Below are 55,627 nucleotides of genomic sequence, written 5' to 3'. Positions count from 1 at the left end.
ATCGTGCACATGATCCGCACGGCACGCATTCCCTTCATCCAGAGCCGCGCGGCATGGCCGGTGATTCTGATGACGCTGGCCGTGATGGCTATCGGCATTTTCCTGCCCATGGGGCCGCTGGCGTCGCACTTCAAGCTGGAGGCACTGCCTGGCTCGTACTTTGTGTATCTGGTGCTGATCGTGCTGGGCTATATGGGTCTCACGCAGGTCATGAAGAAATGGTATATCCGTCGCTTTGGCTGGCAATGAGGGCCATGTGCCGCTTCTGGCTGCAACGACGGTGAAGACAAGAGGGGATCACGACAATGGAAGCTTTGAAGTTCATGCAGCTCGATTCGCTGCTCAATACCTTGCTCAGCCTGGTCACAGCCTTTGTGCTGGGCACCTTGATCGGTCTGGAGCGCCAGTACCGCCAGCGCACGGCGGGGCTGCGTACCAATGTGCTGGTGGCCGTGGGCGCTGCGATTTTTGTCGACAGTGCCAATACCATTGCCGGAGCCGACGGCGCCGTGCGGGTGATGGCCTATGTGGTGTCAGGGATCGGCTTTCTGGGCGCCGGCGTCATCATGCGTGAAGAAGGCAATGTGCGCGGGCTGAACACCGCCGCCACCTTGTGGGGGTCGGCTGCAGTGGGCGCTGCCGCAGGTGCCGATCTGATCGTGCAGGCCGTGATGGGCACGGTCATGGTGCTGGCGGCCAACACCTTGCTGCGCCCGCTGGTCAATGCCATCAACCGCAAGCCGCTGGATGTGGTGTCCACCGAGGTGACGAATGCCGTCTTTGTGGTGGCCGAGCGGCTGCACCAGCGGCTGGCCTTGGCCATGCTGCAGGATGTGCTGGAGCGCGGCGGCTATCCACCCGGCGACATCGACATCAAACCCTTTGGCGATGAAGAAGTGGTGATTGAGGCAACGCTGGCGGCGCAATCCGTTCATGGGGACGAGATGGATGCGCTGGTGCAGCAACTGGCTGTCAAACCGGGTGTGCGTCAGGCCTTCTGGAGTCCGAGTACCAGAGACTGACGCAGGGGCGATGGCGGCCTGCCAAAAAGAGGTGATGCAGGTTTGCCGATCAGGCCTCAAACGCAAAGCCCACGCCGTACACGGAGCGAATGCACTCAGCCTCGTCGCCCAACACCGCCCGCAGCTTCTTGCGCAGGTTCTTGATGTGGCTGTCGATGGCGCGGTCGCTCACTTCCAGCGCATCGGCATAGGCCAGATCCAGCAATTGGCTGCGTGGGTAGATCTTGCCGGGGTGGCGGTGCAGGATGGACAGCAGCGTGTACTCGCGCCGCGTCAGGCCCAGATCCTGGCCGCGCCAACTGGCCTGGCAGGTGGCGTCATCCAGTCGCCATTCTGAAGCGGCTGCGCTGCTTGCCGTGGCTTCCCCAACCTGATTGCGGCGCAGCACCACCTTGACCCGGGCGACCAGTTCGCGCGGCGAAAACGGCTTGCAGATGTAGTCGTCGGCCCCCATTTCCAGCCCAATGAGCCGGTCCACCTCTTCCACCTTGGCGGTGAGGCAGATGACCGGGCATAGCTGGCGCGCGCGGCATTCGCGCAGGATTGTGAGGCCGTCGGTGCCCGGCAGCATCAAATCGAGGATGGCAAGCGCCGGAGGGCGTGCAATGGCGGCTGCCAGGGCTTGCGAGCCATCGGCAAAGTGCTCGACCTCATATCCCGCATGGTGCAAGTAATCGGTCACGACCGAGGCGATGTCAGCCTCGTCTTCAGCATACAGAATGCGGGGTTTGGCGGTGTTCATGGGGTTGGGTCTATCAATGGCAGGATCACGGTCATGCGCAGGCCGCCCAGTGCGGATGCACTTGCACGCAACTGGCCACCATGGGCCTGCACAATGCTTTTGCAGATGGCCAGGCCCAGGCCTGAGCCACCACTGGCGCGGCTGCGCGAGGCTTCCACGCGGTAAAACCGCTCAAAGATGCGAGGCTGGTCTGCAGGGGCAACGCCAGGGGCACTGTCGTCGATATGCAGCTCGACCCAGCGCTGCCGCGGGCTGCCTGCGGCTGCCGCGTCGTGCACGCTGGCGCTGATGGCCACTGTGCCGGGTGCATCGGTGTAGCGCAGATTGTTCTCAAAAATATTGCCCAGCACCTGATGCAGTTGCGCTGCATTGCCGTGTACCCAGGCAGCCGGCAGGCTGTGCGCCAGGGTGGCCGCTGGCGGCAAGGCGATCTGGGCTTGCACAAAGCGCATCTGCACGGCATCCACCGCTTCGGCGACCAGAGCCCGCAGATCCAGCGCCATCGCAGATGCCGCACGCGGCGCGGTCAGCTGCAAGGCGGGAGCGTCTTGCGGGGCCTGTACCGCGAGTGTCGTGGGGATGGTCGCGCGCATGTCGGCCACCAGCTGGGTCAGGCGCATGATCTGTCGGTGCAGGCGCTCGGCGGTGTTCGCGTCAAACTGGCGGATACCATCCTGTATGGCCTCGATCTCGGCGCGCACGGCAGCCAAGGGGGTGCGCAACTCGTGCGCCACCTGGGTCAGCCATTCGTTCTGCTGGGCCTGGGCTTCATGCAACTGGGCGGCCATGTGGTTGAAGCGGCGGGCCAACTGGCCCAGTTCATCACTGCCTTCGGCGGCAATGCGGTAGTCAAGCTGGCCTTGCGCAAAGGCATGGGCGCCTTTGGAGAGGGCTTCGATGGGCCGGATCCAGCGGCGGCTCAGCCACCAGGACAGAGCGCCCGCCACCACCAGCCCCAATCCGGCCGCAATGGCCAGAAATACCAGGTGCTCCTTCAAAAATGCGCTGTCGATCTGGTTCTTCAGGTCGGCGGGGGGGCCCAGGGTCAATGTGCCGATCAACTGGTGCTTGCCATCAAACAGCGGGTTGGTGGCGCTGGCAGCCTGCGGAGCAACACCGGCAATCAACTGGCCTTTGGCATCGAGCAGGCCCAGGCGCTCGTGCAAGGGGTGGCGTTCAATGGGCCTCAGATCGGGTGTGCGCAGAGGTCCGATGGTGGCTCCCCTGGGCTTGCTCTCGTCGGACGGAGGGGCCACCGGTATGGCGGCCTGGGCGCCGAACCGGGTAAGGGCATTCCAGCGCTCGGCGCTCAGGCCCGACCAGCTTTGCTCCTTGGCATATTCACGCCTGAGCTGGCTTTCCAGGTATTCCAGCCGCCCCAGCTCGATCTGTGCAACGTAAGGCGCCAGGCCACGTTGCAGACTCCAGTACGAAAAGCCTGCAAAGCCCAGCAGCAGACCGAGCAGCAGCAGGACCATGGCAAGCAGGACGCGGGTTTGGAGACGGTTCAAATGCAAGTAGGAAAAGTGGCGGGTTAAAGTAAAACGGGCAGACGCAATGCCTGCCCGGCTATTCTCTTACACAGTGCGTGGTGTGTGCAGGAGTGTCGCAGGGGAGGCCCTTGGAACCTGTTGATGCGATCCAGCGCGGTTACGTGCAGATCGTAAACACATTCTCAGGGGCCGATAGAGGCAGTGCGCATGGCAACCAGCTGGTTGCCGGCTTTGCGGCAGATGGCTTTGGCTGTTTTGCCATTACCCACCGGCAAATCCACTTTGTCGCCTTCCTTCTTGCCCTTGCAAGCCTCAATGGCTTCCTGGGGCGTGGCAGCTTTGGCGGCGGTGGTTGCTGCATGGGCATTGTTGGACAGCGTGCCCAGCAGCAGGGCTCCTGTCATGGCGGCACCCGACAGCAGCAGGCAACTCATCTCGATGGCTTTCATGCACATTCCCTTTCATCAAAAAGATGGCTCTGCGGGAAAACAAAACAATCTGCAAGAGCAGAAGAACTGGAGTGTGTTTTGCACCTGGCTGCAGAGCCAATGGATGTACTTTAGAAGCCAAATGAGGAGGAAATTGGAGAGTGTCTGAGGAGCTTGTGACAAAGCGCAATCGTGCGGCAGGCCCTGCACTGGTGCGCCTTGCAAGCCGGTGGTGCGATGCGCTGCCCGGTACGGCTGCGCAAAGTTATGCAAAGCGGGGGGGGGGAAGTGCTGTGCCTCAGGCTGGGTGCAGATGCGACGCGGGTGTCTGACCATCACCATCATCGGCGCTCTGCTTGCGCGCGGCAATGCGCTGAGCCACGCGATCTGGGGCTGTGAGGCGCCCCTGCTCAAAGGCCACGATATGCCAGCCCGCACATACCTGCAGCAGCTCGCCCGGCTGAAGCAGGAAGTCGGCCCGCGAAGGCTTGCCAAAGGCTTCGTTGCCGACAGCAAAGGTTTCGTACAGCAGCAGGCCGCCAGGAGCCACACTGTTCAAAATGTGCGGCCACAGCGGTCGCCACAGATAGTTGGTCACCACCACCGCGTCAAACCGCTGATGGGACAGTGGCCATGGGCCATTTTCGATATCGGCAACGATCCATTCACCTTGGGTTTCACGGCGCAGGCCATCGATGGCTGCTGCGTCGCGGTCCATGCCCGTCACCTGCAGCCCAAGCGATTGCAGGAGGCGCGCATGGCGGCCAGTGCCGCAGGCCACATCAAGCACCGTGCCGCCGCGAGGAATCAGTGGGGCAAAGCGGGTAATCCAGGCGGAGGGAGGGCTGCCAGAGTGCATTTGCTATTAAAAATGGAGCTTGTTGCGCATGATGGGCGGGCTCACAATGCTGTTTTTCAAGCCACTAGAAGCAGGCCCACACATGGTCTGCCATCCGCACCATGAATTCGGGCTGCGTGTACAGCATGAATACGGCAGCCAGCACCACAGCGGCAAGCGTCCAGCCACCTGCCCGCAGCCACAAACGGCGGCGCGGTGCTGGTGGGGTTGCAGGGGTGGTCATGGTGCAGAGTGTACGCGCTGCGGTATTTATGCGATGGCCGTGCTGCGTTGTACCGGGCTTTCCTTGACAGGCAGGTTCACGAGGCCCGCGAATATGCCCAGCGCAATGGCCACGTACCACACCGCGTCATAGCTGCCCGTGTGGTCGTACAGATAACCGCCGAGCCAGATGCCCAGGAAGCTGCCGATCTGGTGGCTGAAGAACACGAATCCCGACAGCATGGACAGGTGCTGTACGCCAAACACCTGGGCGATCACGCCATTGGTGAGCGGTACGGTCGACAGCCACAAAAAGCCCATCACCGCTGCAAACACGTATACCGACCAGGGCGACAGCGGCACCAGCAAGAAGATGACGATGGCCACTGCACGGATGAAATAGATGCCAGAGAGCAGGTAGCGTTTTGCCATGCGCTGGCCCAGCGAACCTGCGAGGTAGGTGCCAAAGATGTTGAAGAGACCGATCAACGCCAGTGAGTAGCTGGCCACATGCGGTGGCAGGCCGAAATCCTTCAGGTAGCTGGGCATGTGCACGCCGATGAACATGACCTGGAAGCCGCAGACGAAATAGCCCGCAGTCAGCAGCAGAAAGCTGGGGTTTTTAAAAGCCTCAGCCACCGCCTGTGCAATGGTTTGCTGGTGGCCGTTGGCCGAAGCCTTCTTGATGGCATGAAAATTGGGCTCGCGCAGCGCAAGCGCGAGCGGAACGATGACCAGCACCAGCAGCGCGCACACCACCAGCGCGTTGTGCCAGCCCAGGCTGGCAATCAACTGGCCTTCAACTGGCACCATGAAGAACTGGCCGAACGAGCCTGCGGCGGCGGCCACGCCCATGGCCCAGGAGCGCTTCTCTGGCGGTATCTGCCGCCCGATCACCCCGTAGATCACCGCGTAGGTCGTTCCGGTCTGCGCCATGCCAATCAACAGACCTGCCGTCAGCGCAAACAGCACGGTGTTGGGTGCCCAGGCCATGCCTGCCAGGCCCAGCGCATACAGCAAGGCCCCTGCCACCAGTACCTTGGTGGCGCCAAAACGGTCGGCCAGCATGCCGGTGAAGATGCCGATCAAGCCCCAACTGAGGTTCTGCACGGCCAGCGCAAAGGCGAAGGACTCGCGCGTCCAGCCCATCTCCTGCGTGATGGGTTGCAGCCACAGGCCAAAACCGTGGCGAATACCCATCGACAAGGTGACCACGGCACCGCCGCACAGCAGGACGCGGGCGATGGACAAATGTTGTGCGTTGTTGTGTTGCATATGCATATGCCTATCTCGTAATGACGGAATTGTTAACTGCAACGCAGCAAACCAGCTGTCACCCGTATATTGACCGGCCATGTTTCAGGCCCATTTGGGAGCCCGGGAAGGTTTTCGCACGCCCTGGAGCCAATCGTTAACAACTTCTACCTGTTTATTCATACAGCTATCTACAATGGCAGCCGCTAGAATGGAAAGTTATGGCAAGCAAAAACACGTCTACCAGTGAATACGCAGAAGGCTCGATACGCGTCCTCAAAGGACTGGAGCCGGTCAAGCAGCGCCCGGGCATGTATACCCGCACCGACAACCCGCTGCACATCATTCAGGAGGTGATCGACAACGCCGCCGACGAGGCCCTGGCCGGATTCGGCAAGAAAATCCGCGTCTACCTGCACACGGACGCTTCCATTAGTGTGGAAGACGATGGTCGCGGCATTCCGTTTGGCCTGCATCCGGAAGAGCACGCCCCCGTGGTCGAGCTGGTGTTTACCCGCCTGCACGCAGGCGGCAAGTTCGACAAGGGGCAGGGCGGCGCCTACAGCTTCTCGGGCGGTCTGCACGGCGTGGGCGTTTCGGTCACCAATGCACTGGCCACGCGCCTGGAAGTGACGGTGCACCGCGATGGCTCTGTGGCCACCATGGCGTTTGCCGGGGGGGATGTGGTCGAGCCGCTGAAGGTGCGGGCGCTCACCAGCGGTGACCGCAAGCAGGGCACCACTGTTCGCGTCTGGCCGGATGCCAAGTATTTTGAATCCAGTAACCTCCCCATGGGTGAGCTGGTGCATCTGCTGCGCAGCAAGGCCGTGCTGATGCCCGGCGTGAGCGTGCAGCTCACCAACGACAAGACCCGCGACACGCAGACCTGGCAGTACAAGGGTGGCCTCAAGGACTACCTGCTGCAGACCCTGCCGGTCGACCCGGTCATTCCGGTATTTGAAGGCGAAGGTTTTGCCGGCAAGCATGACGACAATTTTGCCGAGGGTGAGGGCGCCTCGTGGTGCGTGGCATTCACCGAAGAAGGCCAGCCGGTGCGTGAGAGTTACGTCAACCTGATCCCCACCAGCGCAGGCGGCACGCACGAAAGCGGCCTGCGTGACGGTCTGTTCCAGGCGGTCAAGAGCTTCATCGAGCTGCATTCGCTGCTGCCCAAGGGCGTCAAGCTGATGCCCGAAGACGTGTTTGCCCGCGCCAACTATGTGCTGTCGGCCAAAGTGCTGGATCCGCAGTTCCAGGGCCAGATCAAGGAGCGTCTCAACTCGCGCGATGCCGTACGCTTGGTATCGGGCATGGTGCGGCCAGCCCTTGAGCTGTGGCTGCACGAAAACGTGGAATACGGCAAGAAACTGGCTGAAATCGCCATCAAGGCCGCACAGACCCGCCAGCGTGCGGGCCAGAAGGTCGAAAAGCGCAAGGGCAGCGGCGTGGCCGTGCTACCCGGAAAGCTGACCGATTGCGAAAGCCGTGACATCGCCTACAACGAGGTGTTCCTGGTTGAGGGCGATTCGGCGGGCGGCAGCGCCAAGATGGGCCGTGACAAGGAAACGCAGGCAGTGCTGCCGCTGCGCGGCAAGGTGCTCAACACCTGGGAGGTGGACCGCGACCTGCTGTTCAAGAACACCGAAGTGCATGACATCGCCGTTGCCATTGGTGTGGACCCGCACGGCCCCAATGACGAGGTCGACCTGAGCGGTCTGCGCTACGGCAAGATCTGCATTCTCTCGGATGCAGACGTGGACGGCTCGCACATCCAGGTGCTGCTGCTGACGCTGTTCTTCAGGCACTTCCCCAAGCTCATCGACGCAGGCCATGTCTGTGTGGCACGGCCGCCGCTCTTCCGTGTGGATATTCCCGCGCGCGGCAAAAAACCGGCGGCCAAGCTGTATGCGCTCGATGAGGCTGAGCTCAAGGGTATCTTCGACAAGGCCGCCAAGGACGGTGTGGCGCGCGAGAAGTGCAAGGTCAGCCGCTTCAAGGGCCTGGGCGAGATGAATGCCGAGCAATTGTGGGATACCACCCTCAACCCCGACACCCGCCGCCTGCAGCCGGTGATGCTGACGCACTCCGACCTGCAGCAGACGCAGCAGGTGATGGGCCAGCTGATGGGCAAGGGCGAAGCCGCCGCGCGGCGCGATCTGATGGAGATCCACGGCAACGATGTGGAGATCGACGTCTGATTCCATACCTCAACCATCCGATGACTTTGTCGGCCTCGCTCGTCGTGCTACGGCACTGCCTTCGCTTTGCCTTCGCGTACTCGAATGGGGGAGAAACGGAATAAGGCAGCCACTACCGCCTTAGCACCACACGGCGCCGCATAAATAGATAAAACCATTGCTGGCGCCCGTCTATCAAGCGCAGAAAGCTATCAAATATGAGTGAACAAACCGGTTTGGATCTGTTGTCCAACACATCGCCGGATGACGGCGGCAGTCTTGATCTGGGTAACTACGCCCAGCGTGCCTACCTGGAATACGCGCTCTCGGTCGTCAAGGGCCGTGCGTTGCCCGATGTGTGCGACGGCCAGAAACCCGTGCAGCGCCGCATTCTCTACACCATGGCGCGCATGGGCTTGGGGTTTTCGGGGGCCAATGCTGCGCACGGCGCCGCTCCCGCGAAGAGCGCGCGCGTGGTGGGCGACACCATGGGCAAATACCACCCGCACGGCGACTCGGCCATCTACGACGCCATGGTGCGCATGGCGCAGGATTTTTCCCAGCGCTACCCGCTGGTCGATGGGCAGGGCAACTTCGGCAGCCGTGACGGCGACGGCGCTGCCGCCATGCGTTACACCGAAGCGCGTCTGGCCAAGATCACCACCTTGCTGCTCGACGAGATCGACATGGGTACCGTCGATTTCGTGCCCAATTACGACGGCAAAGAGGAAGAGCCCGCCCAGCTGCCCGCACGCCTGCCCTTTGCGCTGTTGAATGGCGCCAGCGGCATTGCCGTGGGCCTGGCGACCGAAATCCCCAGCCACAACCTGCGTGAAGTGGCCGATGCCTGCGTGGCGCTGATCAAGAAGCCCGCAATGACGGACGCCGATCTGCATGCCATCGTTCCTGGGCCCGATTACCCGGGCGGCGGCCAGATCATCAGCAGCGACAAGGACATTGCCGATGCCTACCGCACCGGTCGTGGCTCGATCAAGGTGCGCGCGCGCTGGACGATCGAAGAGCTGGCGCGCGGCCAGTGGCAACTGGTGGTGAACGAGCTGCCGCCCGGCGTCTCGTCGCAGAAGGTGCTTGAAGAGATCGAGGACCTGACCAACCCCAAGATCAAGACTGGCAAGAAAGCGCTGACGCAGGACCAGACCCAGCTCAAGGCCACGGTGCTGTCGGTACTTGATGGCGTGCGCGACGAGTCGAGCAAGGATGCGGCCGTGCGTCTGGTGTTCGAGCCCAAGACCGGCAAGACGCCGCAGTCCGAGCTGATCACCTGCCTGCTGGCGCACACCAGCCTGGAGACCTCGTCGTCGATCAACCTGACGATGATCGGCATTGATGGCAAGCCTACGCAGAAATCGCTGCGCCAGATGCTGGAAGAGTGGATCGAGTTCCGCCAGACCACCATCACCCGCCGCTCGCAGCACCGCCTCACCAAGGTGCTGGACCGCATCCACATCCTCGAAGGCCGCCAGCTCATTCTGCTGAACATCGACGAGGTGATTGCCATCATCCGCGCCAGCGACGAGCCCAAGGCTGCGCTGATGGCGCGCTTTGACCTGACGGAGCGCCAGGCAGATGACATTCTGGAAATCCGCCTGCGCCAACTGGCGCGCCTGGAGGCGATCAAGATCGAGCAGGAGCTCAAGGAATTGCGCGAAGAGCAGGGCAAGCTCGAAGACATTCTGGCCAATCCCGCTTCGCTCAAGCGCCTGATGGTCAAGGAAATCGAAAGCGACGCCAAGCAGTTTGCCGATGCGCGCCGCACCTTGATCCAGGAAGAGAAAAAAGCGGTTGCCGAAGTCAAGGTGGTGGATGAGCCCGTCACCGTTGTGGTGTCCGAAAAAGGCTGGGTGCGTGCACGAACCGGCCATGGCCACGAGACCGGCAGCTTCAGCTTCAAGTCGGGCGACAGCCTGTACGGCACCTTTGAATGCCGCACGGTCGACCAGCTGCTGGTGTTTGGTAGCAATGGCCGCGTCTACTCGATCGCCGTGGCGGCGCTGCCGGGCGGGCGGGGCGATGGCCAGCCGGTGACCACGATGATGGAACTGGAAGCGGGCACCCAGATCCTCTACTACTTTGCCGGGCCGCTGCCCGCCAGTCTGCTGCTGGCCTCCAGCGGCGGTTATGGCTTTACCGCGCAGGTCGAGAACATGGTTTCGCGCCAGAAGGGCGGCAAGGCCTTCGTCACGCTGGCTGATGGCGATACGCTGTGCCGCCCATCGCTCGTGTCGGGCACCAGCGGCAGCGTGGAACTGCCCGATGCTACCCATGTGGTCTGTGCCTCGGTGGGTGGTCGCATCCTCACATTCGACATTGCCGAGCTGAACCAGATGGCCAACGGTGGCAAAGGCCTCAAGCTGATCGATCTGGAGGGCAATGACCGCCTGGCGGGCGCTGCCGCCTACACGCGCAGCATTCGCATCGAAGGCATTGGGCGGGGCGGCAAGGCGCGCGAGGAAACGCTGGAAATCCGCAGCCTCAACAACGCCAAATCCAGTCGCGCGAAGAAGGGCAAGGCAGCCGACCTGGGCTTCAAGCCGAACGCGGTGTTCCGCGTGGAGTGACCGACGGGGTCGATACGGGCCCTGCCATATTCAAAAAAGAGAGCTGGCTACGCGTTCCTATCAATGATTCCGCTATGAAAATGGTTGGAGATCAAGGATGGGAAGGTGCAGCCGACTCTCTTTTTGTGATCGAAGAACCTTAGCGCATGCGGTCGTCCGACTTGGCAGAAGGCAGGTGCTGCAGGCCCTGACTGAACCAACCTATGCGTTCGGTAGAGCGCACATCCAGCTGCGGTACATAGGGCTTGATGTCGAGCACTGGCGTGCCGTCCAGCATGTCATTGCCGCGAAAGCGAAGCACGTGGCCATGCACCTGCACCAGTTGCACGATGGACAGGCCGATGCGGTTGGGCCGCGCCGGCGCGCGCGTGGCGAAAACGCCGTGGCTCTCGGTATCCATGAAGGGCACGACTTCGAGCTTTTCCGTCGCCTGGTGCAGATGCGTGAGCAGGATCAGGTAGGCGAAGCCTTCGATGTCACGCAGGCCGGCGGCAAAGGCTTCGAATACTTCCAGTTCACCTTCCGCATCGGCTGCGGCCACGGTCTGGATCGGCATGCCCTGTGTGCTGTGGAAGGGACTGCGGATCGTGCCGATGGGGCGCATGGTGATGATGTCGTTCATGGGTGGCTTTTATTGGCGGCAAAGGGATCGGAGAACTGGGGATTGCTGATGAATGTGTAGTCGGTCAGCGTTTTCAGAAAGGCCACGAGGTCGGACTTGTCCTGAGCCTGCAGGCGGATCTGTGAGATGAGCGGATCCTTGTAGGGGTTGAGCCGGCCGTCGCCTGCATACAGGCCATTGCCCACATTGCGGCCGCCGTCGGCATAGAAGTCGAGCACGGCTTCGAGCGTGCCGATGCTGCCGTCATGCATGTAGGGTGCGGTCAGCTCGATATTGCGCAGGCTGGCTGCACGAAAGCGTCCCATGTCGGTGATCTTTCGGGTGAGTTCGTACACTCCGCGGTTCGGCTCCGGGTAGGCGCCTGTACCTCCGATGTTGAACAGCCCCGTGTTGTGAAACACCGCTGGCGCGTCGGTTGTCGTGGCTGTGCGGAACTGGTCATTGAAGTTCGGGCTGCCGTGGCAGCGCGAGCACAGCGCCTGATCGCCGAAGAAAAGGCGCATTCCCCGCGTCTCCGTATCCGTCAGTGTCACCTGCCCGGCAAGATGGCGGTCATAGCGGCTGTCTGCCGAGATGAGCGTGCGCTCGAAGGCTGCGATGGCCTTGGCAACATGGTCCCAGCTCAGCGGCTCTGGCAGGCCCGCAAACGCTGCTGCAAAGCGTGGCGGGTAGTCGGGATCGCGGCGCAGTCGGGCCAGTACCTCGTCGCGGTTGCCGTCATTCACGCCTAGCTCTACCGGATGGACATTGAACAGCGGCGCGAGCAGTTGCTGCTCCAGTGTGGTCGCTGCCGGATCGGCCCAGTTCAGCGTGCTGTGGTAGGCCACATTGGCCAGGGGCTGGGCGTTGCGCGGGTGTATCTCGCCGGTGGAACCACGTGCCAGTGCCCGGTTGTCGGTAAAGGCGCTGGCCTGTGCATGACAACTGGCGCAGGACTGCGTGCCGTTGCCCGACAACCGGGTGTCATAGAACAGGCGCCGACCCAGCTCCACTTTGGCCGTGTTCATTGGATTGTTTTCAGGCACGACAGGCGGACTCCAGCCGGCTGGAAGACTCCATTGCCAGGGCTCGGTAGCAGGCAACTCGATGGTGCTGCCTGCCGTGGAACCGCCGCCGCAGCCTGCGAAGGTTGTCGCCACTGCCAGGCAGGCGAACATCCAGATCTGCAGGCGTGTTGTACGCAGGGAACGGCCGCATGGTGGGGCGGCGCTATCATGGGGTTGCATCGCTATTCCAAAATATAATAACGATGGTATTTTATTGAATGAATTCAAATCAATGAGGAGCACATGAAAATCATTTCCGCTTTGCGCAACACCTTTGGGCTGCGCCGCTGGTTGCTAGCCGGTATGGCTTCGGGGTTCGTGGCGCTGTCGGCCTGTGGTGGCGGGGGTAGTGACGTGGATCGGGGACCGACCACACTGCCGGTGGCAGCCAAGCTCAATGGCCTGTACTGGGACAAGGTCGAATCCAGGCTGTACCTGACTGACGACACGGCCAACAATATCCGTGTGTGGGACGGCAACCAGTCCTTTCCGGCCTATGCGGCCTTGCCTGCAGCGCCAGCCAGCGGCGCCACGCTGGGACAGTTGACGCGCAGATCTGATGGCGCGTTCTACACCACGCGTTTTGGTTTCGGTACCGATGGCGCAGTCGTCGCCGTTCCCAAGAGCGGCACCGCATTCAACCTGGAGGGGACGGACCCAAAGCGCCGCCGCATCGGCATCACCACGGCACCTGATGGCGCCTTGCTGGATGGATGGTTCATCAAGGGCGGCGCAGGCGCAGTGAGCCAGCTGAGCATGAACGGCCAACAGGCGAGCGAGCGTGAACTGGTCACCGGCCTTGGCAAACCGGTAGGCCTGGCAGTGGCGGGTGACACGCTCTACATCGGCGATCAGAACAACGGGCAACTGCTGTCGTACTCGCTGAGCAAGGTGCGCGCGCAGCCCGCCGGTCTGGCTGACGGCAAGCTCGTGGCCACTTTCACGACGCTCGATGGTATCGACCTGATGACAGCGGCGTCAGACGGTACGCTGTTCTTCGGCGGCTCAGGCGGCAAGCTGTTTCAGGTCAACCCCAAGGGGGAAACCAGTGTGCTGGCGAGCGGCTGGTCCAAGATCATCGGCGTGGCCTACGACGAGTCCAACCGCCGGCTGTTCGCGGCAGTGGCGGCGCCCGATGCGAGCGGCACGGCGAGCGTTCGGATCGTGCCGGTGAAGTGAGCAGGATATGCCTTGGCCGCTTGCCTTGTCTGGTGCAGGCAGCACGGCTGGGGCCAGAAAGGTAGGCCGGTAGCCTGAAGGCAATCCCGGCTGCCATCACCTTGCAGGCAGCAAAACTCGCAGGTGCTCCACGAACGCCTTCACACCTTGCGGCAACTGGCGGCCCGTCAGCGTCTGCAGCTCAATGGAGCGTGCATTCATGCCGCGCTCGCGGATGGCTGCCGTATGCAGCTGGCCCCGGCGCACATATTCGCGCACGGTCACCTCGCCACCCAGCGTGAGCCCGCCGCCGTGCAGCACAAAGCGCACCAGGGCATCGAACTGGCTGCTCTCCAGCACCGGTTCAAACTCCAGCCCGCGCTGCCCGCAGGCAATGTCAAACAGCTGGCGCGCGGTGTTGCCTTCGTCCAGCAGCGCAATCGGGTAGGGATGCATCTGCGCGAGCGTCACGCTGGAAAAGCGGGCCAGCGGGTGATCGGGCGGCATGATCGCAATCACTGGCGAGCTCTGGCGGTGTTGCACATCGATGTCGCGCACTGCGGCGCGGCTGTAGGTGAGGCCGATGTCAGCATCCCCATTGCGCACGGCATGCGTTACCGCAGCAGGTGATGCGGCCGTGAGCTGAAACCGCATGCCAGGGTGTTTGTTGCGGAACGAGGCCATGGCATGGGGCAGAAACTCGAAGGAAAACCCGGCGGACGCCATGACGCGGACGTGACCGCGGCGCAGCCCATGCAATGCCTGTATGTCCGACACCACCTGGTCTGCTTCCAGCGCGTGGCGTCTGGCATGGTGGGCGAGCAGCTCTCCTGCTGCACTGGCCACCATGCCCCGCGGGCGGCGCTCGAACAAGGGGGTCTGCAGCACTTCTTCGAGCGATGCGATCTGGCGGCTGACGGCCGATGCCGAGACATTGAGCCGAAGCGCGGCCTCGCTCACCGAGCCGCTGCGCACCACTTCCAGAAAATAGCGGATGGCGGTGTCCTGTAGATGCTGAGAGGTTTGCATGGCCTGCTTTGCAAAAAACGCAACGATAACCGCAGAAAATTGTGATTGTCGGAAAGTGGATGTTTACCTATGCTGAATTTTCAGACATCCAGGAGACGGACCCCCAATGAGCCAGCACCGTGTTTCTGCCAGCTCCGGCATTGTGGAACTCAACGCCACCCAGCTTTCAGCAGCCATCCATCGCAAAGAGGTTTCCTGCACCGAGGTGCTGCAGGCTTTCTGGGCCCAGATGGATCGGCTCAACCCGCAGGTCAATGCCTTGGTGGCGCCCATGCCCCGCGAGCCGCTGCTGGCGCAGGCACACCAGCTTGACCAGGAGCTGGCGCGCGGCCAAAGCCGCGGGCCGCTGCACGGTTTTCCGCAGGCGCCCAAGGACATCTCACCCGTTGCGGGCATGGTCACCACCAAGGGCTCGCCGATCTTCGCGGGCCAGGTGACGCAGGCCGATGCGGTGATTTTCGAGCGCATGCGCGCTGGCGGCGCACTGTTTGTAGCGCGCAGCAATTCGCCCGAATTCGGGCTGGGCGGCCACACCTATAACCCGGTCTACGGCACTACGCGCAACGCCTTCGATCCTGCGCGCTCGGCGGGTGGCAGCAGTGGTGGCGCAGCGGTTGCCGTGGCGCTGCACATGCTGCCGGTGGCCGACGGCTCGGACATGATGGGTTCGCTGCGCACGCCAGCCGCATTCAACAACGTCTACGGCCTGCGCACCTCGGTGGGCTGTGTGCCGCACGGGCCGGGCGATGAGGTGTTCTTTCAGCAGTTCAGCGTGGCGGGGCCGATGGCGCGCAATATTCCCGATCTGGCACTGCTGCTGTCGGTGCAGGCGGGGTTTGATGCACGGCTGCCGCTCACGCGGCGCAGCGAGGGCGCACAGGACTGGGGCGGGGCGCTGCCGCGCGATTTTCGCGGAGCGCGCATTGGCTGGCTGGGCGATCTGGGCGGACACCTGCCCACTGAACCTGGAGTACTTGATGTGTGCCGCGCTGCTCTGCATGCGTTCGTGGATATCGGCTGCGCGGTGGATGAAGTGCTGCCGCCTTTCGATATGGAGCAGCTGTGGCGCGCCTGGATCGATCTGCGCAGCTTCAGCGTGGCGGGCGCCAATGCGGCCCTGTACGACGACCCTGCCAAACGCGCACTGCTCAAACCTGAAGCGGTGTGGGAGATGGAGCGTGGACGTGCGCTCACCGCCATGGACATCTATGCGGCTGCGCGCGTGCGAAGCGCGTGGTACGAAGTGCTGCGCCGGTTGTTCGAGACCTACGATTTCCTCATCCTGCCTGCCGCACAGGTCTTTCCCTTTGAGGCGGCGCTGGACTGGCCCAAGTCTGTGGGTGGCCGCACCATGGATACCTACCACCGCTGGATGCAGGCAGTGGTTCCCGCCACCATGGCTGGCTTGCCAGCGCTGGCAGCGCCTGCGGGCTTCGGCGCGCAAGGGCTGCCTGCGGGCTTGCAGATCATCGGGCCTGCGCAGTCCGACCTGGCTGTGCTGCAGATCGGCCATGCCTACGATCAGGCCAGCGGCCATGCGCGCGTGGCGAGCCCGCTGCTGGCTTGATGTCGTGTTTCCAGAAAGCGTATCTTCCTAAGGAGATTTTCACCATGGCCTTGTCCCGCTCCCGCTTCATCATCTGCATGGCAGCCAGTGCTGCTGCACTGGCGCTGCCACCTGCCTTCGCGCAGCAGCATTATCCTGATCGGCCGATCAAGCTGGTGGTGCCCTATGCGCCCGGCGGCGCGACCGATATTCTGGGCCGACTGCTGGCCACTTCACTGGGTGAGAAGCTGGGCCAGCCCGTGATCGTGGACAACCGCCCCGGCGCCAGTACGGCGGTGGGTGCGGGGCTGGTGGCCAAGGCGCAGCCTGACGGCTACACACTGCTGCTGGGGGCAGGCTCAACGCTGACGATGAACCCCGTGGTGCGCAAGACGCTGCCCTACGATCCGCAGCGCGGCTTCACCATGTTGGGCGTGGTGGCCGACATGGGCCTGGTACTGGTGGCCAATAACGAGGTCAAGGCCAATACCCTGCAGGAGCTGGTTGTCGAATCGAAGGCCGCGCCGGACAAGTTCTCGTATGGCACTTTCGGCACCGCGTCATCGGTGCATTTTGGGGGCGAGCTGCTCAAATCTGCCACGGGCTTGAGCATGCTGCATGTGCCCTTCAACGGCAGTTCGCCCAGCCTGACCGCGTTGATGGGCGGGCAGGTGCAACTGGCCGTCGATACGGTGGTGGCGACCACGCCGCTGATCAAATCGGGCAAGATCAAACCGATTGCCGCGCTGGGCTCCAGGCGCCTGGCCTTGCTGCCGCAGGTGCCCACTGTAGCCGAGAGTGGCTACCCCGGTTTTGACATGAGTACCTGGTTCACCTTCATGGCACCAGCCGGTCTGCCTGCGCCGGTGCAAAAGAGACTGGAGCAATCGCTGGCCGAGGTGATGGCCGTGCCCGAGATGCAGCGCAAGCTGGTGGACATTGGCCTGACACCTGCCTGGGGGCCGGGTGCGGCACTGCGCGAGCGTGTGGAGCGCGAGCTGCCGCTGATGCGCGAGGTGGCGCAGCGGGCGAATATTCAGGCAGAGTGAGTGTCTGTGCTCGGGTTCGGAATTTCTTCTAAAAGATAGCTGCTGGCGTATATACAGAAAGCGCTGGCAGCCATTCGTTTTAGTTTTTCAGCGGATCAGGCGACCTGTGCATGGAAGGCCTTGTTGGCGATCTTCCAGCCCTGCGCGGTCTTGAGCAGCACGAAATAGTCGGTGAAGGTGATACTGCCGTGCACCAGGGTGACCTTGGCGCTGGCCGCCGTGCCCACGATATCGAGCGTATCGATGGTGCGGCGGCGTGTGGCCTCATCGGCAGCCGGGGTGTTATTGAAGCGCTGGCAGTAGGTATCGAGATCCCACGAGGTGAGCGGGCCCTCGCGCACGCTCTCCAACCGCGCGGTGGGCATGAAGGCGGCACGCATGTGTTCGGCGCTGTCTTCGGCGTGGCCACGCATGTACAGCTCCAGCGGCACGCGCACGGCGGCCTCTTCGGGGTGGCTGGTCAGTCGGGTGGCGGTGTTGCTCATGGTGTTGTCTCCTGGGAAATCGGTTGGGAATCGGTAGGAAATCTGCTGCGAGACCGTGAACACGGTTCCAAAAGACGCTCGCACAGAACAGTGCGGCGCCGTTGGCAGGTACGCGATGCGATGGTAGTGCGCGCAGGCGCTACGATTAGCGCCATTGCGGTCATCAGTGCTTAACGTAGGTTTTTCCACCACAGCGCATTGCTGCGCGGCTGACCAACGGTCAGCACCTCGCCGATTTCCGGGGTTGCCAATGCAATGCCGCGCTGCTCGGACAGCGCCTCCAGGCGGTCCAGAGGATCGCGCCAGCTGTGCATGGCCAGGGCAAAGGTGCTGTTGTGCACGCTGTAGAGTACCTGGCCGCGCACATCGGCGAAGGCCTGCACGGTTTCTTCCGGCGTCATGTGTACCGAGGGCCAGTAGGCGTCGTAAGCGCCGTTTTCCATCAGAGCCACATCCATGGGGCCGAGTTGTTCGCCAATGGTCTTGAAACCGGGGAAATAGCCCGAATCGCCGGTATAGAAAATGCGCTGGCCTCCAGCCTGCAGCACCCACGACGCCCAGAGTGTGCTGTTGCGGTCGTTGAGCGTGCGGCCTGAAAAATGCTGCGAAGGCGTGGCCGTGAGGGTGACGCCCGCATGGGCATCGGCCTGCCACCAGTCGAGTTCGGTGATGCGTTCCGCCTCTACCCCCATGGCGCGCAGGCGAGCACCGACCGCGAGCGGCACGAAATAGCGCTCCACCTTGCCGAGCAGAAATTTGATCGTGGGCTCGTCCAGATGGTCATAGTGGTCGTGCGAGAGCACGAGGCCTGCAATTGGTGGCAATTCCTGCAGCGGCAGCGGCGTGGGGTGAAAGCGCTTGGGGCCGATGAAGCTGAAAGGCGACACGCGCTCGCCAAACACCGGATCGATCAGCCAATAGCGGCCCTGCAGCTTGAGCAGGTGTGAAGAGTGGCCCAGCCGGATGATGTGGTTGGCATCGTCCGCCAGCGCCTGCAGCTGCGCCTGGCTTACCGGCTGCACGGGAATCGGATCCTGCGGTACGGTGCCGGTCTTGTCGCCGAACAGAAAGCGCGACCAGATCTGCAACCCGCCGGCATGGGGCTTGATGTCGGGGTTGGGGCCGTTGCGAAAGCGCTGGTCCTGCGCGGAGTACTGTTGCGAGGCTTGGTAGCGGCGCTGGCTTTCTTCGTCAGGGGTGGATGCGCATGCGGCAATCGAGCAGGCCGTGGCGACCAGCCAGCCGCTGCGCAGGCGTTTGAATCCGCTGCGGGGGCTTGCCGTGGCGGGGGAAGGCGAGGGGGAGGGTGTGCTCATGGAACAGGTTTCGAGTTCTGCGAGCCATGATAGCGGCCTGAAAAAAAGCCGCAGGCGTGCGGCCATTGATACCCATCCCTCATACAAACAGGCTATGCGAGGGCCTTGCGCCCCACGGCCTGTATCAATTGGTTCAGCCGCGCATATTGCTGCTGGAATACCTCATCTGCCTGGGATTGTGCGTTGATCGGCTGGCGCACATTGCGGCCTTCGGATTCGAGCTTGCTGCGGATGGCAGGCGTTGCCAGCGCGGCAGAGACTGCATTGCGCAGTATGGTGACACGCTCTGGCGGCGTGCCTTTGCGTACAAAGTAGCCGCCGCCGATCGTATGTTCGAAATCGGGCGTGTACCGGCTTGCCGAGATGAGTGGCAGGTGCCTGATGGGCTCGGGCAGCGCCTTGGAGAAGCTGGTGAGGATGCGCAGGCGGCCCTGCTGCTGCATGCCGTCGAAGCTGGTCTGGTAGGGCAGGATCGCGAAATCCACCTGTCCGCCAGCCACATCCTGCAGAGCCGGTGCCGCGCCCTTGTAGGGTACGTGCAGAAAGGGCAGCTTCAACTGCGCAGCCAGGGCATCGCCCATCAGGTTGTACATGGAGTCGATGCCCACCGTTGCGTAGGTGAGCGGTTTGTCCTGGCGCTTTTTGGCAAAGTCGATGAACTCGTCGTAGGTGCGGGCGGGCAAGTCGTTTTTCACCAGCAGCACGATGACGGCTTCGGTGGTGGGGCAGGCGAAACTGAAATCCTGCGGCTTGTAACGTGCAGCCGGGTTCAGCATGGGTGCCAGAAAGACTTCGTTGGCCGAACCGTGAAAGAAGGTGTATCCATCACTGGGCGCGGACAGCACCTTGCCCGCACCCAGCAGGCCGGTGCCACCGCCAATGTTCTCGACGATGACTTGCTGCTGCAGTGTCTTGCCCATGGATTCCGCAAAGATCCGCGCAGCCACGTCGCTGGCGCCGCCTGCTGGATACGGCACGATCAGGCTGAGCGGTTTGCTGGGGAACGCGTCGCTCGCCCGCGCAAGCGGCGTGATGGCCGAAAGACTGGCAAGGCCCGCTGTGGCGCCCAGGCCCCGGATGAAATGGCGGCGATGGATGTGCTGCATGAAAGCTCCAGAAAGATGTGCAGATGCGCTGGGCCAACGGGGGCTAGCGCAGATAGCTTTGGACGAGGTGCGACCAGAAGGCTGCGCCAATGGCCAGGGCCTTGTCGTTGAAGTCGTACAGCGGGTTGTGCACCATGCAGCCGCCATCTTCGCCAACGCCATTGCCCAGGCGAATATAGGCGCCGGGGCGCTTCTGGAGCATGTAGGCGAAATCCTCGCTGCCCATGGTGGGCGTGCGCTGGCTCACGTTGTCGGCACCCAGCAGGCGAATGGCGGCCTCGCGGGCGTACTCCGTCTGCGCGGGATGGTTCAACAGTACGGGGTATTTGTGCAGGTAGTCGATCTCGCAGTTCAACTGGTAGCTCTGGGCCTGGCCTTCGACGAACTGGCGGATGCGTTTTTCGACCAGCGTGCGCACCGCAGGATCGAGTGTGCGCACACCGATTTTCAGCAACGCGGATTCGGGAACAATGTTGTAGACCTCGCCCGCCTGGATGGAGCCGACGGTGATCACTGCCGCGTGCGAGGCATCGATCTCGCGGGTGATGATGGATTGCAGGCCCAGCACGATGCTGGCCGCGCACTGCATCGGGTCGATGCCATGGTGCGGCATGGCGCCGTGGGCGCTGCGCCCATGCAGCCGGATGGTGACGCGGTCGAATGAGGCCATGGCGGGGCCGGGGCTGATCGCCATCTTGCCAACCGGAAGGCCAGGGGCGTTGTGCAGCGCGTAGATTTCGTCGCAGGGGAAGAGGTCGAACAGGCCTTCATCCACCATGCGCAGCGCGCCGCCTTCGTTCTCTTCCGCAGGTTGGAAGATCAGGTTCAGCGTGCCATTGAAATCCACCGACTGGGCCAGGTGCCTTGCAGCGCACAGCAAGATGGCGGTGTGACCATCGTGCCCGCAGGCATGCATCTTGCCAGGCAAGGTGCTGGCGTAATCGAGGCCCGTGCGCTCCTGGATCGGGAGCGCATCCATGTCGGCGCGAATGCCGATGGCCCTGCTGCCGTTGCCCTTGGTCAACTGGCCCACGACACCGGTGGAGCCCAGGCCGCGATGCACCTTGTAGCCCAGGTCTTTGAGGGTGCTGGCGACCAGGTCGCTGGTTCGCTGCTCTTCAAATGCGAGTTCTGGGTGAGCGTGGATCGATCTGCGGATCGAGACGAACTGCGGTGCAATGCTTTCAACGGAAGACAGCAGACCGGCGCAGGAGGGAAAGTCTTGGGGCATGGCTTTTGTGGAACAGGCGAGAGGCGGTGTCTGGCATTGTGGAATGAAGTGCCGTGCCGCTTTGTCGCTCAATGGACAAAAGGAATGCCGCAGATGGCGGCGCCGTAGAAACAAAAAACGCGCCCTAAGAACCTGTTCTAAGGCGCGTTGGATTGCTTGCTTTCCCGCAAAGTGGGTTTATTCCACTTCGGCAATCAACTCAATCTCGACGCAGGCCCCACGAGGAACCTGCGCCACGCCAAAGGCGCTACGGGCATGGGCGCCTTTTTCAGGGCCAAACACCTGTGCAATCAACTCGCTGGCGCCGTTGGTGACGAGGTGCTGTTCGGTGAAGTCTTCGGTGCTGTTGACCAGGCTCATCAGCTTGACGATGCGCTTGACGCGGTTGAGGTCTCCGCCCACGGCCGCCTGCAGGGTGCCCAGCAGGTCAATGGCAACGGCACGCGCAGCCAGCTTGCCTTCGGCGGTGTCGATGTTCTTGCCCAGCTTGCCCGTCCAGGGTTGCCCGTTCTTGCTGGCTGTGTGCCCGCTGATGAAGACCAGGTTGCCGGTCTGCGCAAAGGGCGAATAGGCTGCGGCAGGCGTGCGCACGGGCGGCAGCTCGATGTTCAGGGCTTTGAGTTGGTCGTAAACGCTCATGGTCGATGTCCGGTGATGGGTCAAGGAGTGGTTGCAAACCTGATTTGCTATCAAATTTGCATATTTCCCGCACATCGTACCAGCGCTACCGGCCGTTTTGCTATGCAAAAAGACAGCGGCGCCATGCCCAAATGGCATTGGCGCCGCTGGCGAGGGTGTTGCGCCTGGGATCAGGCCAGCTCGGCGATCAGCTCGATTTCCACGCAGGCGCCAAAGGGGATCTGTGCCACGCCAAAGGCGCTGCGTGCATGGGCGCCTTTTTCAGCGCCAAACACTTCGGCCATCAATTCGCTGGCGCCGTTGGTGACGAGGTGCTGCTCGGTGAAATCGCTGGTGCTGTTGACCAGGCTCATCAGTTTGACGATGCGCTTGACGCGGTTGAGATCACCGCCCGCTGCGTGCTGCAGGGTGCCCAGCAGGTCGATGGCCACAGCGCGGGCCGCCAGCTTGCCTTCTTCGGTGGTGATGTTGCGGCCAAATTGCGCTACCCAGGGCTTGCCATCCTTGCGTGCGATGTGGCCGCTCAGGAAGACCGTGTTCCCCGTCTGCACATAGGGCACATAAGCGGCGGCAGGAATGGCCAGCGGCGGAAGGCTGATGTTCAAGGCTTGGAGTTGGTCGTAAACGCTCATGGAGTCCTCGGTGGGTTGGGGGCAGCAGCGCTGCGCCGATTGCAGAAAACGCCAAGTGTGGCACAAATGCATACTGCTTCGGGGCGCAGGCGATGACCTTCGTCATGGATGCCTACCGTTCGTCCGTTCAAGGGCTGGCACCCTGGGTTGAGCGCCGGGGCGCACGCCTAGCATGGCGCCATGCCAAGCGCCTTGTCACCGTCTTCATGCTCTGCTGTGCAGGGAGCGGCTGCGTCTTTTGCAGGGTGGCAAACTTTGGCATGGCTCTGGGGCATTGTGCTGGGCTCTGCGTTGCAGCTGCAGCAATCGGAGCTTTATCCGCAAACGGTGTACGGATGGGGGCTGGGCCTGGGGGCATTGGCCAGCGTGTATTGGCTATGGCGCTCGGGTGCATGCACAAAGCACGATGGATGGCGCAGGTGGGCCGGTAGCCTGGGCGCAATGCTGGCCGCTTGCCTGCTGGCATGGGGGCTGGCGGGCTGGCAGGCCGCGCAGCAGATGGCGCTGCGGCTTGATCCCGCGCTGGAAGGGGCTGATCTGCTCTTGCAAGGCACCATTGCCGCGATGCCGCAGCAAACGGCGGTGGGGCAGCGCTTTCGTCTGCAGGTTGATATGGCAGACGCTGGCGGGCAGCCGGTTGCAGTTCCTCCATTGATCGATCTGGCATGGTACGCGCAGCCCGTTGCGAATGCCATGCGTCGTGGTGCACCTGCTGGCTCTGCAACCATTCCCGCGCTGGCAGCGGGGCAGCGCTGGCGCCTGCCGGTGCGGATCAAGGCGCCTCACGGCAGCGTCAACCCGCATGGGTTTGACTATGAATTGTGGATGTGGGAGCAGGGTGTTCATGCCACTGGCTATGTGCGCTTGCCTTCGGGCGTTCGGGCCGGTGGTGCGTTGCAGCCCGGTCCGCAGTTGCTGGAGGCCAGCAACGCGCACCCGGTGGAGCGCCTGCGGCAGCATGTGCGCGATGCCATGGTACACCGGCTAGCGCCGGTTGCCGATGGCTGGCGTGGGGATGGTGAAGCGATGGGAAATGAGGCTGGCGATGAAGCTGTGGCACGCCGGGCCCGCATTGCCGGTGTGCTCGTCGCGCTGGTTACCGGAGAGCAGCGCGCCATCGACCGGGAGGACTGGCGCGTCTTTCGCATCACGGGCGTGGCCCATCTGATGGCGATCTCAGGTCTGCACATCACCGTATTTGCCTGGGCTGCCAGCACGGTGGTGGGCTGGTGCTGGCGCCGCAGCAGTCTTCTGTGCCTGTGGCTGCCCGCGCCGCAAGTGGCCTTGGCGGCCGGAGTGCTGAGCGCTTTGGCCTATGCCGTCTTCAGTGGCTGGGGCGTGCCCGCACAGCGCACCGTGCTGATGCTGGCGGTGGTCGCGCTGCAAAGGATGAGCGGTCGGCCATGGCCCTGGCATGCCACATGGCTGATGGCGTGCGGCGCAGTGGTGCTGTTCCAGCCCATGGCGCTGCTGCAAGCGGGGTTCTGGCTCAGTTTTCTGGCAGTGGGTATCCTGTTTGCTTCAGATATGGGAAAGGGCGGTGCAGGTGAGGCGTCGGATGGAAGGTTGATTGGCACCCAGCGCCGGTTGCTGGCCCTGCTGCGCGAGCAGTGGATCGTGACGGTGGCCATCACGCCACTGTCGCTGCTGCTGTTTGGCCAGGTTTCGGTGGTGGGGCTGCTGGCGAATGTGCTGGCCATACCGTGGGTGACCTGGGTGGCAACGCCTCTGGCATTGCTGGGCGTTGCGATACCCCCACTATGGGATCTGGCTGCTGGGGCCATGCAGATACTGATGGTGTGGCTGGAATGGCTGGCGCGCTGGCCGCACGCGGCGCTGTGGCTGCCTGCAGCTCCGTGGTGGGCGGCTGTGGCAGCCATGGTAGGCGGCATCTGGCTTGTGCTGCCACAGCCATGGCAGTTGCGCATGTTGGGTCTGCCATGCCTGTTGCCCGCGCTGTGGTGGCAGCCGCTGCGGCCCGCCGAGGGGCAGTTCAGCGTGCTTGCGCTGGATGTGGGGCAGGGCCAGTCAGTGCTGGTGCAGACGGCGCGGCACAGTCTGTTGTATGACGCGGGGCCGGTCTACGGCCCGGGCAGCAATGCGGGGGATCGTGTGGTGGTGCCTGTCCTGCGTGCGCTGGGCGCGCAGGGGCGAGTGTCGGGCGTGCTGGATATGCTGGTGCTCAGCCACGGAGACAGTGATCACACCGGCGGCAGCACTGCCGTGGCAGCGCAGTTGTGGCCCGCGCAGGCCATGGGGTCACTCACACCCCAGGAGCGCCACCAACTGGGCTTGCAGGCGCTGCCCTGGCAGGACTGTGCTGCGGGCAATTTCTGGGAATGGGACGGTGTGCGGTTTGAAGTCCTGCATCCGGACGGACCCTTGCCTGCCAGCGACGGCATTGCACACCAGCGCTCAGGCAACGCGCGCAGCTGCGTATTGCGCATACTGGGGCAACCCCACAAGGGCCATGCGGCAGCGGCTCTGTTGCCGGGTGATCTGGAAAAGCAGCAGGAGCAGATGCTGGTACAGCGGGGCACCATGCTCCGTGCCGATCTGATGCTGGTACCGCATCACGGCAGCAATACCTCATCAACCCGGGCTTTGCTGGCCGCAGTGGGCGCGAGCCGGGCAGTGGCGCAAACCGGCTACCGCAACCGCTTTCACCATCCGGCCGCGCCCGTGGTGCAGCGCTATGCGGACCAGCGTATCCGGTTTCATTCTTCGGTGGAATGCGGTGCGGCGCTGTGGTATTCCGCGGAGCCGGAAGCGTTGCAGTGCCACCGCCTGATTCGTCCGCGCTTTTGGCAGCATACATTGCACCAATTTGGTGCAGATGGACAGAACATCTTCGATAAACCTGCGCCACAGCACGATATGCCTCTTGTGGAATCTATAGACTATGGCAATGGTTCTTTGATATCCGATGAAGGTTAGTACCTAGCTGGCAATGGCGCGAAACTTGCTAAGCTGGTTTGGCGAGAAAGGAAGAGTTGATGCAGAAATTCGACGAGATGTACCAAGGGCTACCCTATGCCGCAGGAGCCGAGCGGGTGCATTACCAGACCTACGCCAAGTGGCTCAAAGAGCAGCCTTTTGACAAGATGCAGGCATTGCGCGAAGAGGCCGAACTCGTGTTTCGCCGCGTGGGTATCACCTTTGCGGTCTATGGCGAGAAAGACGAGGACGGATCGGGCACGGAGCGGCTGATTCCATTTGATCTGATTCCGCGCATCATCCCTTCCCATGAATGGCGACAGATGCAAAAGGGACTGGTGCAGCGGGTAACGGCACTTAATCGGTTCATCCATGACGTCTATCACGACCAGGAGATTCTGAAAGCCGGTATCGTGCCGCGCGATCTGGTGCTGGATAACAGCCAGTACCGGCCCGAAATGCAGGGTGTGAATGTTCCCCTCGATACTTATGCGCACATCGCAGGCATTGATATCGTGCGGGCGGCCGAAGCCGATGGAAGCGGCACCTACTATGTGCTGGAAGACAATCTGCGTGTGCCATCGGGCGTTTCGTACATGCTGGAAAACCGCCGCATGATGATGCGGCTCTTTCCCGGGCTCTTCAGCAGCCACGCTGTTGCGCCTGTGGCCCATTACCCCGATCTGCTGCTCGACACCCTGCGTGCCAGCGCTCCCGCACATGCCATCAACAATCCGACCGTGGTGGTATTGACGCCGGGCATGTACAACAGCGCCTACTTCGAACACGCCTTCCTCGCACAGCAAATGGGGGTGGAGCTGGTGGAGGGGCAGGATCTGGTGGTGCGCGACGACGTACTCTACATGCGCACTACGCAGGGACTGCAGCGCGTGGATGTGATCTACCGCCGTGTGGACGACGACTTTTTGGATCCGCAGGTCTTCCGCCCCAATTCGACACTGGGTTGCGCAGGCCTGATGCAGGTGTACCGCAAGGGCAATGTCGCCATCTGCAATGCAGTGGGGACGGGTGTGGCCGATGACAAATCGGTCTACCCATATGTGCCAGACATGATTCGTTTCTACCTGGGTGAAGAAGCCATCCTGAAGAACGTGCCGACCTGGATGTGCCGCAAGCCGGATGACCTGGCCTATGTGCTGGACCACCTGGAAGATCTGGTGGTGAAGGAAGTGCATGGTGCCGGCGGTTACGGCATGCTGATCGGTCCGGCAGCTTCGCGCGCCGAGATCGAGGAGTTTCGCGCGGTGCTCAAGGCCAAGCCCAGCGGCTACATCGCGCAGCCTACGCTCAGCCTCTCCAGCAGTCCCACCTATGTGGAAAGCGGAATTGCGCCGCGCCACATCGATCTGCGTCCGTTCGTGCTCAGCGGCAAGCAGGTGCAGATGGTACCGGGCGGCCTGACGCGCGTGGCCCTCAAGGAGGGATCGCTGGTCGTTAACTCGTCGCAGGGCGGTGGCACCAAGGACACCTGGGTACTGCGTGGCCCCGAAGATGACTACAGCGAGTGGGAGGGCGGCCAGCAGTGATGCCTGCACCCTGGCCTTCAACCGAGATCATGAATAGCGAAAGAGTTTATTAATGTTGAGCCGCACCGCCGATCACCTCTACTGGATGTCCCGTTACACCGAACGGGCGGAAAACACAGCCCGTATGCTCAATGTCAGCTACGAGACCTCCATGCTGCCGCAGTCCGCGTCTGCCGCCACCAAAGCCTGGCAGAGCGTGCTGTCGATCAGCGAACTGCTGCCTGCCTACTACCAGCGCCACGACGAAGTGACCTTGGAAGGGGTATTGCACTTCATGGTGCGTGATGAGACCAATTCCTCATCCATCTACAGCTGCCTGCAGGCAGCGCGCGAAAATGCCCGCGCAGTGCGCGGTGCGCTGACCACAGAAGTCTGGGAGACGCAGAACCTGACATGGCTGGATATGAACCGGCTGTTCAAGGCCAAGAAGTTCGAGACCGATCCGGCCAAGTTCTTTGAATGGGTCAAGTACCGCTCGCATCTGTCGCGTGGCGTGGCGCTGGGCACCATGCTGCAGGACGATGCATTCCTGTTCTTGCGGCTGGGCACTTTCATCGAGCGCGCAGACAATACCGCGCGCTTGCTGGACGTGCGTTTTCACGCGATCAAGAACGATTATCACGGCACGCAAATGCCGGGCAAAGGCCAGGCGCAGTTTGACTTCTACCACTGGAGTGCCATTCTGCGCAGCGTCTCGGCGTTCGAGGTGTACCGCAAGGTCTACCGCAATGTGATCACGCCCGAGCGTGTGGCCGAGATGCTGATCCTGCGCCGAGACATGCCGCGCTCCCTGCATGCCAGCATGTACGAGGTCGTGCAGATTCTGGAGGCCGTGGCCAACGACCATTCTGCCGAAACCCAGCGCCAGGCAGGCTTGCTGCTGGCAGAGTTGCAGTATGGCCGCATTGACGAGCTGCTGGCCACCGGTCTGCATGCCTACCTGGTGCACTTTCTAGAGCGCGTGCACGCGCTGGGCGGCCGCATCAGCAACGACTTTCTTGCGACTGCAGACTGATAAAGTGAGCAGTCTGTAGCGTCGATAGCGACGAAGAAAAGGAAAAGGGCGCAGGGCGCCCTTTTCGTTTGGATGGTCTGTGCCTGATGCCCGGTGGGCTTATTCCAGCTCGCCCATCATCGACTGCAGGTAGTTCTGTGTGCCGACCTTGTCGATCAGATCCAGCTGGGTTTCGAGAAAGTCGATGTGCTCTTCGGTGTCGTCCAGAATCTTTTGCAGCAGATCGCGCGAGACATAGTCGCGCACGCTTTCGCAGTGGGCGATGCCGTCCTTGATGGTGGCTTGCGCGCCTTGCTCCAGGCGCAGATCGCATGCGAGCGCCTCTGGCACGTCTTCGCCGATCTGCAGTTTGCCCAGGTCCTGCAGATTGGGCAGTCCGTCGAGCATGAAGATGCGGTCCATCAGCCAGTCGGCGTGCTTCATCTCACCGATGGATTCCTCATATTCCTTCTTGGCCAGCTTGTCGAGGCCCCAGTGCTTGTACATGCGGTAGTGCAGAAAGTACTGGTTGATGGCGGTGAGTTCGTTTTTCAGCTGGGCTTGCAAAAAGCCGATGGCCTTGGGGTCGCCTTTCATGGTGGGCTCCTTCTCGGTGTGTCAGTGGTCGATGGGTCTATTGTCGGGGCGAATCGGCGATGCGCCAAACAGGCCAGCGCCTAATCCCCGCGGCCGCGTTCTGGCTGCGTTTAAGGTTGAGTTGTGTTCGCATTTGACAGTGCATGTCTGCACCTGCATGATGCGGCCTTGTCGAGAAGCAAGGCTGTTGTCACATGGCTGTGCTAACTTGCAGAGGTGACATGCAATTTGCTGTGCAGCCTTGCAAATTCGGCAAAAGTCCCCATTGAGAAAGTACGACAGGTCAGGTTTCTGAAAATAGCTTTTGCAAATTAAAACGATCAATTTAATTGACTGGATTAATTCTGCGTATTTTCCTACACTAACTCCTGTCAAGCAATTTTTACCACTAGAAGGAAACAGCAATGTCCCTGATCAATACGCAAGTCCAACCCTTCAAGACCACTGCTTTCGTGCAGCGCGCTGGCGCCGCCAAGGGCGAGTTTATCGACGTGACCGAAGCCGACCTGAAGGGCAAGTGGTCCGTGGTGATCTTCATGCCGGCCGCTTTCACCTTCAACTGCCCTACCGAAATTGAAGACGCAGCCAACAACTACGCCGAGTTCCAGAAGGCTGGCGCAGAGGTTTATATCGTCACCACCGACACGCACTTCTCGCACAAGGTGTGGCATGAAACCTCCGACGCTGTAGGCAAGGCCCAGTTCCCACTGGTTGGCGATCCTACGCACCAGCTGACCAACGCCTTTGGCGTGCACATTCCAGAAGAAGGTCTGGCGCTGCGCGGCACCTTCGTGATCAACCCTGATGGCGTGATCAAGACCATGGAAATCCACTCCAACGAAATCGCCCGTGACGTGTCGGAAACCCTGCGCAAGCTCAAGGCTGCCCAGTACACCGCTGCTCACCCAGGTGAAGTGTGCCCTGCCAAGTGGAAAGAAGGCGAGAAGACCCTGGCTCCTTCGCTGGACCTGGTCGGCAAGATCTGATCGATCTCGCACCGCTGCAAAATAAGTAGCTATAGACGCCCGGGTGCCTGGCGCCCGGGCTTTGTTTTTTCAAAAACTAGAAAATTCAGTCGTTACAAAGTCAAAAGGAAGATCCATGCTCGACAACACCATGAAAGCACAACTGAAAGCGTACTTGGAGCGTCTGACCAAGCCCGTCGAGCTGGTGGCGGCCTTGGGCGATGACGAAAAGTCGCAGGAAGTGCGCGAGTTGCTCGCGGACATCAAGGAACTCAATGACAAGATCACCGTGGTCGAGAAGAAGGATGGCGACGAGCGCAGGCCTTCATTTCTGATCACCAACCCAGGCGTGGATACCGGCGTGCGTTTTGCCGGCGTGCCTCTGGGCCATGAATTCACCTCGCTGGTGCTGGCATTGCTGCAGGTGGGCGGCCACCCATCGAAGGAATCAGCCGATCTGCTGGAGCAGGTCAGGAACATCGATACGCCGCTGCACTTCGAGACCTATTACTCGCTGTCGTGCCATAACTGCCCGGACGTGGTGCAGGCACTGAACCTGATGGCGGTGCTCAACCCCAAGATCACGCACACTGCGATCGACGGCGGCATCTTCCAGAAGGAAGTGGAAGCGCGTGAAGTGATGGCGGTGCCTACCGTTTTTGTTAATGGCGAGCGCTTTGGCCAGGGCCGCATGGAGCTGGCCGAGATCGTTGCCAAGGTGGACACGGGCGCTGCGGCACGCGAAGCCGCCAAGATATCTGCCAAGGAAGCCTTTGATGTGCTGGTGGTGGGCGGTGGCCCCGCTGGCGCGGCTGCGGCCATCTATGCCGCCCGCAAAGGCATCCGCACCGGCATGGCTGCTGACCGCATTGGCGGCCAGATGCTCGATACCGTGGACATCGAGAATTTCATCTCGGTGAGCAAGACCGAAGGCCCCAAGCTGTCTGCGGCGATGGAAAACCATATCCGCGACTACGAGGTGGACATCATGGCCTTGCAGACCGCCAAGCGCCTCACGCCTGCTGCGCAAGAAGGCGGCTTGATCGAGATCGAGACGGAATCGGGCGCCAAGCTCAAGGCCAAGACCGTGATCCTCTCGACCGGCGCGCGCTGGCGCAACATGAACGTGCCTGGCGAAGACAAGTACCGCACCAAGGGCGTGACGTACTGCCCGCACTGCGACGGTCCGCTGTTCAAGGGCAAGGATGTGGCCGTGATCGGCGGCGGCAATTCGGGCATTGAAGCAGCCATCGACCTGGCCGGTGTCGTCAAGAGCGTCACGGTGCTGGAGTTTGCTGCAGAACTGAAGGCCGATGCCGTGCTGCAGAAGAAGCTGGCAACCTTGCCGAACGTCAAGGTGATTTTGAATGCGCAGACCACGGAGGTGAACGGCGACGGCAAAAAGGTGACCGGCCTCACGTACAAGGACCGTACCAACGACGAGATCAAGCAGGTTGCGCTCGAAGGTATCTTTGTGCAGATCGGTCTGCTGCCCAACACCGACTGGCTCAAGGGCACGGTGGGCCTGACGCGCTTTGGCGAGATCGAGATCAATGCCAAGGGCGAAACCAATCTGCCGGGCGTGTTTGCTGCCGGTGATTGCACGAACGTACCGTTCAAGCAGATCATCATTGCCGCAGGCGCGGGTGCCACGGCGGCGCTGTCTGCCTTCGATCACTTGATCCGACACTGAAGTGGAAATTAGCTACAGATGCTTGACTGTCAAGCGCAAGTAGCTATAAAAATGATACTGACCGAATAAAAAGAGGACTGCTTGGCAGTCCTCTTTTTTTGCCGATCCCGTCTCTTGGCTTGGCCCACAAAAAACGGCCCGAAGGCCGTTTGCGGCAATGGCGGAATGCCGATCAGCCCTGCTTGCCAATGAGCAGGTATTCCATCAGCGCCTTTTGCACGTGCATGCGGTTTTCGGCTTCGTCCCAGACGACAGACTGCGGGCCGTCGATCACGTCGGCCTGCACTTCCTCGCCACGGTGCGCGGGCAGGCAATGCATGAAGAGGGCGTCCTTCTTGGCAACCGCCATCATCTCCTGGTCCACGCACCAGTCGGCAAAGGCCTTCATGCGCTTCTCGTTCTCTTCCTCGTAGCCCATGCTGGTCCACACATCGGTGGTGACGAGGTCTGCATCCTTGCAGGCATCCATCGGGTTGCCAAAGATTTTGTAGCAATCCTTGTTATATGGACGGCCACTGAAGGCCAGTTTTTCATCGATCTCGTAGCCGCTTGGCGTGCTGACATGTACCTTGAAGCCCAGCAGATTGGCTGCCTGCAACCAGGTATTGGCCATGTTGTTGCCGTCACCCACCCAGGCCACCGTCTTGCCCTGGATGGAGCCGCGGTGCTCGATGAAGGTGAAGATGTCGGCCAGGATCTGGCAGGGGTGGAACTCGTTGGTCAGGCCGTTGATCACCGGCACGCGCGAGTGCGCGGCAAAGCGCTCGATCTTTTCCTGGCCGAAGGTGCGGATCATCACCAGATCGGTCATGCGGCTGATGACGCGCGCGCTGTCCTCGATGGGCTCGGCGCGGCCCAGCTGGCTGTCGCCGGTGGTGAGGTGCACCACGGAGCCACCCAGCTGGTACATGCCCGCCTCAAAGCTCACGCGCGTGCGCGTGCTGGCCTTTTCAAAGATCATGGCCAGCGTGCGGTCGGCCAGCGTGTGGTGGGTAACGTAGCCCTTGAACTTCTGCTTGATCAGCGCAGCACGCTTGAACAGGTATTCATACTCGTCGGCCGTGAAGTCTTGGAATTGCAGGTAATGTTTCATAACGCTCGGGTTTTGTCGGTAGAGCTTATGCAAACAAGGATGCGCAGCGGGCTTTCCTATTGGCAGGCTGCAGGCTTGATCCGAATTTGCATAAGCCGTGGTTTATTTGCCAGCCAGGAATGCCTTGACCAACGGGGCCAGCCTGGCGACGATTTCGTCGGCTTCCGCTTCCGTCAGGATGAGCGAAGGCACGAGGCGGATCACGGTGTCGGCAGTCACGCTGAACAGCAGGCCTGCCTCTTGCGCTCCACGGGCGATCAGCTCGCCGCAGGGCTTGTTCAGCTCCACACCAATCATCAGGCCCTGTCCGCGCACCTCGACGAAGCCCTCCGTGCCCGCAAACGCCTTGTTCAGCGCGGCTTTCAGGTAATCGCCCACTTTGGTGGCATTGTCCAGCAGCTTCTCTTCTTCCATGATGCGGATGGTTTCGACACCAGCACGCATCGCCAGGGGGTTGCCGCCAAACGTTGTGCCATGGTTGCCGGGCTGGAACACCTTGGCTGCCTTGGGGCCCGCCACGACTGCACCGATCGGCACGCCCGAGCCCAGGCCCTTGGCCAGTGACATCACATCAGGCACGATGCCAGCCCACTGGTGGGCAAACCATTTGCCGGTGCGGCCCATGCCGGCCTGGATTTCGTCCACCACAAACAGCCAGTCCTGAGCGTCGCAAAGCTCGCGCACCTGCTTCATGAAGTCGGCGCGCATGGGGTGCAGACCGCCTTCGCCCTGGATGGGCTCCATCATCACGGCGACGATGTTGGGGTTGCCTTCGGTTGCTTCCTTCAATGCCACAAAATCATTGGCCGGCACGCGCAGAAAGCCGTCGAGCAGCGGGCCAAAGCCATTGCGCACCTTGGGGTTGGCGGTGGCGCTCATCGTGGCAATGGAGCGGCCGTGGAAGGCGTGGTCAAAAACCACGATGACCGGCTTTTCGATGCCCTTGTCCACGCCATACTTGCGGGCAATCTTGATCGCTGCCTCGTTGGCTTCCAGGCCGGTGGAGCAGAAGAAGGCGTTGGTCATCTTCGAACGCTCTACCAGCAGGGCGGCCAGCTTTTCCTGGCCAGGCACATAGTAGTAATTGCTGGTGTGGATCAGCTTGGTCATCTGGTCGTGCAGGGCCGCCACCAGCTTGGCATGGTTGTGCCCCAGCGTGTTGACGGCAATGCCACCCAGCGCATCGAGATATTCCTTGCCATTGACATCCCACACACGCACGCCCTGGCCTCGCTCCAGTGCGACTGGCACGCGGCCATAGGTAGTCATCACATGGGGCTCTGCAGGCTTGACGATGTCGTTCATGGGAAATCTCCACAAAAAAGTAAATAAAAACTCCACAGATACCCGCTAGAGTTGGCTGAGCATCAGGTGGAAGGGCCATTCTAGGTGCTGGGCAATACATCACTAGTGAAGAATGTGCATCACTGCATTGCGCAAGTCATTTTGTGGGGCGGTATACGCTTTGCGTTGATATGCCCCATATGTTTCAAGCCAGGCGTGTAGTGCTGTGCCCATTTCAGCATCAGCAGCTCGCTTTGCACGCGGTGTTGCATGGATATTGGGCAAAACTATGCATTGAGCGCATTTGATGATGTTTTCAAGTTATAGGCCCTGCGCACTTATCTCTTATATAAGAGTTAAAATAACGGTTTGGCCTCGGGCAGTGATCCTCCTGGAAGGCCGTTATCAGAGGTTTCCGTCACATGGTTTCTCCGTCATCTCAAGAGGTTTTCATTTTGGGCATTACCCAGGGTGGAAAGACATTTCGCCCCAGCGACTGGGCGGAGCGCCTGGCTGGGGTGATGAGCCAGTTTCGCCCGGGCGGCATGCGCCCTGGTAGCCACCTGGGTTATTCGCCCTGGTGCATTCCCACCACGATGAACGGCGCCAAGTGCGTGGTGGTCAAGCGCGAGTTGCAGGCCCATGAGCCGATGGCTTGGGACTTTGTGATGAATTTTGCCCGCGACAACGATCTGCAGACGACCGATGCCTGTCTGATCCCGGATGCATCGGCACCCGCTCCCGCAACCAAGGCCTGATTCTCAGGCCTTCTTTTTTGGGGATGCGCGCCATTGGTAAGGCAGACCAGCCTGCCTGTTGGCAAAGGTATTGCCAAGCGTGCTACTAATTTTGAACGCTTGAATGAATGCCAGTGCGAACCAGAACCTATTTTGGTGCTGCAACAACGTAAAAAAGCCGTCTTGCGACGGCTTTTTTACTACTGACAGCGCACCCGTTTACAAACGGCGGGCAGGTGATCTGCCCGTGCGATTGCCTAAGTGAATTAGGCGGCCAATGCCAGGGCTTTCACCTTGGCAGCAATGCGGCTCTTATCGCGAGCGGCCTTGTTCTTGTGGAAGATGCCCTTGTCGGCAATCGTATCCAGCACGGACTGGGCCTTTGCAAACAGTTCGGTGGCCTTGGTCTTGTCGCCAGCGGCAACAGCCTTTTCCACGTTCTTGATAGCGGTGCGGTACTTCGAACGCAGCGAGGTGTTGGCGGCGTTCAGCTTGACGTTCTGGCGGGCGCGCTTGCGGCCGGATGCCAAACGGGGGTTCTTCTTGACTGGCTTGGATGCCATGATGATTTATCCTTAAAAGTCTGCGGATGTTGTCAGTGAACCGGCGATTATAGCGGCAATTTACACAGAAATCCAGGCGCCAGTCCAATCCCTTGGCTGGGCACGGCTACACTTCGCGGGTGTCTCTGTTCAAAGCCGCCTCCACCGTCTCCCTGTTCACGCTGCTCTCGCGTGTGACAGGCCTTGCCCGCGACCTGCTGATGGCCACCATGTTCGGTGCCAGCGCGCTGACAGACGCTTTCAATGTGGCCTTCCGCATTCCCAACCTGTTCAGGCGATTGTTTGCGGAAGGGGCCTTCAGCCAGGCCTTTGTGCCAGTGCTGGCCACCACCCTGGCCAAGGAAGGCGAGGAGCGCACGCGCACCCTGGTGCAAAGTGTGGCAACGGTACTGTTCTGGATTCTGGCGGTGACCTGTGTGGTGGGTGTCGTGGCTGCACCGGCCCTGGTATGGCTGCTGGCGAGTGGCCTGCGCCAGAATGCCCACAGCTATGACGCAGCCGTGCTGATGACGCGATGGATGTTTCCCTACATCGGCTTCATGTCGCTGGTGGCATTGGCCGCTGGCGTGCTCAATACCTGGAAGCGCTTTGTCGTGCCGGCATTCACGCCAGTGCTGCTCAATGTCAGCATGATTGTGGCTGCTCTGTTGCTGGCGCCCTGGCTGCGCGCGCGCGGCATGGAGCCCATCTATGCCATGGCGGCGGGGGTGATGCTGGGGGGCGTGCTGCAGTTGGCCATCCAGTTTCCGGCGCTGCGGCGCATAGCCATGGTGCCGCGCATTGCCTTCAGGCCGTCGGCCATCAGGGCGGCATGGGCAGATGCTGGCGTGCGCCGCATTCTGACGCTGATGGCGCCTGCGCTGCTGGGTGTGGGGGTGGCGCAGATCTCGCTGATGATCAATACGCAGATTGCGTCTTACATGGCAACGGGCAGCGTGACCTGGCTGTTCTATGCCGACCGGCTGATGGAGTTTCCCACCGCGTTGCTGGGCGTGGCATTGGGTGTGGTGCTGACGCCCCAGTTGGCATCGGCCAAGGCGGCGGGAGACGATGCGCGCTATGGCGCGATGCTGGATTGGGGTCTGCGCATGGTGGTACTGCTGGCAGTGCCATGTGCTGCAGCCTTGCTGGCTTTTGCCAAGCCCTTGGTGGCAGTGCTGTTCCACTATGGCGCGCTCAAGGGATCGGATGTGGGGCAGATTGCGCTGGCATTGCAAGGCTATGGAGTAGGGCTGCTGGCTATGGTGGCCATCAAGGTGTTGGCACCAGGCTTTTATGCGAGCCAGGATATCCGCACGCCGGTCAAGATTGCCATTTGCGTGCTGGTGATCACCCAGTTGCTGAATGTGGTGCTGGTACCTAGTTTTGCACATGCAGGTCTTGCGCTGTCGATTGGCCTGGGGGCGATCGTGAATGCGCTGTGGCTGTTGATCGGCTTGCTGCGTCGCGGCAGCTTCAAGCCCCAGCCGGGGTGGCTCATCTTTTTTGCCCGCGTGGGGCTGGCGACCGGCCTGCTGACCATCTTTTTGCTGTGGGGATCGCATACGCTCGACTGGGTGGCGCTGGGCAGCGAACGGCTCAAGCGTGTCGGCTGGCTGGTGCTGTGGCTGTCAGGCTCCGTGGGACTGTACTTTGGTGTGCTTGCGTTGTCGGGCATGAAGCTGCGCAGCCTGCTGCGCCGCTGAGGCAGGCAACTGATAGGCACATTCACAACAGTTGGTGACAGTTGTCGCCCGGATGTGCCCGCACGATGCTATACATTGAAGCTATGGCGCAAGCAGCGCTGCAGAAGCGCCAGAACGTGGTGATTGCACCAGCGTTGTTGCCGGAGCGCTGCAGCAGGGATGCATATGGACTTCAGCTTTTCGATCCCCACCCCGTTGGAGCATTTCGCGTCGCTGGTACAAAGCGATGACAACTTTCCGCTGCTGGAGGCTGCAGCGGCCATTGCCTGCATCGAATATCCGCAGCTTGACATTCAGCAGGTGGTCAACGAGGTGGACCAGCTGCTCAGCCAGTTGCGCGAAAGCCGTGATGCCCACAGCCGCAGTGCACTCACGCGCCTGAAGGTGCTCAACCACCGCTTCTATGCCGACTGGGGATTTCAGGGCAATCCCAATGATTTCTATGCCCCCGACAACAGCTGCCTCAATGCGGTGCTGCATCGCAGACGCGGCATTCCGGTGTCCCTGGCGGTGATCTGGTTGGAGCTGGCCTCCGAGCTGCAACTGCCGGCGCACGGCATCTGTTTTCCGGGTCACTTCCTGCTCAAGGTCAGTGTTGCAGAGGGACAGATCGTGCTCGATCCGCTGTCGGGGCAGTCGTTCTCCAGTTCCATGCTGGCCGAAATGCTGGAGCCCATGCAAAAGGCGTATCACCGTGTCGACGAGGATGATGTTCCCCTGGGGCTTTACCTGCAGGCAGCAACATCGCGCGACATCATCGTGCGCATGCTGGCCAACCTCAAGGAGATCTACCGCAGCGACAAGGCCTGGGCCAAGCTGATCGAGGTGCAGAACCGCCTGGTGCTGCTGCAGCCCACCGAGTGGACGGAGCTGCGTGACCGGGGCTTGGCATATGCAGAACTAGGGGTGCATGACCGGGCGCGCGAAGACCTGCAGCAGTACCTCAACCAGACTGGAGCACCCGATGATGCGGCGCAGATCCGTGCGGCTCTGCTGGATTTACAACGCATGTAACAAACATCAGCTGTTTGACATGTAATTGTCACTGTTTCGTCATACACAGGCGGCAATATAGTGCTCTGAGGCGCTAGCACTACCGAATCCACCGAGGGGTGGATGAGGTGGCGCCAGACCATGCGGTCCTGGTGGCAGGCCGTGTATCGGCGTGGCCGGCTTTTGCGAGGCCTGTCTGCAGACGATGGTTCGGCGGGGATGTTAGCGGCACTTTTTGAGGAAGAGTTGCTATGAAAGACCGTTTTGGAATTTCGCCCGAAGATGTCATGCACAAAATTGCGCGCGACGTGATGGACGATTACGACGAATCCTTGGAGCTGGAGATGGAGGACGGCCTGCTGGGGGCGCCTTTTGCTGCAAGCCTGAGTGAGACCGAATACAAGTACTTTCGTGAGTTGCTGCGCCTGCAGGGCGAACTCGTCAAGCTGCAGGACTGGGTGCAGCACACGGGCCAGAAGGTGGTGGTGTTGTTCGAAGGGCGCGATGCCGCAGGCAAGGGCGGAGTCATCAAGCGGATCACCCAGCGCCTGAATCCGCGCGTAGTGCGGGTGGCTGCCTTGCCCGCGCCAAATGACCGCGAGCGTACGCAGTGGTATTTTCAGCGTTACGTGGCGCATCTGCCTGCTGCTGGCGAAGTGGTGCTGTTCGACCGCAGCTGGTACAACCGGGCGGGTGTCGAGAAGGTCATGGGCTTTTGCACCAGCGAGCAGTACGAAGAGTTTTTCCGTTCGGTGCCCGAGTTTGAAAAGATGCTGGTGCGCTCAGGCATTCGCCTTGTCAAATACTGGTTTTCGATCAGCGACGAGGAGCAGCACCTGCGCTTTCTGGGGCGTATCCATGATCCGCTCAAGCAGTGGAAGCTCTCGCCCATGGATCTGCAAAGCCGCGTGCGCTGGGAAGAGTACACCAAGGCCAAGGAGGTGATGCTGGAGCGCACACACATCCCCGAGGCTCCGTGGTGGCTGGTGCATGCCGACGACAAGAAGACGGCGCGTCTGAACTGTATCGCGCATTTCCTGAGCCAGATTCCGTATACCGATGTGGATCACGAAAATGTGGTGCTGCCCGATCGTGTGCGTCACCCGGATTACAGCCGCCAGCCGGTGCCCGCTTCCATGTACGTGCCAGAAATCTACTGAGGCCAGAGCCAGCGCCAACGCTGTGCAAGCCGTCTGCTGATCGGTGGCTGGCTTCCAGGTATTACTGCGTTCAAGCAAAACGCCTCGGTTTTCCGAGGCGTTTTTTGTGAATGATCTGCTATCTATTTTGTGGCTAAAGGTCTATATCAGCCGCGCGGCAAATAGTTCTTTCTTCAGATAGGCATAAAACAGCGGGGCAGCCACAAGGCCGGCGGGGCCGAAGATGGCTTCGGCCACGAACATCACGGACAGAAGTTCCCATACGCCCATATGCGTTTTTGCGCCTACCACTTTGGCGTTGATCAGGTATTCGGCCTTGTGGATCAGCACCAGAAACGCGAGGCATGCCACCGCCGTCAGTGGCGATACCGACAGGCCGACGGTCGTGATGACGGCGTTGCACACCAGGTTGCCGACGATGGGAATCAGGCCGCCAAAGAAAGTCAGCATGATGAGCGCACCGCTGTAGGGTAGGCGCATGTCGAGCAGAGGCAGGATGCCGAGCAGGAAAACGGCGGTCAGCACGGTGTTGAACAGCGCAATCCAGAACTGCGCAGCCACAATCTGGCGAAAGGCGTCACCAAAGCGTTGCACCCGCAATTGCAGCTGGTAGGCCAGCGGTGCGTGGGACAGGCGGCCGTGGCGCACCGCTGCCAGCGAGCCAATCAGCAAGCCGACAAAAACATACAAAAGCCCGGCGAGCCAGGAGCGGCCCATGTTTGCAATGGTGCCCGCCTTGGTACCCAGGTACTCGGCCGCGCGCTGTTGCAGCTCCTGCGCGCCATCGGGCAGCACATTGGCCAGCTCGGGTGGCAGCTTGCTGCGCAGATCGAGCAAGGTCTTGGCCATGGATTCCAGAATATCGCGGTACTGCTGCGGGGCGTTGAGCAGATAACCCTGCGAGTGGATCAGGCCCAGCGTGACCAGAACAATCGGCACCACGAGCACGATGGTCACGGCCAGATACTCGATCCAGCGGGGCGGCGCCACGTTCAGTGACAGAGGCTGGCGGCTCGCATCAGCAAGCTTGCGTACCAGAAACTGGGTGAAGGTATAGCCGACGCATGCCGCCAGAAGACCCACCAGCAGCCCATTGAGCATGATGATGAGCAGGGCAAAGCCCATCAGCAGGTAGGAAGCCAGGCGCACTCCCCAGTGCACGGGTGGTGGCCGCCAGGGTTGCGGCGCATCGGCAACACCGCCTGCGGGTGGATTGCCCGCCGAAGGGCTGGGTGATGGTGTTGCAGAATCTGGACGCATGGCGGCAATCAGTCAAAAAGCAGGCTGGCCTGCAGGGCCAGCGCTGCCTGACATGGCAACCCGGTGGGGTGCCAGCAGGTGGAATGAGCTTAGAGCGTGTTTACGATCTCTACGCTGCGCGAGGAGATCATAAACACGTTCTTAGCGCACCGTAACAGCTGCGTCGCTGCCGCGTGGGCCAATGCTGCCAATCGTCCACACTTGTTCACCAAGTACGGCAAAGGCGCTCTTGATGGCTTCGGCGCTGTCGGCGGGCACGACCACCACCATGCCAATGCCATTGTTGAAGGTGCGGTTCATTTCGATATCGTCAATACCCGCAGTCTTCTGCAGCCAGGCAAACAGTTCCGTCTGGGGCCAGCTGCCCTTGACCAGATGCGCGCCCAGCCCTTCGGGCAGCACGCGCGGAATGTTTTCCAGCAAGCCGCCGCCGGTAATATGGGCCAGTGCCTTGATGGGCTGCTCGGCCAGCACGCTCAGCACGTTCTTCACATACAGGCGCGTGGGCTCCATGATGGCCTGCTTGAAAGGTTTGCCGTCCAGCGTAGCGGGCACATTGCCCTGGCTTTCGGCGCGCTCGATGCACTTGCGCACCAGCGAGAAGCCGTTGGAGTGCACGCCGTGCGAGGCCAGACCCAGCACCACATCGCCTGCCTGCACGTTCTGGCCGGTCAGAATCTTGCTTTTCTCGACGGCGCCTACGGCAAAGCCTGCCAGGTCGTATTCGCCATCAGGGTACATGCCGGGCATTTCGGCAGTTTCGCCGCCAATCAGCGCGCAGCCCGACAGCTCACAGCCCTTGGCAATGCCGCCCACCACGGCGGCGGCGGTGTCCACATGGAGCTTGCCGCAGGCAAAGTAATCCAGGAAGAACAGCGGCTCGGCGCCTTGCACCAGGACGTCGTTCACGCTCATGGCCACCAGGTCGATGCCCACGGTGTCGTGCATGTTCCACTCAAAGGCGAGCTTGAGCTTGGTGCCCACGCCATCGGTGCCGGAGACCAGCACGGGCTCCTTGTAGCGCTTGGGCACCTCGAACAAGGCGCCAAAACCGCCGATGCCAGCCATCACGCCTTCGCGCATGGTCTTTTTGGCCAGGGGCTTGATGCGCTCCACCAGCGCGTCGCCCGCGTCGATATCAACGCCGGCATCTTTGTACGAGAGAGGGGTAGAGGTAGTAGAAGAGCTCATGGAGGCAATACAAGGGCAAAAAAGCGGAGCACAACCGCCGCGGGCTGGCCACAAGCTGCGATTCTATGACGCCCTGTATACCCGAGGGGGGAGAATGTCTGTGGCAGAGGCCGTGAACATGTTCCCGGGGCTCGGATTGCAGTGCCCAGCCAGGATGAATACGGCATTTGCGCCGCCAGGGCTCTATGTCCGTCTAAAATCAACGAGTTTGCATGCATTGCATCTATGTGAAGGGCGCGGGCCGTGCTGCCAATGGCCGATCCCGCCTGGCTGTTTTGCATGTAAGTGGTCGCTCATTTATCAACCCCTATCGCCCATCCGTACGCAGCCCATGCGTGTCCCATCCGTCTTGATCCATGTCCTGCGCGCCCGCATTCTTGCGTCGCGCGGCGCGGCCATCCGTGCGGGGGGCCTGGCATGAAGCAGATGGCGCTGGATCTGGGCCTGGCCCCCGGGCCCAACCTGCAGCGGTTTTTCCCTGGCTCGAACCAGGCGGCGCTGGAGCATCTGCGCCTGCAGGTGGGTGACGGGTGGGGGACTCCCCGTTCGCCAGTGCCCACTTACCTGTGGGGCGAGATGGGCGTGGGCAAGACCTACCTGCTGCGCGCCGTGGCTGAAGCCTTGCGCGAGCAAGGTGCCACAGTGGGCTGGCTGGATGCGAATACCCGCTTTCCCAGTGCGTTCAACGAGCGCTGGTCGGCGGTGATTCTGGACGAGGTGCATTTTTACAACTCTGTCCAGCAGGCGGCGGCATTCAACTGGTTTGTGAATGCCACCAGTCCGGCCACTGGCGCGCGGCGCTGGGTGCTGGCGGCAGGCGATGCGCCGCCTTCGGATCTGAAGCTGCGTGACGATTTGCGCACCCGGCTGGGCTGGGGCGAGATTTACCAGCTGCACCTGCTGACCGAGGAGCAACGCCGTGGCGTGCTCAAGGACGAGGCACAGCAGCGCGGCCTGACATTGCCGGACGATGTGATGGACTATATGCTCAAGCGTTTTTCGCGCGACCTGGGCAGCCTGATGCAGCTGCTGGACCATCTGGACAATTTTGCGTTGCGCAACAAGCGGGCTTTGACGATCCCGCTGCTCAAAGACATGCTGGAGACGGAGTGATTCCGGCTCCAAGCCCAACCGAGAAGAATCGAGAAGATTTGATGAATACCACTGCCGCTGCCAAGCCACGGCTCGCGCTTTTTGACCTGGACCACACCCTGCTGCCACTCGATTCCGATTACGAGTGGGGCGAGTTCACCCTGCGCAAAGGCTGGTGCGACAAAGAAGAGTTCGGCAGCCGCAATGCCGCATTCTTTGCTGATTACCAGAAAGGCACGCTCGACATCCACGAATACGTGCGCTTTGCCACCGAGGCCATCCGCAAGCTGGGCCGCGATGCAGCCGATGCCGCGCACGCCGTGTTCATGCAGGAGGTGATCGAGCCCCATATCCAGGCTGCGGCGCGCGCGTTGCTGCAGCAGCACCGTGATGCGGGCGACACCATCGTCATCGTCACTGCCACCAACGAGTTCGTGACCCGCCCGATTGCCAAGGCGCTGGGCGTGGAGCACTTGCTGGCAGTCAATCTGGAGCGTGACGCCTCGGGCTGGATCACCGGCGAAATCACCGGCGTGCCCACCATGCGCGCAGGCAAGGTCACCCGCATGGACGACTGGCTGGCAGAACGCGGCCTCTCCTGGGACGCGGTGGACAGCACGTTCTACAGCGATTCGATGAACGATGTGCCGCTGCTGGAGAAGGTCAATACCCCCGTTGCCACCAACCCCGATGAACGCCTGCGCAAGCTGGCTGCCGAGCGCGGCTGGCGCATCCTGGATTTGCTGGAGCCCCATGCATGATCAAGAACATCATTGACAAACTGCTGGGCAAGAGCGCTGGCGCTGGCAAGGCCAAAAACCCGTTTGGCAAGCGCGAGGAAGTGCCTGTCGAGGTGCACCATATCGATCCCAAGCTGGTGGACCGGCGCGCTATCGATGTCTGCAGCACCTTGAAGGAAGCAGGGTTCGAGGCCTATATCGTCGGCGGCGCCGTACGCGATCTGCTGCTGGGCCTGCGCCCCAAGGATTTTGACGTGGCCACCAACGCCACGCCCGAGCAGGTCAAGAACCTGTTCCGCCGCGCCTTCATCATTGGGCGGCGCTTTCGCATCGTGCACGTGGTCTACGGTCGCGGCCGCGAGAACGAAGTCATCGAAGTCACCACCTTCCGCGCCTTTCTTGATAGCTCCAAGGCCGAGCAGGTGCAGGGCAACGAAAAAACCAGCAAGGCCGCTCTTGCGGGCATGAAGCTGGCCGTGGACGAAAGCGGCCGCGTGTTGCGCGACAACGTCTGGGGCCCGCAGAACGAAGATGCGGCGCGCCGAGACTTCACCGTCAACGCCATGTACTACGACCCGCAGACGCAGATCGTGGTGGATTACCACAAGGGCATCCGCGACGCGCAAAAGCTGGTGTTGCGCATGATTGGCGATCCGACCACGCGCTACCGCGAAGACCCGGTGCGCATCATCCGCGCCGTGCGCTTTGCTGCCAAGCTCAGCAAAAAGGGCTTCACCATCGATCCCAAGACGGCCAAGCCGCTGGTCGAATGCGCGCAACTGCTGCAGGAAGTGCCCCAGAGCCGCATGTTCGACGAGATGCTCAAGCTGTTGCAGACCGGCCACGCGCTCGCATCGGTCGAGCAGCTGCGCAAGCTGGGCCTGGCCAAGGGCATCTACCCCCTGCTGGACGTGGTGGTGGAGCGGGCCGACCTGCCCTTTGTGCAGGCTGCGCTGATGGACACCGACCGCCGCGTGGGCGAAGGCAAGAGCGTGGCACCGAGCTTTTTGCTGGCCTGCGTGCTGTGGCAGGACGTGAAGGCGGGCTGGGATGCGCGCCTGGATCGGGGTGAACACCCGTTCCCGGCCTTGCAGGATGCGATTGACGAAGTCTTCAACCTCCGCATCGGTGATGTGTCGGGCCGCGGCAAGCTGGCTGCCGACATGCGCGAGATCTGGGTCATGCAGCCGCGCTTCGAGAAGCGCACTGGCAGCACGCCGTTTGGCATGATCGCCCAGGTGCGTTTCCGTGCGGGCTTTGACTTCCTGCGCCTGCGCGCCGACGTGGGCGAGGTGGACGAGATGCTGGCCAACTGGTGGCAAGAGTTCCAGCAGGCCGACGAGGCACGCCGTGAAGACCTGATCGCCCAAGTGCGCGAAGAGCAGCGTGCCCGGCAAAAAGGCACTGCAGGCGCCAAGCGTAGCGGCAAGAAGCCGGTGAGCAAGCCGCCGACGGAGGACACTGACGCCAGCGCGCTGCAGGCCGTGGCCCAGCAGGCTTTGGATGACGGGCAGGCTCTGGATGCGCCCGCCAAAAAACGCCGCCGCCGCCGCCGCAAGCCAGGTGGTGCGGGACAGAGCAGCGGTGCAGGTGAGTAGTAGCTATAAAATTAATAGCAAAAAGCGCTTTTCCTGCATTTGCAAAGGCATGTTTTCATGAGCGATATTGCATTGCCGCTGGCAGCGCAGGTGCAGCAACAACCGGATGGTGACTGGGCGCCCGCTGAGGGCCATGCTGTCCACGCCTGGATAGGGCTGGGCGCGAACCTGGGCGATCGTGGCCTGGCGATGCAGCAGGCACTGGCGCAATTGGCGGCCACGCCTGGGGTGGCGGTGGAGCGGGTGTCGTCGCTGTACGCGAGCAAGCCGGTGGATTCGGATGGGCCGGATTATCTCAATGCCGTGGCCCAGCTGGTGACCCGGCTGCCCGCCCATGCATTGCTCCTGGTATTGCAGCAGCTGGAGCAGGCGGCAGGTCGTGAGCGCCCTTATCGCAATGCACCGCGCACCCTTGATCTGGATTTGCTGCTGTACGCCAGCCGCGAGACGGTGGTGAACCTGCCCGATCTGCTGGTGCCGCACCCGCGCATGTGGCAGCGCGCCTTTGTACTGTTGCCACTGCAGGAGTTGCAGCCTGCCTGGGTGAGCGATGCGCAACTGCAGCCGCTCCTGGAGCAAGGCGTGGCGCGTGCAGAAGGACCGGCCTGGGCGCTGCCTGCATAGCATCCATCCAGTCCGCAGACAGCAAAATGGCGCCGGAGGTGCGTGGGCGGCGTTGTTGATGCCCCCCTCGATGCAACCCGCGGCGCCATTCCTGGATGGACAGATGGGTGACAACAGCCAGGAGAAAGCCTGGAGGAAAGCATCCTCCCCTTCCCCCGCTGCAGTGGCGATCAGTCCACCTTGGCGCCGGACATCTTCACCACGGATTCGTACTTGTTGCGCTCGGCCGCCATGAACTTGTCGAACTGCGCTGGCGTAGTGGGCACGGGCTCGGCCATCAGACCGGAGAATTTGGTCTTGGTGGCCGGGTCTTTCAGCGCATCGGTAAAGGCCTTGTTCAGGCGGTTGATGACATCGGCAGGCGTGCCGGCCGGTGCCACCAGACCCCACCAGGTATCGATCTCGAAACCCTTGAGCGTGTTTGCCAGTGGCTGCACGCCGGGCAGCATGGGGCTCTCGTGCAGGCTGGTGACTGCCAGCGCCTTGAGCTTGCCGCTGTGGATATTGGCCGATGCTGCGGCGAGATTGTCTATGTTGAAATCCACTTCGCCCGACAACAGGGCCAGCTGCGCAGGGTTGGCGCCCCGGTAGGGCACGTGCACGGCAAAAATACCTGCCTGGCGTTTCATCATTTCGCCTGCCAGATGGCCTGCGCTGCCATTGCCGCCGCTGCCGTAGTTCAGTTTGCCGGGGTTCTTCTTGGCATAGGCGATCAGATCGGCTGCGTTGCTGATGCCCAGGTTTTGCGCACGCTGGGCGTTCATCACCAGCACATTGGGCACACGCACCATCTGCGTGATCGCGGCAAAATCCTTGCCAGCATCAAAAGGCATCTTGCTGTAGAGCCATGGATTGACGGCATGGGTGGCCGTGGCGGCCAAGCCAATGGTCAGCCCATCGGGCGCTGCCTTTGCGACGATGTCGGCGCCGATATTGCCGCCTGCTCCCGCCTTGTTGTCCACCACCACGGTGCCCAATTGGTCCCGAACCCTCTCGGCCAGGATGCGTGAGGTCACATCCAGCGGACCGCCGGGTGCATAAGGTACCACCAGGCGGATCACGGGTTCTGCAAATGCGCCTGGCGCTGCCAGGGTGGATGCGGCCAGCACGGCCGACAACAAGAGGTTTCTGCGTTGCATAAGGTGGTTTCCGGTTTAAAAAAGAGAGCTACTGGCTATTGTTGGTATTGATTTTCAGTATATTTTATTTCTGAAAATCAATATGGGTAAGCACTAGCAGCTATGGTTTTTTTATAACGCCTTGTTTTGCTTGTCTGCTTCGGTCACAAATGAGTCAGCATGGAACGCATCATCGGGCAGTTGGCGTTGGGCGGTAAAGCTCGCACGCGCCGAGTCCACCACGATGGGCGCGCCGCAGGCATACACCTCGTAGCCTGACAGATCGGCAAAATCGTCCAGCACGGCCTGGTGCACAAAGCCGGTGCGGCCACTCCAGCCGTCTTCGGGAAGGGCATTGGATACCACCGGCACGTAATGCAGGCCGGGCATTTCGGCGCAGCGGGCGTTCACCCAATCGCTCATGTACAGATCCTGCGGTCGGCGGCCACCCCAGTACAGCACGGCGGGGCGGGTAATGCCCTTGTGTTGCAAATGCTCAATCAGCGCCTTGATGGGCGCAAAGCCGGTGCCCGACGCGAGCAGCACCATGGGCTTGTCGCTGTCTTCATTGAGGTAGAAGCTGCCAAACGGGCCTTCGATGCGCAATATCTCGCGCTCCTTCATCGCGCCAAACACGTGGTCGGTGAAGAGGCCGCCGGGGGTGTGGCGGATGTGCAGCTCCAGCCCGGGGCCGGTGTCCTGCTGGTGCGGAGCCACGGCCATCGAGTATGCGCGGCGCGCGCCGCCTGCCAGCAGGAATTCGATGTACTGGCCCGCGTGGTAGCGGAAGGTGTCTGCTGCAGGCAATTGCAGGCGCAGCTTGATCACATCGGGCGAGAGGCGTTCGAGCGACTGCACGCGCACCGGCATCTTCTTGACCGGGAAGGCGCTCTCGTCGGTGACATGGCGCGATTCGATCACCACATCGCTCGTTGGCACAGCGCAGCACGGCAGGATCAGGCCTGCTGCTTCTTCCTCGGCGCTCAGCGCGCGGTCGCTGTGGGGGCCATGGACCACGGTGCCGCTGAGCTTCTTGCATTTGCAGGAGCTACAGGCGCCGTCCTTGCAACCGTACGGCAGGCCCACGCCGCTGCGGATCGCGGCAGTCAGGATGGCTTCAGAGGCTTGGGTGGCAAATGCGCGTCCGCTGGGGAGAACCGAGATTTGAAACGCGCTGGGAGAAGAGCTCATCGCACCAAAATTCCTTCGACACAAAACAAGGGCGCCCACGAGCGCCCGAACCTGAAACCATGGGGATGTTGTACCGGCACACCGCATGGACCGATGCGTGGCATGCGTCACGCGGTAGACTGCGGGCCGGATGCAGCCATTGGAGGTCATGGGCCGCATCGCACAGACTGTAAGAGCGTGTTTCTATTCCCCCGAAAAGCTTATTGTGCCTTCAATTCAAAAACCGCAGCGCGTGCGGCGTGTACCACGTGCGCTACCCTCGCGCTTCAAGCGACAGCGTGTTCTGATCATCGGCTGCGGCGATGTGGGCCAGCGCACGGCCCGTTTGTGGCGACCCATGGAGCGCCGGATTTCGATGGAACTGCCCGGTGGCGCTCAATCAATAAGCGCTGATGTACCAGATTTGATAGCAGAAAAAGGTGCGCAGCCCCATCACCGCCTACCCCTGGTACGGGCGCTCACCTCGTCGCCCGAGAAGTGCGCTGCGCTGCGCGCGCAGGGCATTCTGCCGCTGCAGGGCAATCTTGACGATGCGGCCAGTCTGCGCCGGCTGGCAGGGTTGGCGCAGCGCGTGGTGCATCTGGCGCCGCCTGCAGCTATTGCATCGACAGAAGGCGAGACTGTGGCCAGCGTGCTCGATCAGCGCACCCGCCACCTGCTGCGAGCCCTGGTGCGCCGGGCCAATAGCGCGCCAGCACTGGTGTACGGATCGACCAGTGGTGTGTATGGCGACTGGCAAGGCGCCTGGGTGGACGAGGCCCGGCCCTTGAGGGCCACCACCGCGCGTGCGCTGCGGCGGGTGGATGCCGAAAGCCAGTTGCGAGGCTGGGCTTTGCGCTTTCAGGACAGCGGCGCGCGGGTGCATGTGTTGCGCATTCCCGGCATCTATGCGGGCGACCGCGAGGGCGGCACGCCGGTCGCCCGTCTGCTGCGGGGCACCCCCGCATTGCGGGCGGAAGACGATGTTTTCACCAGCCACATCCACGCGGACGATCTGGCGCGTGCTGTGGCGCTGGCGCTGTGGCGCGGCAAGCCGCAACGCGCCACCAACGTGGCAGATGATTCGGCCTTGCGCATGGGCGATTATTTCGATCTGGCTGCTGACCTGTGGCAATTGCCTCGCCCGCCGCGCATCAGCAGGGCGGAAGCGGCGCAGCAACTGAGCCCCGTATTGCTCAGCTTCATGAGCGAATCGCGCCGTGTGGCCAACCGGCGTATGAAGACGGAACTGGGCCTGAAGCTGCGCTACCCCACAGTGCAGCAAGGCCTGGCGGCAGCGTTTCAGCTGTCAAAAGATTTACCAAAAAAATAGCTTATGGCGCTCTACAGATGAGCGCCATAAGCTATCAATAAGGGATCGATTTTCTTGTCAGCAAGCTGCGCTGCCGCCTTGGCTGCGGCAGTTTCGCGGGTTGCTGGGCTGCACGGGGCGGGGAGCCGTCTCGCCAATCTGGCCGCGCGGGTGCGAGTAGCCTTGCGAATCCACGCACTTGAACACATCGCAACGGGTGATGGACGGGGCAGGTTGCACTGGCTGAGGTTGGGGCCGAGGCGGATGTGGGCGCCCATGGGGATAGCGATCCCAGTAATCGTCGGTGACCACGGTTGTCGATGGTGCCGGGCGACTGGCTTCCAGGCGGCCATAGGCTTCCGGGCCCATGCAGTCGAGTTCCATCTGGCGCTTTGCCGCATCCAGCTGCGCCTGGCTGCCCATGCTGCGATCCGTTGCAGCAGCAGAGGCGGCGTTGTAGCGCTCGCGTGACTGGTGGCAGGCGGCCGAGTTGGCGTAATCGGGGCGTTGGCGGCCTTGGCTGCGGGTGGCGGCGTTCTGGGCGGTGCGCTCGTCGGCTTCGAGCTTTCGCTGCTCCAGCTCCTGCTCGCGCCTCTCTGCCTTGGCGCGCAGTGCTTCGCGCTCGCGTGCGCGATCCTGGGCCAGTTCCTCATCGGTCTTGCGGCGCTCGATCTCGGTGGCGCTGGTGCCTCGCGCGCATTCACCGTCGGTATAGGTGACCTTGCCCGTAGCGGGGTCTGTGCAGCGGGTCACCTGTGCCTGCGCGCCATGGGGTCCTGCCAGCCACAGGCTGGCTCCTGCGAGGATGGCCAGTGCCCAGCCTTTACCTCGCAAGGCGGTAGGGGCGGCGGGATGCGATGCAGAAGGCGGGTGCATGGTTTTCAATGTCCGTGCCGGGTGATAGGGGCAAAAGGCGTAAAAGGCGCGTCAGCGCTGCCACTGCGGTGGGCGGGTTTCGCGGTAGCCTGGGGTGAAGCGGCTGCCGCCACCGCTGGGGCGCGATGGGCGCACGCCGCCGCCATCAATGGGGCGGCCAATGTTCGCGCCCGTGCCAGGAGAGACGTAGCTGGGGCGGTTGCCATGGTTGGGCGGGCGGTCATACCCTCCGTGGCCTGGGCGGTAGTAGCCGCCGCCAGGACGGTAATAGGGGCGCCCGCCGCCATACACATAGGTGGGCGAGCTCTCGATCACCAGGGACGATCCGCCGTAGTAGGGATAGCCGCTGTAGCCATAGCCATACCCGCTGGAGTAGGTGGAATAGGCGTCACCGGTGTAGTAGGCGCCATCGACGGGTGCGACGACGCAGCCCGTCAGCAATGCGGCACCGGCGATGGTGGCCATCAGGGTGCCCAGTCGTGCGATAGTCATGTTTCGTTTCTCCTGGTGGCTCGACGGCGGCGAAACCACAAAATCTGTCAATGCGGGAGGGGGCTTGTGCCCTGCCGCACCTGTTTACCTCTCAGCAAGGGTGCGATGGCACGTTGATGGTATCGCTGCCGGAGCGAACCTGGTCGCGGTAGCGGGCGCAATCGGCCTGTTGTTGTGAGCTGCTGCCAAAGCGGCTGCGGTTGTTGTCGCGTTCGCGCTGCTGGCGTTCGCGGTCACGATCTCGGGCCTGGCGATCGAGCTCTCGGCGGCGGTCTTCATCACGGGCGCGCTGATCCCGGTCGCGGTCACGCGCCTGGCGGTCACGATCACGTTCGCGTTCACGGGCCTCGCGTTCACGTTCACGCTCACGTTCGGCACGCTGGCGATCACGCTCGCGTTCGCGGTAATAGCGGTCGTCGTAATAGCCATCCCGTACATAGACGGTGTCCGCTGGGCGGTTGTAACCATAGCCATACCCGCCATCCCCATAGTAGCCATCGCTGCCGGTGGCAACGCAGCCGGTCGCGGCAAACAATGTGCCGGCTATAGCAGCCATACTGAGCAAGTGACGACGATTCATACTGTGGAGCCTTTCATGCGGACAAGGGCGGCGGTGTCAGGGGATGGAAGCCGCCCCGTTAAATACCTCCATGCTAACTGCTGGGTGCGAGGTATGGCGAACATTCGCCCATGTATGTAAATACGCTTGAACACCACAAGGGGTTGACCACCTGAGGCCAGGAGCCGGTGGTTTTGCCTATCTTTACAGAAGCGTGTGCGTGGCAGATTGCATACAAATGATGCGTATTGACGCCCATTCAATGGGAATTGGTGCGCAAAAGCTGTTCGATGTTGCCGGTGCGCCATCGCGTTCGATGTTGCATGGCAGCATTGCGCTTTGCCGTGCCATGCGCGCGTCGCTTATATGCGATTTCGCCGAGGCTGTGTCGCTTTTTTTACAGGAATTCTCCTAATATCGGTGCAGGGCTTTGCGGGACAAGAATCTGGTTCACGCGATCAAAATCTGCGCGGCGGTGGCATGGTGCCATCAGCGGCGCAGCGGGGGATGGCGATCTACTACAGATGCACTTGATGGAGTATTACGCAATGGACAAAGGTATCAAAGCAGCAGTGGCAATGATGGTGGCCGGCATGGCAGTTGCTGCTGGCGCGCAGGAGGTGGTGAAGATCGGCACGATGAGCCCGCTGTCCGGCCCACAGGCCCACTATGGCAAGGACAACGTCACCGGCGTGCGCTTTGCCGTGGATGACTTGAACGCCAAGGGCGTGACAATCGGCGGCAAGAAGATCAAGTTTGAAGTGGTGGCTGAAGACGATGCTGCTGATCCGAAGCAAGGTACAGCGGCCGCACAGAAACTGTGCGACGAAAAGGTGGCTGCCGTTGCTGGTATTCTGAACTCGGGTGTGGCCATTCCGTCGTCCAAGATCTTCAACGACTGCGGTGTGCCTTTCATCACTGGCGCAGCCACCAACCCTGAGCTGACCCGCCCGGCCTACCCCGGCGTGTTCCGTATCATCGCCAACGACAACGCGCTGGGTGCTGCGCTGGCGGGCTATGCAGCCAATACGCTCAAGCTCAAGAACGTGGCCGTCATCGACGATCGCACCGCTTACGGCCAGGGCCTGGCCAACGTGTTCAAGAAGGATGCCGAATCCAAGGGCGTCAAGATCGTCGCTTCCGAATTCACCAACGACAAGGCCACTGACTTCATGGCCATCTTGACCTCCATCAAGGCCAAAAAGCCTGATGCGATCTTCTATGGTGGCATGGATGCGCAGGCTGGCCCCATGCTGCGCCAGATGGTGCAATTGGGCATGACGAACGTGAAATTCTTCGGCGGCGACGGTATCTGCACGGCTGAACTGGCCAAGCTGGCGACCGGCACCAAGACGCTGGAAAACGTGGTGTGCGCGGACGGCGGTGCTTCGCTGGCCAAGATGCCAGGCGGTGTCGAATGGAAGAAGCGCTACGACGCCAAGAACCCTGGTGTGTTCCAGGTCTACAGCCCATACTTCTACGATGCGACCATGCTGATCGTCGATGCCATGCAGCGCGCCGATTCCACCGATCCCAAGAAGTACCTGCCTGAGCTGCGCAAGTCCGAGTACAACGGCGTGACTGCCAAGATCGCCTTCCAGGACAACGGTGAGTTGAAGGTGCCTCTGTACACCCTGAGCCACTACATTGCAGGCAAGAAGACGCCTATCGGCGAATAAAGCCTTCCAGCGCAAGAGAACCACAACCCGCTTCGGCGGGTTGTTTCGTTTCCCCCTGTGCTGACCGCTCTTGCGTGCTTAGAACACGTTCTTAAAACCCGGGCGACAGTGGCTGCATGTTGTGCCGCCTACAATGCCAGTGTCACTCTTAGAGCGTATTTACGATCTTCTCGCGATTGCATTCCAACGCGGCAGCGGTAAACACGTTCTTCGGGATGCACAACATTCTCAGGGCGGGGTGTAATTCCCCACCGGCGGTATCTGTGGCCAGCAATCTGTTGGACTGCAGCAGCCCGCGAGCGCCTGGCAGCCAGCATGGCCGCCGGGGTCAGCAGATCTGGTGAGACGCCAGAGCCGACGGTCACAGTCCGGATGAAAGAGAATCGCGTGCGCCCCATGGCGCCTGCATTGCCGTTGCGCGGCATGCGGGCGTGTGGTGCGTTCGCGTGCCCTGATTCAGGTCAATTTATTGGATACACACCATGAATCAGATGTCCCCCGTTTCCTATTCCATCGGCAAGGCCCAGCGGCTGGCCATTGTCAGCGCGCAGTGGCATGCCGACATCGTGCACCAGGCGCGTGATGCGGCTGTCGCCCAGCTGGCCGAACTTGGCTGGAAAAAAGACCAGATCGATCTCATCGATGTCCCCGGCGCCTTCGAGATTCCGCTGATGCTCCAGCGCCTTGCCGAGAGTGGCCAATACGCGGGCCTGATGGCTTGTGGGCTGGTTGTCAACGGCGGCATCTATCGCCATGAATTTGTGACCACAGCGGTCATTGATGGCCTGATGCGCGTGCAGATGGATACGGGTGTGCCCGTGTTCTCTGCCGTGCTCACCCCGCGTGATTTCCACGACTCGCAAGAGCACCACGATTTCTTCCACCAGCATTTCGTCAAGAAAGGCACTGAGCTGGCCCGCGCCTGTGCCGCTACGGTTGAGCTGCACCGCTCGCTGGAGGTGCAACACACACCCAAGGCGCAGCCCCTGCACAGCCTTGCTGCGTAGGCCGGGCGAACAGCGGCGAACACCAGCGGCCGAATCGTAGACGGGCGAATGGGAGAGACGCCCAAGGCGCTTCAGGAAGCTTGAGGCCAAAGCCGCAGGCCAGAGCTTTCTGCTGGCCGCTTTCTACGACGTCTACGCCGCTGCTCCATAGCTTCCCGGCAGGCGATTGCTTGCCTGGGGACGTAGTCTTTCATGGCCGCGCTGACTCTGACGATTCCTTTTCTCCCGAACCTCGGAACATAGATTCACTTTAACCATACAAAGACAGATAAATTTGCATTTCTCTTTGCATAAAGGTTTCGCCATTTGATCCACGGCAATGATCAATGGAGTGTCGGAAATCGATAATGAAACTTTATAGGACGAGAGATATGAACGGTAAATTTCTAGCAATTTTAATTATTGGTTCCAGCTTGGCTGGTGGTATTGCACGGGCCGAAGAGAATCCACTGGGTCCGCTTGCAAAAATGGTAGGTGTTTGGGAAGGGGATAAAGGTAATGATATTGCCCCTGCACAAAAATCGACTGGCGCTATTGGTTCACCTGCTGTGAGTCCTTATTTTGAGCGCATTTCCATTGTGCCCGGCGCAGGAGCCACCAACGCCAGCGAGCAAGAGCTGGTCACGGTGCAATACCACCAGGAAGTATTTAGAAAATCAGACAAGCAGAAATTCCATGACCAGGTCGGTTATTGGATCTGGGATAAAAAATTCAACACAATTCTCCATTCCTATTGCGTACCTCGTGCAGTTTGTATTACTGCCGAAGGCAAGTTGGAAGATCAGAATAAATTTGAAGTCGGCACCGATCGGGCCATTGCTGAAAGCATTTTCATGAAAAGCAACGGTACAACCCGTATGTTCAGCATGACGATGGCAGTCAATGGTGACGACATGAAATACAACCAGACGACATTGACCACCATTTATGGCAAGGATTTCAGCCATTCTGACAGCAATACGCTCAAGCGTGTAAAGCAATAAAAGCAGTAAAACGATTAATGAAAGCGGTAGAAGCCACTCTCTTCAAAGGAGGGTGAATCAGGCAACTTCTGCATTCCGGCCTCCATTTGCCCTTAGTTTGTGTTGGGCGCATGGAGGCCATTTTGCTGAACGCGCTCTGGTGGTTTTTCATTGTCTCCGGGTAGCGGCGGCGATGGCTTGCGTCTGATTCCAGCCTGCATGCGTTGTGCCGGTGGCGGCATTCGTGATCGCATGGCAGTGACGGGGCTCGCACCTACGGCATTCTGTGGATCGCATTGTGTTTCTGGTGCCCGCAGGTACCCCTTCAGAGAATCCTCTTCGTCGTTCACCATCCTCTCCGGAGGCTTCCGATGCAGCATGGCCTGCGGTTGCCTCCTATCTGTACAGACACTCACACCAACGGCAGGCTGCCGGGGCGAGAGGCATCGCACCAGGAGATGAACGTTGGTGCGAGCACCGCCAAAGCGATGGCGATAGAGACACCGAGGTAGTGACAGGGCCGGCCCGTGCCTATGGGAACAGGAATACAGCAGGCGTTTTTCGTCGCCAGCGGCGCAGATTCGCCGTGCACACTGGCGGGCTGGCTCAGATAATGACGAGTATCAAGATTGTTTGCGTTCCCCAACAGTAATCGGGACTCGGGGGCGTTGCCCATGTCCCAAGGAGCCTCATCGCATGCGATTTTCGCCTTTCCCCGAGGACGCCCCTGACGCCCCTGAGAAATCGCATCTGGATCATTCGCCGGGGTCTGGCCATGAGCGGCGCTCCATTCTGCGCACCTGCATCTGGCTGGCTGCCGGATACAGCGTCGCCATCATCTTTCTCACAACAGTGATGCGCGGCTTTCTGGGGGGTGAGCGCTACGAGCTGACTGCCGCCCGAATGATGCTTTTTGCCCTTGCTCCGGTGATGATCGTGGTGGTATCCCTGGCCTTGCTGTGGAGCAGGGGCCGCAGCCTTCGCACGATGGCTGCCCAGTCTGTGGCACTGTCGCTGGGGGCTGCATGTATTTTTGGTCTGCTGGACCAAAGCCTCAATGTGTACGAGTCGCAGCAGGTTGCATT

At 61.4% G+C, this 55,627-nt stretch carries 53 protein-coding genes and 1 riboswitch (2 of these 54 running past the window's edge); of the genes, 26 read left to right on the top strand and 27 right to left on the bottom strand.

Translation table 11 applies throughout. The features are described from left to right. Both mgtA and HNP33_RS05225 read left to right on the top strand, forming a co-directional pair. Positions 1 to 249 carry the final stretch of a magnesium-translocating P-type ATPase gene (gene mgtA, locus HNP33_RS05230; protein WP_184706006.1) on the top strand. Its footprint begins 2,496 nt before the window's first position, so 249 of the gene's 2,745 nt are visible here — the last part of the coding sequence; its start codon lies off the left edge, out of view; its stop codon occupies positions 247 to 249. A gap of 56 nt (positions 250 to 305) precedes the next feature. Next, the gene (locus HNP33_RS05225) at positions 306 to 1,022 is read left to right on the top strand and encodes an MgtC/SapB family protein (protein ID WP_184706004.1); all 717 of its coding nucleotides are present in this window, start codon (positions 306 to 308) and stop codon (positions 1,020 to 1,022) included. 49 nt (positions 1,023 to 1,071) lie between these two features. Here HNP33_RS05225 and HNP33_RS05220 read toward each other — a convergent pair whose 3' ends face one another. The 6 genes from HNP33_RS05220 to HNP33_RS05195 all read right to left on the bottom strand — a co-directional run bounded on the left by HNP33_RS05220 (position 1,072) and on the right by HNP33_RS05195 (position 6,020). Further along, entirely contained in the window at positions 1,072 to 1,764 is a 693-nt protein-coding gene (locus HNP33_RS05220; protein WP_184706002.1) for a response regulator, read from the bottom strand. Further along, positions 1,761 to 3,275, bottom strand: coding sequence for an ATP-binding protein (locus tag HNP33_RS05215; protein WP_233464395.1), 1,515 nt, complete (start codon positions 3,273 to 3,275; stop codon positions 1,761 to 1,763). The genes HNP33_RS05220 and HNP33_RS05215 overlap by 4 nt, the downstream gene beginning before the upstream one ends. Positions 3,276 to 3,439: 164 nt before the next feature. Further along, positions 3,440 to 3,706, bottom strand: coding sequence for a hypothetical protein (locus HNP33_RS05210; RefSeq protein WP_184706000.1), 267 nt, complete (start codon positions 3,704 to 3,706; stop codon positions 3,440 to 3,442). Between the two features lie 277 nt (positions 3,707 to 3,983). After that, entirely contained in the window at positions 3,984 to 4,544 is a 561-nt protein-coding gene (locus HNP33_RS05205; protein WP_184705998.1) for a class I SAM-dependent methyltransferase, read from the bottom strand. Between the two features lie 64 nt (positions 4,545 to 4,608). Next, entirely contained in the window at positions 4,609 to 4,767 is a 159-nt protein-coding gene (locus HNP33_RS05200) for a hypothetical protein (RefSeq protein WP_184706104.1), read from the bottom strand. A 26-nt stretch (positions 4,768 to 4,793) separates the two neighbouring features. After that, positions 4,794 to 6,020 (bottom strand): MFS transporter, encoded by a 1,227-nt coding sequence (locus tag HNP33_RS05195; protein ID WP_184705996.1) that lies wholly within the window; start codon positions 6,018 to 6,020, stop codon positions 4,794 to 4,796. Positions 6,021 to 6,220: 200 nt separating this feature from the next. Here HNP33_RS05195 and HNP33_RS05190 point away from each other — a divergent pair, with 200 nt between their 5' ends. Together HNP33_RS05190 and parC are read left to right on the top strand one after the other, a co-directional pair. Further along, positions 6,221 to 8,197: a DNA topoisomerase IV subunit B gene (locus tag HNP33_RS05190; protein WP_184705994.1), complete on the top strand. Its 1,977-nt coding sequence runs from the start codon at positions 6,221 to 6,223 to the stop codon at positions 8,195 to 8,197. Between the two features lie 197 nt (positions 8,198 to 8,394). Further along, positions 8,395 to 10,755, top strand: coding sequence for a DNA topoisomerase IV subunit A (gene parC / locus HNP33_RS05185; protein ID WP_184705992.1), 2,361 nt, complete (start codon positions 8,395 to 8,397; stop codon positions 10,753 to 10,755). A gap of 139 nt (positions 10,756 to 10,894) precedes the next feature. On the opposite strand, the gene tsaA is transcribed toward parC, so the two are convergent. Beyond that, the gene (gene tsaA, locus HNP33_RS05180; protein ID WP_184705990.1) at positions 10,895 to 11,377 is read right to left on the bottom strand and encodes a tRNA (N6-threonylcarbamoyladenosine(37)-N6)-methyltransferase TrmO; all 483 of its coding nucleotides are present in this window, start codon (positions 11,375 to 11,377) and stop codon (positions 10,895 to 10,897) included. Further along, positions 11,374 to 12,534 (bottom strand): methanobactin export MATE transporter MbnM, encoded by a 1,161-nt coding sequence (locus HNP33_RS05175; RefSeq protein WP_184705989.1) that lies wholly within the window; start codon positions 12,532 to 12,534, stop codon positions 11,374 to 11,376. The genes tsaA and HNP33_RS05175 overlap by 4 nt, the downstream gene beginning before the upstream one ends. A gap of 132 nt (positions 12,535 to 12,666) precedes the next feature. Here HNP33_RS05175 and HNP33_RS05170 point away from each other — a divergent pair, with 132 nt between their 5' ends. Beyond that, positions 12,667 to 13,602 carry a hypothetical protein gene (locus HNP33_RS05170; protein ID WP_184705987.1) on the top strand — a complete coding sequence of 312 codons (936 nt, stop codon included), beginning with the start codon at positions 12,667 to 12,669 and terminating at the stop codon, positions 13,600 to 13,602. 96 nt (positions 13,603 to 13,698) lie between these two features. Here the strand turns inward: HNP33_RS05170 and HNP33_RS05165 are convergent, their stop codons facing one another. Beyond that, positions 13,699 to 14,610, bottom strand: a complete 912-nt coding sequence (locus tag HNP33_RS05165) for a LysR family transcriptional regulator (RefSeq protein ID WP_184705985.1) — start codon at positions 14,608 to 14,610, stop codon at positions 13,699 to 13,701. 106 nt (positions 14,611 to 14,716) lie between these two features. Here HNP33_RS05165 and HNP33_RS05160 point away from each other — a divergent pair, with 106 nt between their 5' ends. Both HNP33_RS05160 and HNP33_RS05155 read left to right on the top strand, forming a co-directional pair. Beyond that, positions 14,717 to 16,177 carry an amidase gene (locus HNP33_RS05160; RefSeq protein WP_184705983.1) on the top strand — a complete coding sequence of 487 codons (1,461 nt, stop codon included), beginning with the start codon at positions 14,717 to 14,719 and terminating at the stop codon, positions 16,175 to 16,177. Between the two features lie 44 nt (positions 16,178 to 16,221). Continuing rightward, positions 16,222 to 17,205 (top strand): Bug family tripartite tricarboxylate transporter substrate binding protein, encoded by a 984-nt coding sequence (locus tag HNP33_RS05155; RefSeq protein ID WP_184705981.1) that lies wholly within the window; start codon positions 16,222 to 16,224, stop codon positions 17,203 to 17,205. A 95-nt stretch (positions 17,206 to 17,300) separates the two neighbouring features. On the opposite strand, the gene HNP33_RS05150 is transcribed toward HNP33_RS05155, so the two are convergent. The 6 genes from HNP33_RS05150 to HNP33_RS05125 all read right to left on the bottom strand — a co-directional run bounded on the left by HNP33_RS05150 (position 17,301) and on the right by HNP33_RS05125 (position 22,614). Beyond that, a complete protein-coding gene (locus HNP33_RS05150) occupies positions 17,301 to 17,690 on the bottom strand; it encodes a nuclear transport factor 2 family protein (RefSeq protein ID WP_184705979.1) in 390 nt (129 codons plus the stop codon). 170 nt (positions 17,691 to 17,860) lie between these two features. Next, positions 17,861 to 19,006, bottom strand: a complete 1,146-nt coding sequence (locus tag HNP33_RS05145) for an MBL fold metallo-hydrolase (protein ID WP_184705977.1) — start codon at positions 19,004 to 19,006, stop codon at positions 17,861 to 17,863. Between the two features lie 92 nt (positions 19,007 to 19,098). Beyond that, entirely contained in the window at positions 19,099 to 20,112 is a 1,014-nt protein-coding gene (locus HNP33_RS05140) for a Bug family tripartite tricarboxylate transporter substrate binding protein (RefSeq protein WP_184705975.1), read from the bottom strand. Positions 20,113 to 20,155: 43 nt separating this feature from the next. After that, positions 20,156 to 21,343 carry a M20 aminoacylase family protein gene (locus HNP33_RS05135; RefSeq protein ID WP_184705973.1) on the bottom strand — a complete coding sequence of 396 codons (1,188 nt, stop codon included), beginning with the start codon at positions 21,341 to 21,343 and terminating at the stop codon, positions 20,156 to 20,158. 177 nt (positions 21,344 to 21,520) lie between these two features. After that, entirely contained in the window at positions 21,521 to 21,982 is a 462-nt protein-coding gene (locus tag HNP33_RS05130; protein ID WP_184705971.1) for a RidA family protein, read from the bottom strand. Between the two features lie 170 nt (positions 21,983 to 22,152). After that, complete coding sequence (locus tag HNP33_RS05125; RefSeq protein ID WP_184705969.1) at positions 22,153 to 22,614, bottom strand: RidA family protein; 462 nt, start codon at positions 22,612 to 22,614, stop codon at positions 22,153 to 22,155. 255 nt (positions 22,615 to 22,869) lie between these two features. On the opposite strand from HNP33_RS05125, the gene HNP33_RS05120 reads away from it, so the two are divergent. Genes HNP33_RS05120 through HNP33_RS05110 form a run of 3 tightly spaced genes read left to right on the top strand, consistent with a single transcriptional unit; the run spans position 22,870 to position 28,113 of the window. Then, a complete protein-coding gene (locus HNP33_RS05120; protein ID WP_325064910.1) occupies positions 22,870 to 25,551 on the top strand; it encodes a DNA internalization-related competence protein ComEC/Rec2 in 2,682 nt (893 codons plus the stop codon). Positions 25,552 to 25,610: 59 nt separating this feature from the next. Then, entirely contained in the window at positions 25,611 to 27,098 is a 1,488-nt protein-coding gene (locus HNP33_RS05115) for a circularly permuted type 2 ATP-grasp protein (RefSeq protein ID WP_184705965.1), read from the top strand. Between the two features lie 52 nt (positions 27,099 to 27,150). Continuing rightward, a complete protein-coding gene (locus HNP33_RS05110; protein ID WP_184705963.1) occupies positions 27,151 to 28,113 on the top strand; it encodes an alpha-E domain-containing protein in 963 nt (320 codons plus the stop codon). A gap of 99 nt (positions 28,114 to 28,212) precedes the next feature. Here the strand turns inward: HNP33_RS05110 and bfr are convergent, their stop codons facing one another. Next, on the bottom strand, positions 28,213 to 28,689 hold the full coding sequence (bfr, locus tag HNP33_RS05105) for a bacterioferritin (RefSeq protein WP_184705961.1): 477 nt from the start codon (positions 28,687 to 28,689) through the stop codon (positions 28,213 to 28,215). A 404-nt stretch (positions 28,690 to 29,093) separates the two neighbouring features. Between bfr and ahpC the strand changes: the two genes are divergently transcribed. Continuing rightward, positions 29,094 to 29,675: an alkyl hydroperoxide reductase subunit C gene (gene ahpC / locus HNP33_RS05100; protein WP_184705959.1), complete on the top strand. Its 582-nt coding sequence runs from the start codon at positions 29,094 to 29,096 to the stop codon at positions 29,673 to 29,675. A gap of 115 nt (positions 29,676 to 29,790) precedes the next feature. Then, complete coding sequence (gene ahpF / locus HNP33_RS05095) at positions 29,791 to 31,347, top strand: alkyl hydroperoxide reductase subunit F (RefSeq protein WP_184705956.1); 1,557 nt, start codon at positions 29,791 to 29,793, stop codon at positions 31,345 to 31,347. 172 nt (positions 31,348 to 31,519) lie between these two features. Here ahpF and argF read toward each other — a convergent pair whose 3' ends face one another. Together argF and HNP33_RS05085 are read right to left on the bottom strand one after the other, a co-directional pair. Beyond that, positions 31,520 to 32,440, bottom strand: coding sequence for an ornithine carbamoyltransferase (argF, locus tag HNP33_RS05090; protein WP_184705954.1), 921 nt, complete (start codon positions 32,438 to 32,440; stop codon positions 31,520 to 31,522). 102 nt (positions 32,441 to 32,542) lie between these two features. After that, a complete protein-coding gene (locus HNP33_RS05085) occupies positions 32,543 to 33,745 on the bottom strand; it encodes an aspartate aminotransferase family protein (protein ID WP_184705952.1) in 1,203 nt (400 codons plus the stop codon). 401 nt (positions 33,746 to 34,146) lie between these two features. Here HNP33_RS05085 and HNP33_RS05080 point away from each other — a divergent pair, with 401 nt between their 5' ends. Continuing rightward, positions 34,147 to 34,482 carry a DUF3579 domain-containing protein gene (locus HNP33_RS05080; RefSeq protein ID WP_184705950.1) on the top strand — a complete coding sequence of 112 codons (336 nt, stop codon included), beginning with the start codon at positions 34,147 to 34,149 and terminating at the stop codon, positions 34,480 to 34,482. A 245-nt stretch (positions 34,483 to 34,727) separates the two neighbouring features. On the opposite strand, the gene rpsT is transcribed toward HNP33_RS05080, so the two are convergent. Further along, positions 34,728 to 35,024 carry a 30S ribosomal protein S20 gene (gene rpsT / locus HNP33_RS05075; protein WP_221451995.1) on the bottom strand — a complete coding sequence of 99 codons (297 nt, stop codon included), beginning with the start codon at positions 35,022 to 35,024 and terminating at the stop codon, positions 34,728 to 34,730. A 119-nt stretch (positions 35,025 to 35,143) separates the two neighbouring features. On the opposite strand from rpsT, the gene murJ reads away from it, so the two are divergent. From murJ to ppk2, 3 genes are all read left to right on the top strand, one after another. Next, entirely contained in the window at positions 35,144 to 36,709 is a 1,566-nt protein-coding gene (murJ, locus tag HNP33_RS05070) for a murein biosynthesis integral membrane protein MurJ (RefSeq protein ID WP_184705948.1), read from the top strand. Positions 36,710 to 36,874: 165 nt separating this feature from the next. Continuing rightward, positions 36,875 to 37,723: a SirB1 family protein gene (locus tag HNP33_RS05065; protein WP_184705946.1), complete on the top strand. Its 849-nt coding sequence runs from the start codon at positions 36,875 to 36,877 to the stop codon at positions 37,721 to 37,723. A 230-nt stretch (positions 37,724 to 37,953) separates the two neighbouring features. Then, positions 37,954 to 38,862: a polyphosphate kinase 2 gene (gene ppk2 / locus HNP33_RS05060; protein ID WP_184705944.1), complete on the top strand. Its 909-nt coding sequence runs from the start codon at positions 37,954 to 37,956 to the stop codon at positions 38,860 to 38,862. 141 nt (positions 38,863 to 39,003) lie between these two features. Here ppk2 and HNP33_RS05055 read toward each other — a convergent pair whose 3' ends face one another. Then, positions 39,004 to 40,122 carry an AI-2E family transporter gene (locus HNP33_RS05055; RefSeq protein WP_184705942.1) on the bottom strand — a complete coding sequence of 373 codons (1,119 nt, stop codon included), beginning with the start codon at positions 40,120 to 40,122 and terminating at the stop codon, positions 39,004 to 39,006. A 141-nt stretch (positions 40,123 to 40,263) separates the two neighbouring features. Further along, positions 40,264 to 41,313, bottom strand: a complete 1,050-nt coding sequence (purM, locus tag HNP33_RS05050; RefSeq protein WP_184705940.1) for a phosphoribosylformylglycinamidine cyclo-ligase — start codon at positions 41,311 to 41,313, stop codon at positions 40,264 to 40,266. Positions 41,314 to 41,730: 417 nt separating this feature from the next. Between purM and hda the strand changes: the two genes are divergently transcribed. Genes hda through folK form a run of 4 tightly spaced genes read left to right on the top strand, consistent with a single transcriptional unit; the run spans position 41,731 to position 45,367 of the window. After that, positions 41,731 to 42,426 (top strand): DnaA regulatory inactivator Hda, encoded by a 696-nt coding sequence (gene hda, locus HNP33_RS05045; RefSeq protein ID WP_184705938.1) that lies wholly within the window; start codon positions 41,731 to 41,733, stop codon positions 42,424 to 42,426. A 41-nt stretch (positions 42,427 to 42,467) separates the two neighbouring features. Further along, a complete protein-coding gene (locus HNP33_RS05040) occupies positions 42,468 to 43,166 on the top strand; it encodes an HAD family hydrolase (RefSeq protein WP_184705936.1) in 699 nt (232 codons plus the stop codon). Then, positions 43,163 to 44,743 (top strand): polynucleotide adenylyltransferase PcnB, encoded by a 1,581-nt coding sequence (gene pcnB / locus HNP33_RS05035; RefSeq protein WP_184705934.1) that lies wholly within the window; start codon positions 43,163 to 43,165, stop codon positions 44,741 to 44,743. Before HNP33_RS05040 ends, pcnB begins: the two co-directional genes overlap by 4 nt. Before the next feature lie 57 nt (positions 44,744 to 44,800). Then, positions 44,801 to 45,367 (top strand): 2-amino-4-hydroxy-6-hydroxymethyldihydropteridine diphosphokinase, encoded by a 567-nt coding sequence (folK, locus tag HNP33_RS05030; protein WP_184705932.1) that lies wholly within the window; start codon positions 44,801 to 44,803, stop codon positions 45,365 to 45,367. A gap of 170 nt (positions 45,368 to 45,537) precedes the next feature. On the opposite strand, the gene HNP33_RS05025 is transcribed toward folK, so the two are convergent. After that, the gene (locus HNP33_RS05025; protein ID WP_184705930.1) at positions 45,538 to 46,506 is read right to left on the bottom strand and encodes a Bug family tripartite tricarboxylate transporter substrate binding protein; all 969 of its coding nucleotides are present in this window, start codon (positions 46,504 to 46,506) and stop codon (positions 45,538 to 45,540) included. Between the two features lie 111 nt (positions 46,507 to 46,617). Then, positions 46,618 to 47,676: a CDP-6-deoxy-delta-3,4-glucoseen reductase gene (locus HNP33_RS05020; RefSeq protein ID WP_184705928.1), complete on the bottom strand. Its 1,059-nt coding sequence runs from the start codon at positions 47,674 to 47,676 to the stop codon at positions 46,618 to 46,620. A 205-nt stretch (positions 47,677 to 47,881) separates the two neighbouring features. Between HNP33_RS05020 and HNP33_RS05015 the strand changes: the two genes are divergently transcribed. Beyond that, positions 47,882 to 48,988: an NAD-dependent epimerase/dehydratase family protein gene (locus HNP33_RS05015; protein WP_325064909.1), complete on the top strand. Its 1,107-nt coding sequence runs from the start codon at positions 47,882 to 47,884 to the stop codon at positions 48,986 to 48,988. 57 nt (positions 48,989 to 49,045) lie between these two features. Here HNP33_RS05015 and HNP33_RS05010 read toward each other — a convergent pair whose 3' ends face one another. The 3 genes from HNP33_RS05010 to HNP33_RS05000 form a co-directional block, all read right to left on the bottom strand. Further along, positions 49,046 to 49,843: a DUF4124 domain-containing protein gene (locus tag HNP33_RS05010; RefSeq protein WP_184705926.1), complete on the bottom strand. Its 798-nt coding sequence runs from the start codon at positions 49,841 to 49,843 to the stop codon at positions 49,046 to 49,048. A gap of 51 nt (positions 49,844 to 49,894) precedes the next feature. Beyond that, entirely contained in the window at positions 49,895 to 50,335 is a 441-nt protein-coding gene (locus HNP33_RS05005; protein WP_184705924.1) for a hypothetical protein, read from the bottom strand. Positions 50,336 to 50,426: 91 nt separating this feature from the next. Then, on the bottom strand, positions 50,427 to 50,915 hold the full coding sequence (locus HNP33_RS05000) for a hypothetical protein (RefSeq protein WP_184705922.1): 489 nt from the start codon (positions 50,913 to 50,915) through the stop codon (positions 50,427 to 50,429). Between the two features lie 217 nt (positions 50,916 to 51,132). Between HNP33_RS05000 and HNP33_RS04995 the strand changes: the two genes are divergently transcribed. The 4 genes from HNP33_RS04995 to HNP33_RS04980 all read left to right on the top strand — a co-directional run bounded on the left by HNP33_RS04995 (position 51,133) and on the right by HNP33_RS04980 (position 54,563). After that, positions 51,133 to 51,309 carry a hypothetical protein gene (locus HNP33_RS04995; protein WP_221451993.1) on the top strand — a complete coding sequence of 59 codons (177 nt, stop codon included), beginning with the start codon at positions 51,133 to 51,135 and terminating at the stop codon, positions 51,307 to 51,309. Positions 51,310 to 51,442: 133 nt separating this feature from the next. Further along, a complete protein-coding gene (locus HNP33_RS04990) occupies positions 51,443 to 52,573 on the top strand; it encodes a branched-chain amino acid ABC transporter substrate-binding protein (RefSeq protein WP_184705918.1) in 1,131 nt (376 codons plus the stop codon). Positions 52,574 to 52,793: 220 nt separating this feature from the next. Continuing rightward, positions 52,794 to 52,961: riboswitch (FMN riboswitch) on the top strand. 94 nt (positions 52,962 to 53,055) lie between these two features. Continuing rightward, on the top strand, positions 53,056 to 53,580 hold the full coding sequence (locus HNP33_RS04985) for a 6,7-dimethyl-8-ribityllumazine synthase (protein WP_233464394.1): 525 nt from the start codon (positions 53,056 to 53,058) through the stop codon (positions 53,578 to 53,580). A 371-nt stretch (positions 53,581 to 53,951) separates the two neighbouring features. After that, positions 53,952 to 54,563 carry a heme-binding beta-barrel domain-containing protein gene (locus HNP33_RS04980; RefSeq protein ID WP_184705916.1) on the top strand — a complete coding sequence of 204 codons (612 nt, stop codon included), beginning with the start codon at positions 53,952 to 53,954 and terminating at the stop codon, positions 54,561 to 54,563. A 391-nt stretch (positions 54,564 to 54,954) separates the two neighbouring features. On the opposite strand, the gene HNP33_RS04975 is transcribed toward HNP33_RS04980, so the two are convergent. Then, complete coding sequence (locus HNP33_RS04975; protein ID WP_184705914.1) at positions 54,955 to 55,218, bottom strand: hypothetical protein; 264 nt, start codon at positions 55,216 to 55,218, stop codon at positions 54,955 to 54,957. A 20-nt stretch (positions 55,219 to 55,238) separates the two neighbouring features. Between HNP33_RS04975 and HNP33_RS04970 the strand changes: the two genes are divergently transcribed. After that, positions 55,239 to 55,627: the 5' end (the start) of a sensor histidine kinase gene (locus tag HNP33_RS04970; RefSeq protein ID WP_184705912.1), read on the top strand. It continues 733 nt past the right edge of the window; 389 of the gene's 1,122 nt are visible here — the first part of the coding sequence; it begins with the start codon at positions 55,239 to 55,241; its stop codon lies off the right edge, out of view.

The organism is Comamonas odontotermitis, assembly GCF_014207855.1.
GTDB lineage: Bacteria > Pseudomonadota > Gammaproteobacteria > Burkholderiales > Burkholderiaceae_C > Comamonas > Comamonas odontotermitis_A.
This window is presented reverse-complemented; position numbering and strand designations above follow the sequence as displayed.

Excerpts from the sequence above, each read along its gene's own strand:
- HNP33_RS04975 (WP_184705914.1), bottom strand. The coding sequence starts at position 55,218 with ATGGGCAACGCCCCCGAGTCCCGATTACTGTTGGGGAACGCAAACAAT.
- HNP33_RS05225 (WP_184706004.1), top strand. The coding sequence starts at position 306 with ATGGAAGCTTTGAAGTTCATGCAGCTCGATTCGCTGCTCAATACCTTG.
- HNP33_RS04980 (WP_184705916.1), top strand. The coding sequence starts at position 53,952 with ATGAACGGTAAATTTCTAGCAATTTTAATTATTGGTTCCAGCTTGGCT.
- HNP33_RS05205 (WP_184705998.1), bottom strand. The coding sequence starts at position 4,544 with ATGCACTCTGGCAGCCCTCCCTCCGCCTGGATTACCCGCTTTGCCCCA.
- HNP33_RS05080 (WP_184705950.1), top strand. The coding sequence starts at position 34,147 with ATGGTTTCTCCGTCATCTCAAGAGGTTTTCATTTTGGGCATTACCCAG.
- HNP33_RS05115 (WP_184705965.1), top strand. The coding sequence starts at position 25,611 with ATGCAGAAATTCGACGAGATGTACCAAGGGCTACCCTATGCCGCAGGA.
- bfr (WP_184705961.1), bottom strand. The coding sequence starts at position 28,689 with ATGAAAGGCGACCCCAAGGCCATCGGCTTTTTGCAAGCCCAGCTGAAA.
- ahpC (WP_184705959.1), top strand. The coding sequence starts at position 29,094 with ATGTCCCTGATCAATACGCAAGTCCAACCCTTCAAGACCACTGCTTTC.
- HNP33_RS05005 (WP_184705924.1), bottom strand. The coding sequence starts at position 50,335 with ATGACTATCGCACGACTGGGCACCCTGATGGCCACCATCGCCGGTGCC.
- HNP33_RS05165 (WP_184705985.1), bottom strand. The coding sequence starts at position 14,610 with ATGCAAACCTCTCAGCATCTACAGGACACCGCCATCCGCTATTTTCTG.
- HNP33_RS05160 (WP_184705983.1), top strand. The coding sequence starts at position 14,717 with ATGAGCCAGCACCGTGTTTCTGCCAGCTCCGGCATTGTGGAACTCAAC.
- HNP33_RS05195 (WP_184705996.1), bottom strand. The coding sequence starts at position 6,020 with ATGCAACACAACAACGCACAACATTTGTCCATCGCCCGCGTCCTGCTG.
- HNP33_RS05200 (WP_184706104.1), bottom strand. The coding sequence starts at position 4,767 with ATGACCACCCCTGCAACCCCACCAGCACCGCGCCGCCGTTTGTGGCTG.
- HNP33_RS05065 (WP_184705946.1), top strand. The coding sequence starts at position 36,875 with ATGGACTTCAGCTTTTCGATCCCCACCCCGTTGGAGCATTTCGCGTCG.
- folK (WP_184705932.1), top strand. The coding sequence starts at position 44,801 with ATGAGCGATATTGCATTGCCGCTGGCAGCGCAGGTGCAGCAACAACCG.
- HNP33_RS05155 (WP_184705981.1), top strand. The coding sequence starts at position 16,222 with ATGGCCTTGTCCCGCTCCCGCTTCATCATCTGCATGGCAGCCAGTGCT.
- HNP33_RS05055 (WP_184705942.1), bottom strand. The coding sequence starts at position 40,122 with ATGCGTCCAGATTCTGCAACACCATCACCCAGCCCTTCGGCGGGCAAT.
- tsaA (WP_184705990.1), bottom strand. The coding sequence starts at position 11,377 with ATGAACGACATCATCACCATGCGCCCCATCGGCACGATCCGCAGTCCC.
- HNP33_RS05145 (WP_184705977.1), bottom strand. The coding sequence starts at position 19,006 with ATGAGCACACCCTCCCCCTCGCCTTCCCCCGCCACGGCAAGCCCCCGC.
- HNP33_RS04990 (WP_184705918.1), top strand. The coding sequence starts at position 51,443 with ATGGACAAAGGTATCAAAGCAGCAGTGGCAATGATGGTGGCCGGCATG.
- HNP33_RS04985 (WP_233464394.1), top strand. The coding sequence starts at position 53,056 with ATGAATCAGATGTCCCCCGTTTCCTATTCCATCGGCAAGGCCCAGCGG.
- argF (WP_184705954.1), bottom strand. The coding sequence starts at position 32,440 with ATGAAACATTACCTGCAATTCCAAGACTTCACGGCCGACGAGTATGAA.
- pcnB (WP_184705934.1), top strand. The coding sequence starts at position 43,163 with ATGATCAAGAACATCATTGACAAACTGCTGGGCAAGAGCGCTGGCGCT.
- HNP33_RS05210 (WP_184706000.1), bottom strand. The coding sequence starts at position 3,706 with ATGAAAGCCATCGAGATGAGTTGCCTGCTGCTGTCGGGTGCCGCCATG.
- HNP33_RS04995 (WP_221451993.1), top strand. The coding sequence starts at position 51,133 with ATGATGCGTATTGACGCCCATTCAATGGGAATTGGTGCGCAAAAGCTG.
- HNP33_RS05010 (WP_184705926.1), bottom strand. The coding sequence starts at position 49,843 with ATGCACCCGCCTTCTGCATCGCATCCCGCCGCCCCTACCGCCTTGCGA.
- ppk2 (WP_184705944.1), top strand. The coding sequence starts at position 37,954 with ATGAAAGACCGTTTTGGAATTTCGCCCGAAGATGTCATGCACAAAATT.
- HNP33_RS05135 (WP_184705973.1), bottom strand. The coding sequence starts at position 21,343 with ATGCCCCAAGACTTTCCCTCCTGCGCCGGTCTGCTGTCTTCCGTTGAA.
- HNP33_RS05150 (WP_184705979.1), bottom strand. The coding sequence starts at position 17,690 with ATGAGCAACACCGCCACCCGACTGACCAGCCACCCCGAAGAGGCCGCC.
- HNP33_RS05220 (WP_184706002.1), bottom strand. The coding sequence starts at position 1,764 with ATGAACACCGCCAAACCCCGCATTCTGTATGCTGAAGACGAGGCTGAC.
- hda (WP_184705938.1), top strand. The coding sequence starts at position 41,731 with ATGAAGCAGATGGCGCTGGATCTGGGCCTGGCCCCCGGGCCCAACCTG.
- HNP33_RS05170 (WP_184705987.1), top strand. The coding sequence starts at position 12,667 with ATGAAAATCATTTCCGCTTTGCGCAACACCTTTGGGCTGCGCCGCTGG.
- HNP33_RS05140 (WP_184705975.1), bottom strand. The coding sequence starts at position 20,112 with ATGCAGCACATCCATCGCCGCCATTTCATCCGGGGCCTGGGCGCCACA.
- HNP33_RS05130 (WP_184705971.1), bottom strand. The coding sequence starts at position 21,982 with ATGAGCGTTTACGACCAACTCAAAGCCCTGAACATCGAGCTGCCGCCC.
- HNP33_RS05175 (WP_184705989.1), bottom strand. The coding sequence starts at position 12,534 with ATGTTCGCCTGCCTGGCAGTGGCGACAACCTTCGCAGGCTGCGGCGGC.
- purM (WP_184705940.1), bottom strand. The coding sequence starts at position 41,313 with ATGAGCTCTTCTACTACCTCTACCCCTCTCTCGTACAAAGATGCCGGC.
- HNP33_RS05125 (WP_184705969.1), bottom strand. The coding sequence starts at position 22,614 with ATGAGCGTTTACGACCAACTCCAAGCCTTGAACATCAGCCTTCCGCCG.
- HNP33_RS05040 (WP_184705936.1), top strand. The coding sequence starts at position 42,468 with ATGAATACCACTGCCGCTGCCAAGCCACGGCTCGCGCTTTTTGACCTG.
- HNP33_RS05025 (WP_184705930.1), bottom strand. The coding sequence starts at position 46,506 with ATGCAACGCAGAAACCTCTTGTTGTCGGCCGTGCTGGCCGCATCCACC.
- rpsT (WP_221451995.1), bottom strand. The coding sequence starts at position 35,024 with ATGGCATCCAAGCCAGTCAAGAAGAACCCCCGTTTGGCATCCGGCCGC.
- HNP33_RS05020 (WP_184705928.1), bottom strand. The coding sequence starts at position 47,676 with ATGAGCTCTTCTCCCAGCGCGTTTCAAATCTCGGTTCTCCCCAGCGGA.
- parC (WP_184705992.1), top strand. The coding sequence starts at position 8,395 with ATGAGTGAACAAACCGGTTTGGATCTGTTGTCCAACACATCGCCGGAT.
- HNP33_RS05110 (WP_184705963.1), top strand. The coding sequence starts at position 27,151 with ATGTTGAGCCGCACCGCCGATCACCTCTACTGGATGTCCCGTTACACC.
- HNP33_RS05000 (WP_184705922.1), bottom strand. The coding sequence starts at position 50,915 with ATGAATCGTCGTCACTTGCTCAGTATGGCTGCTATAGCCGGCACATTG.
- HNP33_RS05190 (WP_184705994.1), top strand. The coding sequence starts at position 6,221 with ATGGCAAGCAAAAACACGTCTACCAGTGAATACGCAGAAGGCTCGATA.
- HNP33_RS05085 (WP_184705952.1), bottom strand. The coding sequence starts at position 33,745 with ATGAACGACATCGTCAAGCCTGCAGAGCCCCATGTGATGACTACCTAT.
- ahpF (WP_184705956.1), top strand. The coding sequence starts at position 29,791 with ATGCTCGACAACACCATGAAAGCACAACTGAAAGCGTACTTGGAGCGT.